This is a genomic window from Winogradskyella sp., assembly GCF_028282165.1.
Lineage (GTDB): Bacteria > Bacteroidota > Bacteroidia > Flavobacteriales > Flavobacteriaceae > Winogradskyella.
Window position 1 is genome coordinate 1 of the sequence record NZ_JANQIM010000021.1, and the last position, 57,671, is coordinate 57,671.

Annotated in this window: 47 protein-coding genes and 1 pseudogene (1 of these 48 running past the window's edge); 7 read left to right on the forward strand and 41 right to left on the reverse strand. The window is 36.5% G+C overall.

All coding sequences use genetic code 11. The features are described from left to right. Positions 1-2,925 (reverse strand): choice-of-anchor L domain-containing protein (locus Q0972_RS08480; RefSeq protein WP_299364832.1); only part of this gene is annotated, 2,925 nt, incomplete at its 3' end. Positions 2,926-3,107: 182 nt separating this feature from the next. Here Q0972_RS08480 and Q0972_RS08485 point away from each other — a divergent pair. From Q0972_RS08485 to Q0972_RS08495, 3 genes are all read left to right on the forward strand, one after another. Further along, entirely contained in the window at positions 3,108-4,010 is a 903-nt protein-coding gene (locus Q0972_RS08485) for a NifU family protein (protein ID WP_299364834.1), read from the forward strand. 74 nt (positions 4,011-4,084) lie between these two features. Beyond that, positions 4,085-4,285 (forward strand): dodecin family protein, encoded by a 201-nt coding sequence (locus tag Q0972_RS08490; RefSeq protein WP_299364836.1) that lies wholly within the window; start codon positions 4,085-4,087, stop codon positions 4,283-4,285. Between the two features lie 76 nt (positions 4,286-4,361). Then, positions 4,362-5,174 (forward strand): mechanosensitive ion channel domain-containing protein, encoded by an 813-nt coding sequence (locus Q0972_RS08495; RefSeq protein WP_299364838.1) that lies wholly within the window; start codon positions 4,362-4,364, stop codon positions 5,172-5,174. On the opposite strand, the gene tsaB is transcribed toward Q0972_RS08495, so the two are convergent. The 24 genes from tsaB to Q0972_RS08615 all read right to left on the reverse strand — a co-directional run bounded on the left by tsaB (position 5,171) and on the right by Q0972_RS08615 (position 35,127). After that, positions 5,171-5,845, reverse strand: coding sequence for a tRNA (adenosine(37)-N6)-threonylcarbamoyltransferase complex dimerization subunit type 1 TsaB (gene tsaB / locus Q0972_RS08500; RefSeq protein ID WP_299364840.1), 675 nt, complete (start codon positions 5,843-5,845; stop codon positions 5,171-5,173). The genes Q0972_RS08495 and tsaB overlap by 4 nt on opposite strands. A 12-nt stretch (positions 5,846-5,857) precedes the next feature. Further along, positions 5,858-7,168, reverse strand: coding sequence for an efflux RND transporter periplasmic adaptor subunit (locus Q0972_RS08505; protein WP_299364842.1), 1,311 nt, complete (start codon positions 7,166-7,168; stop codon positions 5,858-5,860). A 6-nt stretch (positions 7,169-7,174) separates the two neighbouring features. Then, positions 7,175-8,515, reverse strand: a complete 1,341-nt coding sequence (locus Q0972_RS08510; RefSeq protein ID WP_299364844.1) for a TolC family protein — start codon at positions 8,513-8,515, stop codon at positions 7,175-7,177. A gap of 50 nt (positions 8,516-8,565) precedes the next feature. Next, positions 8,566-9,726: an HlyD family efflux transporter periplasmic adaptor subunit gene (locus Q0972_RS08515; RefSeq protein WP_299364849.1), complete on the reverse strand. Its 1,161-nt coding sequence runs from the start codon at positions 9,724-9,726 to the stop codon at positions 8,566-8,568. Between the two features lie 18 nt (positions 9,727-9,744). Then, positions 9,745-11,004, reverse strand: coding sequence for an ABC transporter permease (locus tag Q0972_RS08520; RefSeq protein WP_299364852.1), 1,260 nt, complete (start codon positions 11,002-11,004; stop codon positions 9,745-9,747). A 1-nt stretch (position 11,005) separates the two neighbouring features. Beyond that, positions 11,006-12,250: an ABC transporter permease gene (locus Q0972_RS08525; RefSeq protein ID WP_299364854.1), complete on the reverse strand. Its 1,245-nt coding sequence runs from the start codon at positions 12,248-12,250 to the stop codon at positions 11,006-11,008. Continuing rightward, positions 12,243-12,944 carry an ABC transporter ATP-binding protein gene (locus Q0972_RS08530; RefSeq protein ID WP_299364856.1) on the reverse strand — a complete coding sequence of 234 codons (702 nt, stop codon included), beginning with the start codon at positions 12,942-12,944 and terminating at the stop codon, positions 12,243-12,245. The genes Q0972_RS08525 and Q0972_RS08530 overlap by 8 nt, the downstream gene beginning before the upstream one ends. A 118-nt stretch (positions 12,945-13,062) precedes the next feature. Further along, entirely contained in the window at positions 13,063-13,305 is a 243-nt protein-coding gene (locus Q0972_RS08535) for a hypothetical protein (RefSeq protein ID WP_299364858.1), read from the reverse strand. Between the two features lies 1 nt (position 13,306). Continuing rightward, the gene (locus tag Q0972_RS08540; protein WP_299364861.1) at positions 13,307-13,879 is read right to left on the reverse strand and encodes a DUF420 domain-containing protein; all 573 of its coding nucleotides are present in this window, start codon (positions 13,877-13,879) and stop codon (positions 13,307-13,309) included. Between the two features lie 2 nt (positions 13,880-13,881). Next, on the reverse strand, positions 13,882-14,640 hold the full coding sequence (locus Q0972_RS08545) for an SCO family protein (RefSeq protein WP_299364863.1): 759 nt from the start codon (positions 14,638-14,640) through the stop codon (positions 13,882-13,884). Beyond that, entirely contained in the window at positions 14,633-15,343 is a 711-nt protein-coding gene (locus Q0972_RS08550; RefSeq protein ID WP_299364865.1) for a hypothetical protein, read from the reverse strand. Before Q0972_RS08550 ends, Q0972_RS08545 begins: the two co-directional genes overlap by 8 nt. A 94-nt stretch (positions 15,344-15,437) precedes the next feature. Next, positions 15,438-15,884, reverse strand: coding sequence for a cytochrome C oxidase subunit IV family protein (locus Q0972_RS08555; RefSeq protein WP_299364868.1), 447 nt, complete (start codon positions 15,882-15,884; stop codon positions 15,438-15,440). Between the two features lie 20 nt (positions 15,885-15,904). Further along, entirely contained in the window at positions 15,905-16,906 is a 1,002-nt protein-coding gene (locus Q0972_RS08560) for a cytochrome c oxidase subunit 3 (RefSeq protein ID WP_299364870.1), read from the reverse strand. Between the two features lie 36 nt (positions 16,907-16,942). Beyond that, positions 16,943-17,542, reverse strand: a complete 600-nt coding sequence (locus tag Q0972_RS08565) for a cytochrome c oxidase subunit 3 (RefSeq protein WP_299364872.1) — start codon at positions 17,540-17,542, stop codon at positions 16,943-16,945. After that, positions 17,543-18,436 carry a heme o synthase gene (gene cyoE / locus Q0972_RS08570; protein WP_299364874.1) on the reverse strand — a complete coding sequence of 298 codons (894 nt, stop codon included), beginning with the start codon at positions 18,434-18,436 and terminating at the stop codon, positions 17,543-17,545. Positions 18,437-18,533: 97 nt separating this feature from the next. After that, positions 18,534-20,636 (reverse strand): gliding motility protein RemB, encoded by a 2,103-nt coding sequence (locus tag Q0972_RS08575; protein ID WP_299364876.1) that lies wholly within the window; start codon positions 20,634-20,636, stop codon positions 18,534-18,536. A 110-nt stretch (positions 20,637-20,746) separates the two neighbouring features. Beyond that, on the reverse strand, positions 20,747-21,541 hold the full coding sequence (locus tag Q0972_RS08580; RefSeq protein WP_299364878.1) for an energy transducer TonB: 795 nt from the start codon (positions 21,539-21,541) through the stop codon (positions 20,747-20,749). Between the two features lie 115 nt (positions 21,542-21,656). Next, positions 21,657-22,385, reverse strand: a complete 729-nt coding sequence (locus Q0972_RS08585) for an energy transducer TonB (RefSeq protein ID WP_299364880.1) — start codon at positions 22,383-22,385, stop codon at positions 21,657-21,659. Positions 22,386-22,448: 63 nt separating this feature from the next. Continuing rightward, positions 22,449-22,811 carry a VanZ family protein gene (locus tag Q0972_RS08590; RefSeq protein ID WP_299364882.1) on the reverse strand — a complete coding sequence of 121 codons (363 nt, stop codon included), beginning with the start codon at positions 22,809-22,811 and terminating at the stop codon, positions 22,449-22,451. Continuing rightward, positions 22,804-23,184, reverse strand: a complete 381-nt coding sequence (gene gcvH / locus Q0972_RS08595; protein WP_299364884.1) for a glycine cleavage system protein GcvH — start codon at positions 23,182-23,184, stop codon at positions 22,804-22,806. The genes Q0972_RS08590 and gcvH overlap by 8 nt, the downstream gene beginning before the upstream one ends. 71 nt (positions 23,185-23,255) lie before the next feature. Continuing rightward, complete coding sequence (sprA, locus tag Q0972_RS08600; protein ID WP_299364886.1) at positions 23,256-30,602, reverse strand: cell surface protein SprA; 7,347 nt, start codon at positions 30,600-30,602, stop codon at positions 23,256-23,258. Beyond that, the gene (gene ruvA, locus Q0972_RS08605; protein ID WP_299364888.1) at positions 30,602-31,183 is read right to left on the reverse strand and encodes a Holliday junction branch migration protein RuvA; all 582 of its coding nucleotides are present in this window, start codon (positions 31,181-31,183) and stop codon (positions 30,602-30,604) included. The genes sprA and ruvA overlap by 1 nt, the downstream gene beginning before the upstream one ends. Before the next feature lie 168 nt (positions 31,184-31,351). Beyond that, positions 31,352-33,634 (reverse strand): NADP-dependent malic enzyme, encoded by a 2,283-nt coding sequence (locus tag Q0972_RS08610; protein ID WP_299364890.1) that lies wholly within the window; start codon positions 33,632-33,634, stop codon positions 31,352-31,354. 194 nt (positions 33,635-33,828) lie between these two features. Beyond that, positions 33,829-35,127, reverse strand: a complete 1,299-nt coding sequence (locus Q0972_RS08615) for an ATP/GTP-binding protein (RefSeq protein ID WP_299364892.1) — start codon at positions 35,125-35,127, stop codon at positions 33,829-33,831. A 188-nt stretch (positions 35,128-35,315) separates the two neighbouring features. On the opposite strand from Q0972_RS08615, the gene Q0972_RS08620 reads away from it, so the two are divergent. Genes Q0972_RS08620 through Q0972_RS08630 form a run of 3 tightly spaced genes read left to right on the forward strand, consistent with a single transcriptional unit; the run spans position 35,316 to position 36,754 of the window. After that, entirely contained in the window at positions 35,316-35,543 is a 228-nt protein-coding gene (locus Q0972_RS08620) for a DUF2188 domain-containing protein (protein ID WP_299364894.1), read from the forward strand. Positions 35,544-35,561: 18 nt separating this feature from the next. Further along, complete coding sequence (locus Q0972_RS08625; RefSeq protein ID WP_299364896.1) at positions 35,562-36,518, forward strand: hypothetical protein; 957 nt, start codon at positions 35,562-35,564, stop codon at positions 36,516-36,518. Positions 36,519-36,559: 41 nt separating this feature from the next. Beyond that, positions 36,560-36,754, forward strand: a complete 195-nt coding sequence (locus tag Q0972_RS08630; protein ID WP_299364898.1) for a hypothetical protein — start codon at positions 36,560-36,562, stop codon at positions 36,752-36,754. Positions 36,755-36,784: 30 nt separating this feature from the next. Here Q0972_RS08630 and Q0972_RS08635 read toward each other — a convergent pair whose 3' ends face one another. The 15 genes and pseudogenes from Q0972_RS08635 to Q0972_RS08705 all read right to left on the reverse strand — a co-directional run bounded on the left by Q0972_RS08635 (position 36,785) and on the right by Q0972_RS08705 (position 56,746). Further along, complete coding sequence (locus Q0972_RS08635) at positions 36,785-37,396, reverse strand: JAB domain-containing protein (RefSeq protein WP_299364900.1); 612 nt, start codon at positions 37,394-37,396, stop codon at positions 36,785-36,787. 296 nt (positions 37,397-37,692) lie between these two features. Further along, positions 37,693-37,806: pseudogene (locus Q0972_RS08640) on the reverse strand (tRNA epoxyqueuosine(34) reductase QueG); the annotation flags it as partial. A 22-nt stretch (positions 37,807-37,828) separates the two neighbouring features. Further along, positions 37,829-39,496 (reverse strand): T9SS type A sorting domain-containing protein, encoded by a 1,668-nt coding sequence (locus tag Q0972_RS08645; protein WP_299364902.1) that lies wholly within the window; start codon positions 39,494-39,496, stop codon positions 37,829-37,831. 51 nt (positions 39,497-39,547) lie between these two features. Further along, positions 39,548-40,465 carry a tRNA epoxyqueuosine(34) reductase QueG gene (gene queG, locus Q0972_RS08650; protein ID WP_299364903.1) on the reverse strand — a complete coding sequence of 306 codons (918 nt, stop codon included), beginning with the start codon at positions 40,463-40,465 and terminating at the stop codon, positions 39,548-39,550. Positions 40,466-40,806: 341 nt separating this feature from the next. Further along, positions 40,807-42,147: a cytochrome c peroxidase gene (locus Q0972_RS08655; protein WP_299364905.1), complete on the reverse strand. Its 1,341-nt coding sequence runs from the start codon at positions 42,145-42,147 to the stop codon at positions 40,807-40,809. A 284-nt stretch (positions 42,148-42,431) separates the two neighbouring features. After that, a complete protein-coding gene (locus tag Q0972_RS08660; protein WP_299364907.1) occupies positions 42,432-43,808 on the reverse strand; it encodes a cytochrome P450 in 1,377 nt (458 codons plus the stop codon). Positions 43,809-43,851: 43 nt separating this feature from the next. Next, positions 43,852-44,874 carry a Holliday junction branch migration DNA helicase RuvB gene (ruvB, locus tag Q0972_RS08665; protein WP_299364909.1) on the reverse strand — a complete coding sequence of 341 codons (1,023 nt, stop codon included), beginning with the start codon at positions 44,872-44,874 and terminating at the stop codon, positions 43,852-43,854. Positions 44,875-45,114: 240 nt separating this feature from the next. Next, the gene (locus Q0972_RS08670; protein ID WP_299364911.1) at positions 45,115-46,911 is read right to left on the reverse strand and encodes a cbb3-type cytochrome c oxidase subunit I; all 1,797 of its coding nucleotides are present in this window, start codon (positions 46,909-46,911) and stop codon (positions 45,115-45,117) included. A 28-nt stretch (positions 46,912-46,939) separates the two neighbouring features. Beyond that, entirely contained in the window at positions 46,940-48,004 is a 1,065-nt protein-coding gene (locus Q0972_RS08675) for a cytochrome c oxidase subunit II (protein ID WP_299364913.1), read from the reverse strand. A 24-nt stretch (positions 48,005-48,028) separates the two neighbouring features. Beyond that, complete coding sequence (locus tag Q0972_RS08680; RefSeq protein ID WP_299364915.1) at positions 48,029-49,402, reverse strand: quinol:cytochrome C oxidoreductase; 1,374 nt, start codon at positions 49,400-49,402, stop codon at positions 48,029-48,031. 21 nt (positions 49,403-49,423) lie between these two features. Beyond that, positions 49,424-49,984, reverse strand: coding sequence for a cytochrome c (locus tag Q0972_RS08685; protein ID WP_299364917.1), 561 nt, complete (start codon positions 49,982-49,984; stop codon positions 49,424-49,426). 1 nt (position 49,985) lies between these two features. Beyond that, positions 49,986-50,525 (reverse strand): DUF3341 domain-containing protein, encoded by a 540-nt coding sequence (locus Q0972_RS08690; protein WP_299364919.1) that lies wholly within the window; start codon positions 50,523-50,525, stop codon positions 49,986-49,988. An 8-nt stretch (positions 50,526-50,533) separates the two neighbouring features. Next, positions 50,534-52,273, reverse strand: a complete 1,740-nt coding sequence (nrfD, locus tag Q0972_RS08695) for an NrfD/PsrC family molybdoenzyme membrane anchor subunit (protein WP_299364921.1) — start codon at positions 52,271-52,273, stop codon at positions 50,534-50,536. Positions 52,274-52,303: 30 nt separating this feature from the next. Continuing rightward, entirely contained in the window at positions 52,304-55,417 is a 3,114-nt protein-coding gene (locus Q0972_RS08700) for a TAT-variant-translocated molybdopterin oxidoreductase (protein WP_299364923.1), read from the reverse strand. A gap of 27 nt (positions 55,418-55,444) precedes the next feature. After that, on the reverse strand, positions 55,445-56,746 hold the full coding sequence (locus Q0972_RS08705; protein WP_299364925.1) for a c-type cytochrome: 1,302 nt from the start codon (positions 56,744-56,746) through the stop codon (positions 55,445-55,447). A 211-nt stretch (positions 56,747-56,957) separates the two neighbouring features. Here Q0972_RS08705 and Q0972_RS08710 point away from each other — a divergent pair, with 211 nt between their 5' ends. Then, a complete protein-coding gene (locus Q0972_RS08710; RefSeq protein WP_299364927.1) occupies positions 56,958-57,347 on the forward strand; it encodes an SPOR domain-containing protein in 390 nt (129 codons plus the stop codon). On the opposite strand, the gene Q0972_RS08715 is transcribed toward Q0972_RS08710, so the two are convergent. After that, a protein-coding gene (locus Q0972_RS08715) for a hypothetical protein (protein WP_299364929.1) crosses the window boundary here: on the reverse strand, positions 57,348-57,671 show its end. It continues 675 nt past the right edge of the window; 324 of the gene's 999 nt are visible here — the last part of the coding sequence; the start codon falls outside the window, past its right edge — the gene reads right to left on this strand; the stop codon is at positions 57,348-57,350.

Here is a 57,671-nt window from a genome sequence, read left to right on the forward strand (position 1 = left end):
GCGCAGCGTTAGGTCGATCGATGTGAGACCGTCGGGAACACCGTCGTCGCAGACCTCCAAGGGATCGGGCTCTGCAAAAACTGGCAAAGGGTGGACGACGAGCTCAAACGTCGTCGTAGTGTAGCAGCCCGTGCCCATATCCTCCAACCTTACAAAGATCGTCTGGGGACTATCAGTATTAGTATACGGTCCAGTAATGGCTCCAGTGCCCGTGTCAGCGCCTGCCTGATCAAGATAATAGTTCACCTCTACATTGGCCTGGCCATCGAGGATCTCGGCATCCTTAGTCGATAGATCAAAAACCTCTTGTCCATCGCCGGGATTGTCTGTATCGCAGAGCTCATAGGGACTTATGTCCCCAATCGAAGGCAGCGGATCAACGATAAGCTGAAGCTGTGTCGTGGCATAGCAGCCCGAAGAGTTCTCTACGCGCACCCATACCAGCTCACCGCCGGCATCCGTATTCGTATAGAGCACAGGGAGTACCTCAGTATCCGTCATCGCTCCTATCTCTGTTGAGTGGAAAGTCACCGTTACGCTCGTCTGCGCGCCTATGACCTCGCCAACACGAAGGGAAAGGTCGAACTCCGCCAGACCGTCAAGGTCGTCGTCGCAAACCGATAGTGGGCTAGGCATGATCGCAAAAGGATTCGCCAAAACCTCCAAATCTAGGGTTGTAGTACCAAAACATTCTTCATTAATATTATCCTCTAAGCGTACATAAATTGTTTGGTTGTTTAGAGTGACATTATTATAAGGTGATATTAAAGGTGAGGCGTCATTTTCTGCATCTGCAAGAGTTAAATGATACGTCACATTGACATTATCAGGGTTATTTGTTCCTATAACTTCAGCGTCTCTATCTGTAAGAATAAAAGCTCCTATTCCGTCTTCTACTTCACCATCACAAACTTGTAATGGACTAATAGTAGTATCTATTGTAAGGTCACTAAATAACAACTGAAACGACGTGGTATCAAAACACTCTTGTGAAGTCTCAGCTATACGAGCCCAAATGGTTTGTGGATTTGAAGTGTTTGTATAGTTCGTCGGTAAAGCTCCGACGTTATCAATGGCGTCTTGTTCAGTGAGATGATAGGATATTAAAAAATCATTTGGATTTTGACCGCCCAAAACATTATCATCGTTTTCTGATAAATCAAACTCAGCTACTGCATCAGCGTCGCAAATTGATAAATCCTCTGCAGGACTTGCTACTGGACTTGGTTTAAACTCTACTAATATACTATCTGATGTTTCACAACCAGGTGCAAAAACCACATCAACAGAATAGGTTCCCGGTTGATCAATGTCTAAAGTTTGACCTGTTTCACCAGGAACTTCAACACCATTAAAAAACCATGTATGTGTACCAGTAGATGCTTCAGTATCTAAGGTAATTGTACTCCCTCCGCATGCTGCATTACCTGCAGCAATGGTAATATCATCACCTAATTCTCCTCCTAAATTAAAACTTCCTGCTTCTAAAAAAATAGCAGAATCCCAAACGGAATCACCCTCATCGGCTGCAACGAGTTTTATTTCGTACGTGGTATTTGGTACTACCGTAGCTGAAGCCGTTAATACTACCGTTCTTCCACCATAGTTGGTATCGCCAATATTATAACCCTCAAAAAAAGCCGGATTGTCGGTACAATTACCTGAGTTATTAATATTTGTAACATTTACCGGTGTTCCATCTGGCAATACAGCCAGGTTAGTGTATGCAGTTGTTCCTTCTTCTCTTAACAAAAAGGCAAAACCATCAGCAAATGTACACTCCGTATTACCATCATATTCTTCCGAAAGCATTATATATCTAAAGCTTATGTTATCCTGCGTCGGAACAAAATTGAATTTTATGAATGTTGCATCGTTAGTAGATCCAGCAGTAAAACCTAATGCGTTTTCTAAATCAGTGTCACCTGGCTGATTATTATCATTTGAAACCAGAAGTGGATCAACAACATTGCCTGCCTCTGCTGCTATACCAGTTGAAAGTATGATACCTTCTTCAAACGGAAAATTAACAGCACCTCCTCTAGTAAAATAACCATAACTTTTAGTTGCTGTATCACCAGGCAAACCATTGACCTGAAATGAAAAATTATCCACTGAAGAACACCCTCCTGAAACAAGAACATTTTCAATCAATTCTGAAGGGGACATTGAAGATTCTGGGAATGCTGAGTTATTAACAGATACTATTGCTTGCAAAACATTTACAAAAAAGGATATACTATCTTGACACCCTACTGGGTTGTCATCTTGAACGGTTAATGTTACTGTATACATCCCTTGATTATTGAATGTATTGGAGACGTTTGTCCCTGTTGCGGTATTACCATCTCCAAAATTCCAAGAGTATGTTGCATTGGCACCATCTTCTGAAAATGTAGCACTACCAAAAAATTCTACTGTTTCTCCTGGTAAAATTTCAACAATATTAGGCGCAGTTTCTGCGGGAATTGTATTATCTATTGAAGCTGTAATGGTCTGACATGAGACCGCACATATAATATTTGCTTCCCATCCTTGAGTATTACCTGAACCATTTGATGTGAATGTAACTGTTAAACAGCCTGTAGCGTTTGCAGATGTTGCCGATATACTTCCTGGCGAAGTTACTCCTGTAAATGAGCCAAGAACATTGGCGGTAGTATCATCGCCATCATAAATAGTTAAAATGTCGTCATCAAGCTGTGTACTGAATTGTACAAAATCCAGTATTATAAACTCATCAGCATTTTGCGGACAAATAGTAAGAGTAAAATCTTCATTATTCCCATAATTTCCAAACTGACCGCCAGAATCAAAAAATTTATCGGGTGCACAGCGGATAAATGTTCCGTTTTGCATCGAAACATCCTGAGAAAATCCGATAACTGAAATTAATAGGGTGGCGAATAAAATTATCTTTTTCATAGTTAGCGAGTCTTCATTTAACGATTTTCAAAATATGGTTACATACTCATATTTTATCTCGTTTATATAAATGAGGACGAAATTTAATCAAATTATATGAATTGACTTAAGAATTTAGTCACAAAACATAATATACATGATTAACGTTTAATCTTGATATTTCTTATTTTTGCAAAAAAAAGATGTCAAAGACCATTATTACCATAGTTCCAACTTCAAACGATACCATATTGAAGTTTGAAGCCGATCGATTTTTAACAAACCACAATAGCTTTGAATTCAACAATATTGATGAAGCAAAACATTCTCCATTAGCGCAAGAGTTGTTTTACTTACCATTTGTTAAGAAAGTATATATCGCATCAAATTTTGTAGCCATTGAACGTTATGATATTGTAGATTGGAGTGATGTACAGGATGAAGTGGCTTCGCAAATCGAAAATTACCTATCTAATGATGGTATCATTTTAACGGAAGACGCTATTAAACCAAAAGCCGCTGTTACAGTTTATGCCGAAAGTACTCCTAATCCTGCTGTTTTAAAGTTTGTATCTAATAAAGTTTTAGTTCCAAGTACTTATGAATTTTTGTCTATAGAAGAGGCCAAGCTTTCACCTTTTGCTACAGCATTATTTCAATTTCCATTTGTTAAAAATATCTTTATGGAGAAGAATTATGTTTCTATTACTAAATTTGATATTATAGAGTGGGAAGAAATTACACTTCAACTAAGGGAGTTTATAAGATCTTATATAGAGGAAGGCAAGACTGTCTTAAACGATGATGCCCCAAAACAATTAAACAAAACTGAAGAAGCCATTGAGAAAAAGTTTGAGAATTTAGACGATATTTCTAAAAATATTGTCAATATTCTTGAAGAATACGTTAAACCTGCAGTTGCTAGTGATGGTGGCAATATAGAGTTTAGATCGTTCGATTCGCAAACTAAAGAAGTTGAAGTTTTACTTCAAGGTGCTTGCAGTGGTTGTCCTTCTTCTACATTTACTCTAAAAAACGGCATAGAAAGTATGCTAAAACAGATGCTAAACGACGATTCAATAACTGTGAATGCAATTAACGGCTAAAATAGACTAACTTTTAAGTGACTTTTTAGTTTTTTAAGTTTCTAAAAGACATTAATCAAGTAAAATAAAGTATTATGGCAGTTTTAAAAGTTATTGAAGTATTATCTAATTCTGATAAAAGTTGGGAAGATGCTACCAAAAAGGCAGTAAAAGAAGCATCAAAAACTCTAAAAAACATTCGTTCTGTGTATGTACAGGATCAAAGTGCAATTGTTAATGATGATGAGGTCACCGAATTTAGAGTTAACTTAAAATTGACTTTTGAAGTTAAATAAATTCAAATCAAAACTATAAATTTACTCGGCTATAAAAGTCGAGTTTTTTATTCAAACCAAAATTAATTAAACCAACATGGACACACAACAATGGATTGATAAAGGTTATAACCTAATCGTTGAGTTTGCACCCAAATTATTAGCAGCAATTCTGATATGGATTGTCGGAAGCTGGATTATTAAGCTTATTCTTAAAGGAATTAAAAAAGTATTGAATAAAGGTAAATATGATGAAAGCCTCAAAAAATTTCTTACAAACCTCACAAGCTGGATTTTAAAAGTTATCCTAGTGGTGGTTGTACTCGGTACAGTAGGGGTTGAAACGACATCATTTGCAGCCATTTTAGCCGCAGCTGGTTTAGCAATTGGAATGGCTTTACAGGGATCTCTGGGTAATTTTGCTGGTGGTGTTTTAATTATGATATTTAAGCCTTTTAAGATTGGAGATTTAATAGAGGCGCAAGGTGAGTTAGGTGTAGTTAAAGAAATAGAAATTTTCACTACTAAATTAACCGGATTGACAAACAAAGAGATTATTATTCCTAATGGTGCCTTGTCTAATGGTAACATTATTAATTATACATCTGAGGGCACACGACGTGTAGATTTGGTTTATGGTGTAAGCTATGATTCTGATATAAAGCAAACTAAAGAGGTGATGATGAATGTTATAACGTCTCACCCAAAAGTCTTAAAGGATCCCGAGCCAGCAGTAACCGTTTTGGAATTGGCCGATAGTTCTGTCAATTTTGCCGTTAGACCTTGGTGTAATGTAGACGATTACTGGGACGTTTATTTTGATGTTACCGAAAACATGAAAATCGCTCTAGATGCAGCTGGTATCGAAATACCTTTTCCTCATCAAGTCGAAATACAAAAGCAGGGTTAATGTGCTTTTCCTTTTATTGCAACAAAATCCTTTAAATAATAAGGTTCAAAATAGGCGACATCTTCGATGTCGCTTTTTTTATACTTTAATTCAGAAAGCAAAGCCATTTCTTTTGCTGATGGCAACTTACCTTCTACAAAAAAAGCATTAGGATGTTTTATTACAGCTTTCGTTTTCTGAACGCCACTGCCAATAAAATAGACCTTATCATTGCTAAGAAGATCGCTAAAACTATCTTGAGTAATAATTTCTGCTTTTATTGCTCTATACTGTTTAAAATGGGATGTATAAATAGCAGAGTATACTTCCATTCTTCTTGCATCTAACATAGGAACTATAAACCCTTCTTCAATATTAACTTGATGTGCCAAACTCTCTAATGTAGAAATTGAAATCAAGGGCTTGTTTAGGGCATAGCATAAGCCCTTCGATGAGGAGACACCTATACGAAGCCCCGTGTAAGAACCTGGTCCTTTACTTACAGCAACTGCGTCAATTTCATTTGATGCTATATTAGCTGTCTTAAATACGTCTTTAATAAAAACGTGTAATAGTTCTGCATGGGAATACTCAAGACTATTATCTTCCTTTAAAACTAAAGTCTCCCCATCTTTAGACAGAGAGACTGAACAATTAGTAGTTGCTGTTTCTATATTTAGCACTAAGGCCATTAAGGTATACTATTATTCCGCTTCTTTTTCCTGAGAAGTTGTTTCTTTTTTATTTTTCTCTTCAACAAGGTCTCCTGGCTTTAAGGTTTTAGAAACCATATTGTAGGGCCCTGTGATTATTTTGTCATCATCATTGAGTCCAGAAACAACTTCAATATAAGTATCGTCTTGAATTCCGGTTTCAACCACTCTAAGTTTAGCCTTACCGTTATCGTTTACAAATACACATTCAAATTTTTCTTCTTCCTTTTCAGGTTCATCATCATCTTCAACTTCAGATTTTTTGCCATAGGGTTTCTTGGTAGAGCTTGTGTCCGTTTTTATAACTATAGCACTGATAGGTACTGCAATAGCATTATTTCGGATCTTTGTTATAATATCTACTGTAGCTGTCATTCCCGGTCTAAAAGGTGAATAGTTATCTGGTTTACCTTCCGTTAAATCTTGATAGGATTCTTCTAATATTCTAACCTTGACTTTAAAATTGGTGACTTGGTCCGCTGCCAAATTACCAGCGGCCGAATTTGCAATTTCTGTCACTATTCCTTTAAACTCTTTCTTTAGGTAAGCATCGACCTCCACTATTGTAGAATCTCCAATATTTACCTTTACAATATCGTTCTCGTTAACATCAACCTCAACTTCCATATTGTTTAGGTTAGCTACCCTTAAAATTTCTGTACCTGCCATTTGTTGCGTTCCTACTACACGTTCCCCAAGTTCTACATTGAGCATAGATATGGTTCCACTCATAGGTGCATATATAGTAGTTCTCAATAAATTATCCCTTGCCTCATTAACTGTTGCCGCTGCACTTTGAACATTGTAATATGCTGAACTTTTAGTCGCTTCTGCCGTTTCGTAAGTTGCTAAAGCTCTGTCCCAATCTGCCTTGGAGATAACTCCCTTTTCAAAAAGGCTTTTATTTCTGTCGTAATCTGCTTTTGCCTGCCTTAAGTTAGCCTCAGCTTGTTCTAAGCCTGCTTTTACATTTTGATATGATGCTTGAGATCTATTTAAAGCCGATTGTATTAAATCTGGGTTCACTCTCACTAGCAAATCACCTTTCTTTACTTCTTGGCCTTCTTTGAAAGGTAAATCTAAAATCTCTCCAGATACTTCAGAAGAGATTTTTACCTCAACTTCTGGTTGAATCTTACCTGTAGCCGAGACGGTCTCTACTATTTCTTTTAAAGAAACTTCTTTGACAATGACTTCTTTAAAGTTCCCCTTTTTACCAAACCACCCCATCTTAGATCCTACTACCATAAGTATTAGCAACAAGACAACAATTCCTAATATAATCTTTACTGTTTTGCTCATTTTATATTAATTTAAGTTGGTTATGGGCAAACCAAAATAGAATTCTAAAATTTTAAGTCTAAAAATATAGTCATACTTTGTTCTAACCACATCCGATTGGGAATTCTCATAAGCAGTTCTGGATTGGTTAAAATCAAAAGAATTAGACAGCCCAACATCATATCGTTCTTTAGCATATTCGAATGCTAACCGTCGCGCTTCTTCAGTTTTTAAAGCTGCCTCGTAAGATTTCTTAGAGTTTTTAGCATCATTATAGGCTTGGTATACGGTTGATTCTAAATCTAATTCGGTCTGTTCTAGTTGAAATTTTTGACGCTCAATAGCTACCTTACTTCGTTGAACATTATTTCTTACATTAAACCCATTAAATATAGGTACACTAAGCTGAAGTCCAACAGCTGTACCGTCAAAAATTTGCAACTGGTCAATAAAACCAATTTCTTCGCCTGTAAGTGGATCAAACTGAGTACTAGCCCAACGTGTTCTATACTGCACAAAACCTGATAGTGTTGGATAGTAACTGGCTCTGTTTATTTGTAGATCTTTTTCTGCTAAATCTAAGTTAGCCTGAGCAATCAATACGTCGTTAACTTCTACCTTTGCCTTATCTGCAATTTCTGATGGAGTTTTATCCAATATATCGGCAGAGACTAAAGTATAATCATCATCTGCTATATCAAAATTTAGATAATCTTTTAATTGAAGTGTTTGGGCTAATCCTAGCTTTGATATAAATAAAGTATTTTCTGCAGTGATAATTTGCTGTTCTTGGGTTGCATTGGTTGCCTGAATCTCTAATAAATCACCTTGTGGCAACACCCCAGCGTCTACCAATTCTTGAGTATTTCTTATGTTTTCCTTAGTTACTTCATTCTGGCCTTTTAAAACTCTGAGCTGTTCTCTATTTGAAAGAATCTGCAAAAAAGAATTTGCTACAAATAGTGAGGTATCATCTTTCATTTTATCCAAGCTATATTGTGAAGCTATTTGATTTAGTTTTGCTCTTTGCAATGTTTTCCAATTCAATAGACCATTAAATATGTTTATCCCTGAGCTTATAGAACCATTTGCAGACTCAAAAGTGTTATTTTCGAATTGGTTTGTCGCAGGGTTAATATTTGCACCTGTATTACTACCAAAATCGCCATTAGCATTTAAGTTCGGCAAAAAATTTCCAATGGCATCTTTCTTGGCAATATCAGCTAAATCTAAATCCAACTCACTTTGTTTTATGGATATATTATTTTCCAAGGCATAATTAACACATTCTAAGAGTGTCCATTTTTTATTTTGTGCTTGTCCAATAACTCCAAAAAGAAGTAATGTTATTATGATTGATTTTTTCATGATGTCTATTTGTCTCTATAAATCTTTAAGTGTTACACTAATTCTTAAAATTATTGCTGTGCATATTTTGGTACGCCTTGTAATTGGTTCCAAACTTTAATTTTATCTTCTTTTGAAACACCGCTTTTAACTTCAACAAAAATACCATCGCTAATACCTAATTCTATGTCTTTCCTTTCGAATTTTTGGTCTCCTACTTCAATTTCTACAAATGGCTTTTTAGTTTCATCATCGTATTGTACTAAAGCTTCCTTTATTGCTAATACGTTTTCTGCTTTATCTAGGATAATAGATGCATTTGCACTTAAACCAGCCCTTATGAATGTAGAATCCATCTTTTTTAGTGTGCCTTTAATTTCAAACTGAATGGCTCCATTTTCTTCAACTCCTTTTGGCGCTATATAATCTAAAACGGCATCAAATTTTACATCTTCTATCGCACCGACTGTAATTTCTAATGGTAAACCTTCTTTTATTTTTCCGACTTCACTCTCATCTACTTTACCTTCAAAGATCATTTTCTTAACATCGGCAAGTGATGCAATTGAAGTGCCTTCATTAAAGTTATTAGCTTCTATGACTTGGTTTCCTGCCTTAACAGGAACATCCAATACCATTCCGGCAACTGTAGCCCTAACTTGGGTTTGAGCTATATTGCCCAGACCAGATGTGGTTCCGGTCTTAATGATATCGTAATTTTGACGCGCTTGTTGTACATCTATCCTTGCTTGTTCTACCTGCTGTTTAGCTTGAAGATATGTGTTATTCACCTGATCGAAATCATTAGCTGCTACGACACCTTTATCGAATAATTCTTTTTGACGATCAAAAATAGCTTTTTGGGTTTTATAGTTTATTTCGGCCGTCTGTAATGCTGTTTGATTTGAAGCTATATTATTTTTGGCGCTTGTTAGGTTGGATACGTTAGGAATTACACGAATTTGCGCAATTAAGTCTCCTTGGTTTACATATTCTCCGGCTTCTACGAAAACCTCATCAACTACTCCTGAAATATTGGGTTTAATTAAAACTTCTTCTTTAGGTACAATACTTCCTGTGGCCACTGTTTTTACAACTATGGTTTCCTCAGTAGGTTCCTCTGAAGTGTATTTAACTGGGTCTTCTTGATTCTTTTTCCACAAATAGTACAATGCCACAGTAAAGGCTACTACAATTAATGTTAAAAAGATGATGGTTTTTGTTCGTTTCATGTCTTGATGTTATTATTTTTATTCCGTACGCAAAGCGTCTACTGGTTTCATTTTTGTGGCTCTACTGGCGGGAATCAAACCTGCCAAAAGTCCGGATACGATTAGTATGACTAATGCTACAAACACGACTTGCATGCCTACACTTGGATTTGCAAAGTTTTCCACAGGACCTGCATTATCTAGAAGCGCATTCATAATCCAGATGACCAAAGCGGCGAAAGAAACACCTACCATTCCTGATAAAATAGTAAGTAAAAGGCTCTCCTGTAAAATTTGGCCTTTTATCATGCCGGGTGTGGCTCCTAAAGCACGTCTAATGCCAATTTCTTTTGTACGCTCTTTGACTACAATTAGCATAATATTATTAATCCCAATAATGCCTGAAGCTAAGACTAAAATTCCAACGAAGTATCCTACCACAGTTAAAATAGAGAACAAGCCACTAATACGTTGAAACTGTTCTGACAAATCGAAATGACCGATGGCACGTTCATCTTCTGGATGGACTTTATGTCTAGATTTCATAAGATCGAACACTTGTTGTTTTAGTGATGTGATACTAACGTTGTCGTTGGCTGTAATGGCCATCCATCCTACACGATCTCCTCTATTAAAAGCTTGGCCAAATGTGGTGAAAGGTATGTAGATGGTATTGGCATCTTGTTCATTATCGCCTTGGCTGTTCGCCATTTTAAAAGTGCCAACAACCATAAAATTTACGCCATTGATCTTAATATAGGTCCCTAGCGGCTCTTCATCTTTATCATAGAGTCCTTTTATAACATCTACGCCAATGACGCATACCTTGCGTTTAGTATTAATATCAGAATAACTAATGAAGCGGCCTTGAAGAATATCCATAGGCTGCTGTTTAATGTACTCCGGATAGTCACCATAAATTTCAAACGCTCCTGTTTTTGTTCCTCTCGTCACGTTGTTAGAACCTCTAAATCCTCCCAGTTGATTTCGTGGAGAGACATATTTTAGATTTGGAACTTCGGACTTTATTGCCGCAACATCATCTATCTTATAATTGAAATAACGCCCTTTTGGGAGTCCTTTATAAGGTTTGGTCGTACCTTGCGTCCACATAAACATGGAATTAGTGGCAAAATCACCGAAGTCCGCTGTAACACCATTTTTAAGACCGTTGGTTAGTGCCAACAGAAGTACGAGAATTGTAATTCCCCAAAACACACCAAAAGCTGTTAAGAATGTTCTAAACTTGTTAGCATTCAAAGCTTCTAGAATTTCATTCCAACGTTCTTTATTAAACATCTTATTCTTCTCTTAAGGCTACGATAGGTCTAATTTTCGCCGCTCTGTAAGCAGGAATAAACCCTGCTAAAGCTCCAGCAAAAACCAACAAAAATACGGTTGTTAAAGCAATCGGAAAATCTACCTGTGGATACTTTATAAAGTCACTATTAACCTGCGGACCGACGGCTTCTAATAAGGCTAGACCAGCAATTAAACCGAATAAACCTGCAAACATAGTTACAAAAACAGCTTCCTGTAAAATCATCCCAACAATAGACATAGGCTGGGCTCCTAGGGCTTTGCGAATACCCATTTCCTTAGTACGCTCTTTTACAATAATGAGCATAATATTACCAACACCTACAATACCAGCAATAATGGTCCCTATACCAACAAACCAAAATACAGCTCTGATGGTATCTATTAAGGAATAAATCTTTTTTGCTTCTTCCAAGGTATACCAAACCCGAACTGCACTTGTATCGTCTGGTGCAACGATATGCATTTGTTTAATTTGTGCTTCTATGGCCTCTGAAACATTTTTGGATAATGCTACGGCTTCATCAAAATTGTCGGACATTTTACTTGTAAACTCCATCGACCTGATATCATTACCAGCATTGAATACTTTCTGAGCTGTTGAAATAGGAATATACATACCATTTTCCTCACGTTCACCGCCAGGATCGAAATAAACACCAATCACCTTAAACGGCATATCAAAAATGGAAATATTCTTGTTAATTGGATCTTCATCCTTGAATAGGTCTTTTTTTACTTTATTACCAATGACCACGACTTTTTTGGAGTCTTCAATATCTGCCACACTTATGAATCTTCCACTTCCTATATCGGCATTCTCAATAAACTGATAATCGCCATTAGTGCCTCTAACCCTGTAATTACCAGACTCGTTTTTGTAATTAACTCGTGCTCCCCAAATACTATATATTGGTGATTTTCTTTCCAAATAATCGCCATACTTATTTACTACGGCATCAAAACTTTCGTTGGTAAGCTGTATTTGTCGCCCAGGATTTAAGCCTTTGTATTCTTTTGAAGTCACATTGGTCCAAATGGAAATTTCATTGGTGGCATCTTGTTCAAACTGAGAGCGCACACCATTTTCTATGCCTTTACTAAACCCAAGAAGTATCACTAAAATAAATATACCCGAAGCCACGGATAGCCCGGTTAAAAATGTTCTGAGCTTATTTTTATTAAGCGCTTCAAATATTTCTTGCCACCGTTCTACACTAAACATGGGCTTTGGCTTTTACTTGGTTTACTTTTTCATCGTTAATAATTACACCATCTTTTAGGTTTACAATCCGCTTAGTCATATGTGCAATATCATCTTCATGGGTAACTATGAGAATAGTTTTCCCTTCATCATTGATTTGTTGAATAAGTTCCATAACCTCATAGGATGTTGTAGTATCCAAAGCACCCGTTGGTTCATCTGCTAGTAGAACTTTGGGTTCACTGGCCATGGCCCTAGCGATAGCAACACGCTGTTTTTGTCCTCCGGAAAGCTCACTTGGTAAATGATGGTGCCAATCTGCCAATCCTACTTTTTCGAGATAGTACATGGCGCGTTCTGTACGTTCTTTTCGCTTTAGCCCTTGATAATACAATGGCATCGACACATTGTCTAAAGCTGATTTATAGTTGATAAGATTAAAAGACTGAAAGACAAACCCTAAAAACTTGTTTCGGTATTTTGCTGCGACTTTTTCGTTAAGATCTTTAATTACGACACCATCTAAAGTGTAAGAGCCTTGATCTGCCTCATCCAACATCCCTATAATATTTAGCAATGTTGACTTCCCAGAACCGGAAGAACCCATAATTGAAACCAATTCTCCTTCTTTTACGTCAAAGTTAATCCCCTTGAGTACGTGAAGCGAATTGCTTCCCATATGGTAAGACTTATGCAAATCTTTAATGTGTATCATAGACTGGATGGTTAACGAGTGCAATTTTAAGAAAAACCTTAAGGCTTTTGTGCCAACAAATTGTTAAGACTTCTTTTTGTAAACCCGATATAATTAAGACTGACTAAAAGTGAAAATGTTACAGAATTTCTTCTGTATTTTTAGGCTTTTGAGATTTTTTATAGGTTCTGTACACTACATAACCTATTGTAGCTACTAAAATATAAGGTACAACCATAAGAAACATAATCCCATCATTTATACCTTCTGCTGCTGATTGATCCTCTCCGCTCTCCAAAACCGCTCTACACATGGCACATTGAGCCTTTAACTGAAAGAAAAAAAGGCAAGAAAAAAGGGATAAGAAAATTTTCTTTTTCATATTAGGCATAATACGGTGAAATCATAATATACACAACTACTCCTGTTATAGCGACATAAAGCCACAGAGGAAACGTAATTTTAGCAATCCTTTTATGTCGTTCAAAATTGTTGGTAATAGCTCTTACATAAGTAATTAATACGAAGGGAATTACCGCAATGGATAAAAGTATATGACTAAACAAGATGAAATAGTAAATATATCTTGTTGTACCTATTTGGCTCAACTCTGAAGCATCTAGCTCGCCATCTTTATTTAAATCCCCAAACTTCGTAGAATCACTAGTCATATGATACAACACATACATAACCAAAAACAGTACCGACAACATAATCGCGAACTTCATTAAACGTTCGTGCATCTTTCTATTGCCTTTTTTTATCATTACTACTGCGACGATTAATACCAAAGCTGTTATTGCATTTATCGTAGCGTAAATTGGTGGCAAAAATACAGGGAGATCAATATCTATCTTTACACCAAATAACAGTGCTACAACTAAGGGAATAGCTATGGAAAGCACAACAATCCATTTGTTATACTTTTTTTCCTTTTCTAAATCTACTGTACTCATATTTACTCTTTCAACAATTTAGCAATATCTTCTTTCAAAATGGTAATCTCTTGAGGAATGCCATCTTCGTCGACACCTTCGGCTTCAGAGATTAAACCATTGTAAAAAATTATTGGATTTCCAAAATTATCTCTTCTTGAACGTATAAAGCCTTCCTTATCAATTAAGGCAAAATTACCCGAATGCTCAAATCCGCCTTCTACAGTATCATCTTTTGCTGTATAGAGATTAAACCCATCGTTGGCTAATTTATAAATGGCATCTTCATCGCCCGTCATTAAATGCCAATTGGGATTTGTAATACCATAGGCATCTGCATAGGCCTTTAAGACTTTGGGGGTATCTATCTCTGGAGTAATGGAAAATGATGCAACACCAAAATCTTCAAATGCTTTAAAATGATTTTGGACTTCAACCAAATTACGATTCATAATAGGACAGATGGTAGGGCAAGTTGTAAAAAAGAATTCTACAACATAGACCTTTCCTAAGTAGTCTTCATTAGTCACTGTTTTTCCGTTTTGATCCGTAAAACTAAATACAGGTACTTTTTTTGGTTCACCATTAATATCTAAATACGCCAAATCGCTTTTCGTCTCTTTTGAATCTAATGAATTCGCAGATACCTTTTCACTTCGGCTTTCGTCCCTGGTAATATCACCTTTACTTATCCTATCTATAATTTTGGGAATGAAAATAATCCCAAATACTAGAATGATAAATGCAATTCCTGCATAGGAATAATTTGTCTTTTTACTCATTGTTCTGTTTTATATCCTTTTCCCGTCTTTTGTTAGACTCAGCAAAAATACCTTTACGTTTATCTCTATACTCTTTGAATAACACACGCATATCCTCAGCTGCCATTTTGTTCTTTAATTCTGCTACTTGTATGCAATCGTAATCAAAAAGTCCGTATACTGGACTTTCATTTTCTATCTCTTCATCTGTTCTATCATCTAGCCTTCCCCTTTGATTCATATCCCTATCTATTATATAAACGGAGTCACAAGCGAGATTTTCGTCTAGTTCCACATCAGACTTTAGGCTATTGAATACGCTTTCAATTTCAGATTCATCGGCATAAAGAAGATGCCAAAACCTTAGGTCTTCGTAAGACTTAATCTCTTTAAGCAATTCTTCTGCTTCATTTTTAGCCGAATAGGGCAACATTACAACTACCTGAAATGTTTTGAAGCCTTTATTTCTATCATAAACCAGTTCTTTAAGATTTAAAGCAGCTATTGAGTGCTTCATAGGTTTTTTTCCAAGAAAAGATAATACTGTAAGATGTCCCTTTAACTGAATACTGTCTTTATTAGCAGGTAGTTCGGAGATACTTTCTTTAACAATATCCAGAGGATTGTAATTATCCTTAGATAGTAGCATTATGATGATAAACGCTACTGGTAAAAAAAACAAAATACTTAATACAATATTGCGTTTTCTGCTGCTTAATTCCATACTGCAAAAATAAAAAAGGCGGTTTAGAAAACCGCCTTTTTAATATCTTATTTAACACTTGGACCATACCTAACGTATGTCCAATACTTTCAATTTAAAAATCTCTTTTAATTAAAGGATCTTGTGTAAAATATACATCATAAACATAACCCCCTTCTTGTAACAGAATGAAGATTAAGTAACAGATTAGAAACACTGCCGTCCAAACCACCATACGTCTCAATGCCTTGGTTTCATCTCTCATGTGCATAAAGTCCCAAGTGATATAGTAAGCTTTAATAATAGTTAATATAATGAAGATTAAATTCAAAGGCTTCATATATACAAAAGGTGACAATATGATGTTGACTAAAGTTGCAAAAAAGCCGCCTTCTATCGGGCTTATCCAAGTATGCATTAAGAAGTCTGGCTTATATATACCAAGAATAACCTCTATTGCAGTAACAAAAGTTAGGAATGCTAAAACACCCCAAATTTTTTGTGTGTTAGACTTAAATTTCCAAAGTCCTCTAAATATTTCTAATTTATGTTCGTGAGCCATAACTAAATCTCAAATTGCTTTTATACTAAATAGAAGAATGTAAATACAAATACCCAAACTAAATCGACAAAGTGCCAGTATAATCCAACTTTCTCAACCATCTCGTAGCTTCCTCTTCGTTCATAGGTTCCTAAAATAACATTAAAGAAAATAATGATATTAATCACTACTCCCGAAAATACGTGGAATCCGTGAAACCCTGTAATGAAAAAGAAAAAGTCTGCAAATAGTGCGGTTCCATATTCATTAACTTGTAGGTTAGCACCTTTGACAACTAACTTCCCATTTTCTTTTATTTGCCTAAGCGATTCCTCTCTAGACAGCACGGTTTTTTCTCCGTCTTCATTGATTATTTGATTTCTAACCAAGATATTTTCGTTAGCGGCTAATCCCTCATAAATCTCATTTACTGTATAGGGCGGTAAGGACGCTTCAGTAACAAACCAAAGCCCATTATTTCTTCCATGCTGAGCTCTTTCAGTAGCAGTCGTTACTGCAAATTCATCGATAGATATACGCTTGAATTTTTCTTTACCATCAACTGTAACATATTCCCCAAATTGTAAAATATTACCTCCTTTTGTTTGCACAGCACCATAATCTCCTTGAATAAAAGTTGCCCATTCCCAAGCTTGCGACCCGACAAATATAGCACCTCCAATAATCGTTAAAAACAAGTACAAGGTTACTTTTGCTTTGTTCATATGGTGACCTGCATCCACAGCCAATACCATAGTTACAGAAGACATGATAAGGATGAATGTCATAAATGCTACGTAGATCATCGGTAGCTCCTGACCATGTAAGAATGGCACGTGTGTGAAGACCTCGTCTGCAATTGGCCATTCTTGAATGAATTTAAACCTAGAAAAGCCATAAGCTGCCAAGAAACCTGAAAACGTCAATGCATCAGAAACAATAAAGAACCACATCATCATCTTGCCGTAACTTGCTTTAAGAGGTCTATTCCCACCTCCCCAAGTTCTTCCTTCTGTGCCAGTACTTGCTACTGTAGAATCCATAGAAATTATTTAATTTTTAAGATTGGACAAAAATAATCAAATTCTGTCGCTAAAAAAATATAAAAATAAAAAGAGCACAAGCCAAAGTAGGTCTACGAAATGCCAGAAATTTGCTGCCAGTTCTAAACCCAACATATTATTGGAATTGTACTTTTGTTTAAAATGATTATAAATAACAACAATAATGCAAATTAAACCAACAATAACGTGTCCTATATGCAAACCAGCTATCACATAAATATATGACATCGTTATATTACTTGTTGGGCCAGTAAAGTAATGTCCAGCTTCAATGATTTGTCCAAATCCGACAAATTGGCTAAAAACAAAGGCTAAGCCTAAAGCCAAAGTCGTCAGCAACCAAATCGTTGTCATTTGTCGATTCTTAAGTTTTAAAGCTCGTTTTGCCAAAATAAATGTGAGGCTACTCAATAGAATAATCCCAACACTAATGAAAAAAGCATCTGGCAATTCGTAATTACTCAGCCAATCTTTATCTCTTCGCTGTTTTGAACTTACTATAAATGCACTAATTAAAGCCGAAAAAGACATAATTAAAGAGCCTATACCAAACCACAGCATCGTTTTCTTTGCTCTTGCCCTTTTTTCCTCTTGCGTTCCTTGTGTTAAATCCATTTATCTCAAAAATTTATCTGCAACATATATAATCTGTAACATGGTAATATAAAATACACTAGACAACATTAATTGCTTCGCCGCCTTTATTGTACGCCTCTGAAATAAGCGCAATGCATATACCAACATTACCATTCCCAATAAAAACACAAGTACTGCTCCCACTATAGATAATTCTAAATCCCCAGTAAATCCAAATACAGGAATAATCGAAGCAATAACAGTCCAAACGGTGTACATAATTATTTGTACTGCAGTGCCTTTATCTGGCTTACCAGTAGGCAGCATAAAAAACCCTCCTTTTTCGTAGTCCTCATGCAAAAACCAACCTATGGACCAGAAATGAGGAAATTGCCAAAAAAACTGGATAGCGAATAACGTACCTGGTTCAATCCCAAAATTATTACGCGCTGCTACCCAACCCAACATAAATGGGATTGCTCCTGGTAGCGCACCAACAAAGACAGCAAGTGGTGTTTTTGTTTTTAAAGGGGTATAAACACTTGTGTACAAAAAAATGGATATGGCCCCCCACATCGCCGTTTTAGGATTAATGATATAAAGCGTTATTAAGCCTAAAATTGTGAATGAAGTTGCTATAATGAATGCTGTATTTACAGACATGCGACCAGCTGGTATAGGTCTGTTTTTGGTACGATCCATCAAGGCATCCAAATCGCGCTCAATAATTTGATTATAAGCATTTGATGCACCAACCATAAAATAACCACCAATGGCCAAAAGGAGCAGTGTTGTAAAATTTATGGTCTCAGCACCTAGAAGATAGCCAGCGAGTGCCGAGAATACCACACTAATGGATAATCCCATTTTAGTGATTTCCTTGAAATCCGTGATGACAGAAGCTTTTGATACCGAAGATTTTGAGCTGCTCAAACCGTTAATACTTTGTCCTATTCATAGCGAGTGCAAAGATAGCTTGAAAAAAGATTTTGACCAACGTAAAGCAAAGTTTTATAACTAGTGTTATAATCTAAAAATCATTATACCAGTTAAACAAGTCCGTTCTTAGTCCGATGCTAAACCAAAGTGTATTAGAAGCCATCGTCGACGCTGTTATGGCATCTGGGTTGAAATCCCTGAAAATAATATTGGCGAACAACTTGAGGTTGGTTTCTGGATTGACCAAATAACCCACTTGCTGTTCCCACATAAAGCTGTTGGTTTTATTCCCTTGCCCTATGGTTATCCCTGTATCACTGGGACGGTCATTTTCATTAGAATAAATATCGCCTCCATAAGCAAAACTGTCTTCATCTGTGTTAAAGTCAAAACCACGCTGCCCCATAATAAGTTTGGCATCCGTAAACCAACGCTTATAATTATAGCGCCCAATCAATACCAACTCCCTAAAGTTGGCCCCCCAAAGATGTGCCATTGGCTGATTAAAATGCGCATAGTTCAATATCTCTGTATTGTGAGAGTATGTATAAGGACGTACTTGATTATATTCTGCTTGTAGCAATAGATTATCAACTTTAAACGCATTAAAATATTTTGCACCTAGCTGGAATCCGAATTTGTTCTTCCAGCTTTTATCGCCGCCAGTAACATCACTCAAGGAAAACTCGTCCAAAATAAACTGTCCATAAAGGTTGACTTTATTATTCCACTTGTACTTTGCACTCAATCCTAATATGGCGTTACCTGCTCCTTGACCTGTTTGAAATTCTATAGCCCTAAAAAATATGATCGGATTCAGATAATTAACATCAAAACCTCTTCCGTTGGTGTCTGCCCACATTACAGATTCAAAGAGGCCAATATTGAGGCGTTTAGAGACATTCCAGCTTAGATAATGGTTAGCCATATATTTGGTTAAAAAGGCATCATCTACTACTACTTCTGGGCGCACATCCTTTAACCACATCCAAGTACTGGTGTACTTTATTTTCCAAAAGCTGGCATTCAACTTTAAAAACGGATACGGACTGGCAACATCACTTTGAAATAAGGAACGATATCCATCTCCTATGAAGTTTTTGCCATGCCCAAACTGAATATTTAAAAAATCTGCTGGTGTATAAGACAAATATGCTTCAGCGACAGGATAATCATAAGAGTTTTCCTTGAAACCCTTAGCAATACCACGTCCTGGTATTATCGCAGGATCTGGGCCAAACGCCCTTAAGCTTTCTGCAAAACGGTTAAAGTAATCTGCAAAGCGCCCTTGACTCTCGTAAACTGAAGCCGATAGATTAAATCGCTTTCCTAATCCTGCTTGTATAAAAATACCTCTTGTATTATTCCAAGTTCCATCATCTGCTTCTGTATCTGTTCCAACTTGTAAGTCTGCTATAGGATCTACGGTAAACCAGTAATCCTTACCTTGTACTTCTACCATATGTTCGTTGAAAAGCTTTCTTCCGAACCATGAATCAACATCTTTTGCCAGGCTTTCTTTTTCAGCTTTTATATCGTAATACCTAGCTACATCACTATAAACAAAAGGTTTTGCTGCCGTATGACTATTAGTACCTATCGCATTCATTTCATCATCGAAACGCGCATAATAGGAATGCGTAAAAGGAATATTCAATTCACTGCTATATTCTAATTTTTCATAAGGTTTTAGTTCGTCATTAATAGCATCGAACTCATCAGATAATACGGCATTTAGAGCATCCTCATCAGTTAACTCATCTTCTAAAATCTTATCCTCTTCCTTTGCAGGTTCTGTTAAAGGAATAGTAACACTTATGCTATACTGTACAAAGGTTGACTTTCCGTTGTAAGTAGCAGGTTTAACCTCTGGCAATAATCCAAAAACGCGTCTACTCTCATCCTTTAATTCATCGTATATGGCTTCGATGTAAATAACCTTGAATTTACCTTCTTTATTTACCTCAAACAATATTTGGACATTTCCTTTATAGGCTTCGTCAGTGACGACCTGAGGAACCTGAAAATTCTTGAAAATAAAATTATTTAATGTGTAATTAAAACATGGCTTTAGTTGCTCTACCGCTAGTGAATCGCATTCGCTAAAAACAGGTGGTTTTTCGTATATTGAAATAGTTTGAGCGTTACCAAGAGAATACATTAATAATAGGGTAATAAGCCAAATGCGCTTCATAAAAAAGACCAAGTTTTTAAACGCTCGAAAGATACTTATTTTTTTTAGTAACCTTAAAACAAAAAACCGTTACCTAGTTGATAACGGTTCTGCATTATTAAAAGTATATTTTAATTCCTTATCTCAAATTTAATGGGCAAGTTATAAATAACACCCACGGGAGTATTTCTTTGATAACCAGGTATCATACTTGGAATTTTATCGATAACTCGTCTTGCCTCTTTATCTAAAGCCGGATGTGGACTTCTAATTTTTATATCGGTTATATTTCCGTGCTTATCTACTGTAAATTGAGTATCTATTTTCTGAAAGCCAGTGATACCATATCGTTCTGCAATACCGGTATTAAATTTCCTATTTACAAGTTTGGCTATCTTTTTAGACATGCATGTTCGTTTTTCTTCATTTGTTTTCTTTTTCTCGCAACCAGGATAGACTGGCACTTTTTCTACCTTTATAAAATCTACTGGAGGAAGATCTACCGGCTGTTCAATAAATTCTATATCATCTACTTTAAAAGGCTCTTTTGTTTTTTTTGGCGTATCGGGTGTAAATATCTCCTTTTCTAAATCTGGTGTATCATCTTTAACTTCTTTAAACTTATCAATTAAAGTTGTACTACGCTCAACCTTTGGTTCTGGTTTTTTATCCTCGATGATCTCAACCTGATAATTGGGTGCAACATCAATTGTAGCCATTTCATTAGGAATCGCAATATCTGGAATAATTTTCTTATTCTGAAACTGCATTTCAAAAAGCGAATAGGTGCCCAACAAACAAAGAATCAACCCAATCTGAAAATAGAGGGTTGAGTTTTTTTGTAAATTTGCATCATGCTTTTGTGATTTTCTCACATCAGTAGCGCTCTGACCAACGCTATTGATATTCTTTTTAGAATTTTTCATAATACGTATTATTTAAAATGTTAATATTATGATAAAGTCACAATAAGCATACCAAAAAGAAAATCCCGTCCAATTAGTTTTGAACGGGATTTTTATTTAAATGAGTTGTTTTCTTTTAGTCTTGTACTTGGAATACAATTGGAATTGAAAATGGCATCACCACAGGCTTACCTCTTTGCTTACCTGGTTTCATTTTTGGTAATTTTCCTATTACACGCTTGGCCTCCTTTTCTAAAGCTGGGTGAGGACCTCGAGCTTGTATTGCGGTAATACTACCTGCTTTATCTACTTTAAACCTAACAAAAACTCTCTTTTTACCAGGAGTTAAACCCAATTCGTTTGCCAGTTCAGTATTGAACTTTCGTTGAATAAACTTATTTACCTTCTCATTCATGCATTGCTTTTTGGCCTCATTTCCTTTTTTATTTTCACAACCAGGAAAAACAGCAACATTCTCAATAACATGGAAAGGTACTTCAATATCTTCTTCTACTTCCTCTACTTCTACTTCTTCTACTTCAACGATTTCAGTTTCCATCTCTGTTTCTGTAGATTCAATAACTGTTTCTTCTACTTCTTCTTCATCCTCTACAACTTCAATAACTTCTGGAGCCGCTGGTGGCGGTGGCGGTGGTGGCGGTGGCGTAACAACTTGTTCTGTGATAGGGACTTCCTCATCTAATTCATCATCTAAGTTAAGTGTGTCTGCCACAACATCACTTTTATCGTAAGTTTTGTAATTAATTGCCATGTAAGTTATTCCTAGCATTAATGCCAGACCTACTGCAAAATATAGGGAACTATTACGTTTTACGTCTGATTTAGGATTCTTTTTAGGTTCCATAGTACATTCATTTATAGTGTCGCTAATTTAACTAAATAAAAGCTAAAAAAGCAAGACTTCTATTTATTTTAACTTTATTATATCTAATCGTGCAGCAATTAATGTGCCAACCAGTACGCCAAGGCAATTTGCTATTAAATCGTAAGTATCGTAAGTTCTATTTGAATTTAGCTGATGTTGTACGAGCTCTAAAAAAATCCCAAACAAAATTATACTTGCAAAAACGACTAGTAACCTAAACTTTTTATTCTTCTGTTTGAAAAACGTAATCCATAACACGGCTAATACAAAATATGCTAAAAAGTGATAGATTTTATCATCGAAAGATGAGCCTAGACTTGGCACACCTCTTAAATTAACCAAGCTAACAACAACTAGCAGTATAGTATAAACTATAGCTACTAATAATAGCAGTTTTTTAACCACTTATTAGTGCTTTATAATCTTCAGCAGATAATAAATTGTCTATTTGTGATTCGTCAGAGATCTTTAGCTTAATCATCCAGCCCTCGCCATAAGGATCGGTATTTACCTTTTCAGGTTCGTCTTCTAGGTTTTCGTTAAACTCAATTATTTCGCCAGATAATGGCAAAAATAAATCTGAAACTGTTTTTACAGCTTCGACCGTACCAAAAACTTCTTCGGCGTCTAAGGATTCATCCACAGTATCCACTTCGACATATACTATATCTCCCAATTCTCCTTGGGCAAAATCCGTAATACCAACTGTCGCCGTATCCCCTTCTATCTTAATCCATTCGTGATCCTTGGTGTACTTTAGTTCTGAGGGTATGTTCATCTTTTATGTTGTATATATTAATGAAACAAAAATAATTTTTTAATCTCTGCTTTTCAAAATTAACCCAAAATTTAATTTCCAAAATTGTAACGCAATGTAATACCAGATCTCAATGACGTTTGTGGGAATGATGTTGAGATTGCAAAATCTGAAAAGGTGTAATCGAAATAAAAAATAGCTGTTAAGTTTTTACTAAAAGCGTAGTCAGCGTTAAACTTTACGCCCCAAATGGTTTGACCTGCAGTTAATTGGCTATTCTCTAAATCTAAATATCTAATGATAGTCTTATTATCTCTTACCGAAATATCTGCTCGCATGTTTAGATCACTTTTTATAACTTGTTTTGCGCCTGCGAGTGCAGATCTAATCCTAAGATCCTTGATACGATAGCCTAAGCCTAATATATATTCTTGGCCTTGAATTTCAGTCATTAGATTATTATCAAAACTTAGGGACAGTAACCTATCTCTTTGAACTTCGGCAAGTACTTTGATAGAATTCTTCATTTCAAATTCCAAGCGAATCAAAGGACTAAACTGTTCTTCTAAATTTATGTTACTAAAAAGTGTTCTATTTTTTATATTACCCGATTGGTCTAAGGCATCTTCGTTTTGAGGCGAATCGTAATCGAAATCCGTATCATAGGCTTCAAAATCTAAATTGGCCCTAAACTGGTTTATGGTGTACCGAGACCTGTAGCCATGTTGTATAGAAAAACGTCTAAATGTCTTCTTAAACCAAGGGATTTTCATGAGCCCTGTATATTTTAGGGTCCAATTAGGAATTGGTATGTCTCTAAATGCTCCTGTGCTTATTCTTTCTGGATCAGTGCCTTGATAAGCCGATAAAAACGCTGGTAATAATACTCGCTGGCTATTTTTACCAAACCCTTCTGGGAAACCGTCTGCATCGGTACCAAATGGCGTATTGCCGTAAAACTCCCTTGCCAAACGATTGGCGATGACTAAACGATTTGCCCTAAAATCATCAAAAGTAGCGGATTGATTCTCGTCACTTCTACTAAATGCTGTTCTAATCAATGCCGTAGAAATATTGAAATTACCAAATGAGTTAGTTATCAAATCTTCATATGCATCACTTAAACCATCACCATTGTTATCTAATCCTCTAAAGTTTTCGGTAATATTTTCGGCATAGGTCCTATTACCGATTAAATCAATTTTTAGATCTCTCATAGGCTCCACATTGACCGAGTAATCTAATGTTTTATTAGTGACCTCTGTATATTGTTGGTTAAATTCTGGAAAAGTAGTCAACCATCCTTCTCTTGCTACAACATCCCTAATATCCCTCTGACTACCAAATGTGTAGCCAACGGTAGGTCTTAATGTACCTACAAAACCTGGCGTGGGTAAATAACCTGGTAAAAACGTACCATTGTTTTCTGTATAACCAAACTGAATACGCTTTACCATAGTTACAATATCTACCAAAGTATTATAGGCCTTTTTGCCTACACTTAGCTTATTGGGATTTTGCGCACTATTATTATCTGATCCTTTTTCATCTGATTTTGGCGTATTAGAACGTCCCCTTGTTGCTGTATTTCTACTACGCCCTCGACCTCTTTGGTTTCCTTTCCTCACTAATCCAATAGATCTGTAGAAGGTCTCCATATTTAAGGTTGAATTAATATTGTGCGTATTGGAGTTTTGAATAGTATGCCCTAAATTATAGGTTCTTATAATATCTGGTGTGGTAGGATTATTATCATCATCAACTTCTACCTGAAGATTTTCGTTGAGATCAGACCCTTTTTGCCATTGAAAAGTACCATTATAAGCATAGGTAGCCCTCAAGAAACTTAGTGCGGGGATTTTGTATAGTGGTAATTCATAATTGACCTGTAGTTGTTGTGTCTGTATATTTGGATCTCCAACATCAAAAAAGCCATCCCAAACATCGAGTTCTGGGTCCTGTCTTCCATTAATACGATCATCAATAAAATAATTACGGACAATATTGCTATTGGCTGCCGAGAAATTTAAAGTCAAAGCATCGGTAAGGTTATAGTTTATGGCATATTGAAAATCGAACGTGTAGTTTCTTCTAAATAGTTCTTCTATTGCAATATTATCGCCTCCCAATTCGACTTCCCTAAATCTTTGCTTGCTAAATTGTCTATTAATTTCTGAATTAAACGTAATGTTTGAGGGCAATAAACTGAGATTGAAGTCCTTTATTATTTTCCAATATTTACCAGTAAATAACGAATCGTTATTTTTGAAGGGTTCAATCTTTACTGGGTTAAAACTGTAATTATAGTTAACACCAGCTCTTATATTTTGATCTAGAGAACTTTCAATTTCAAAATCTCGATGCTCAACTTTGTTGTACGAATAATTAAAAGTTAAGTTTTCAACATCATAAAACCGCTGTTTTTTATCGCCTGTTCTTTGTTTCCTTACACCAATAAAATTTATACTCTTTCTTTTTGTATAACTTTCAGATTGTTGCCTAATCCGTTCTTCATCCTCGCTAGAATCAGCTGCATCTAGACGTGATTCTAAGGTTAGATCATTATAAAACTGGTCGAACTTTGGTGTTACCAATTCTTCACTTTGAGAATAATTAAATGGGAGTTGTACGCCCCATTTTTTTGGCAGTAGTTGCCCTAACTGCATATTTGTTACGACATCATATTGCTGTATATCTTCAAGACTTCTTTCTGCAGGTCCTTGATCGATACCTCCAAAACCAATTGTACTTCGTCTACCCGTGAAACTTACATCTGCAAAATCAGCTATATTGGAATCCATACCTACAACGGCAGCCCAACCACCATCATTTTCTAGATCGGACATACGCAATTCATTAAACCACACTTCACCACAAGCATTTGCCATGGTACTGCCAGAGTTTTTAACACCTACCATCAACACCCTTATATTACCAAAATTAGGATTTCCTCTTATAGCTATACGTTGTTGACCAATTGGCAATGGCGAAAATTCTAAAACCGGTGTTTCATTCAACTGCCCATCAACAACATCATAGAATGTCGGATCAGGATTGGATAAACTGCCATCATCAATTCCCAAGGCTTTAATTTTTTGTAAAAATGACAATGGTATATTGATTTCATTCTCTGAAGGCCAAATACGTTGTTCAATAGGTAAACCCGTATCGGTTAGATCGGTTGGTAAAAGTGGTACTTCAATTTGATAAAAGTTTTCTGTAAAATCATTACCCATTCTAATAAAGGCAATCATTTCTCCTTCCTCCAGAGTTTGTCCTTCTTGTGCTTCAGCATGTAAGAACATGCGTAACTTATTGTACTGACGCATATCCACATTTATATTCTTAAATACACCGCGCGAATCCGTTGGTTCTAACTCGCATGCCTGCAACACCAAAGACTGTTCGTTCTGTCTAATGATGTTATTATTGTTATTTAATTCTTCGCGCCTTACTCCTGGTGGAATTACATAATCGCCATCATTTTCTTGAACACCAATTATTGCAACATTAAATTCTGCGTCAGTACTGTTATTGTTTGGATCATTGTCTAAATCTTGTGTAAAACGTCGCCAATCACTTCTTACTAAATCTAATGTAGCAAAACGGAATACGGTATTTTCGGTAAACTCTCTTAAATACAAACGTGCAAAACGAACAGATCTAATATCACTTATACCCCCAATTGCATTACTAGGCTCATTTATGGGTAGCCTAAATTGATACCAAGACACTTCTCTTTGATCTCCATTGGGCAAGGTTACGGGTCTAACCTTAACATCATTGATTTGAGGGTTATTTATATTAAGTACTGATGGATTGATGTCTACTTCATACTCAAAGTAGCTGTCAATGGTATTCATTGTATTATCCCGGTTGATATCCTCAACATCGGGTTGTGTTGTTGAACCTCTGTTGGTATCCGTAAATATGTCTGGTGTATTCCCTTCTAAACCATTATAATTCTTGTAACGCTCAAAGATATTACCATCTGTATTTAGATAATAATTGTAATTATCTTTAGAAGGGTCTTCTAAATTAGAAAAGTTACTGTAAATAGCTGTTAGTGCAGGATCATTAGGAAATGTAGGTGTTTCTTCAGCATCATCATAGCCATCATAACCAACATCTTGATTAGCTCTCTCCTGTCCGGTAGTAGCAAAGGTGTAAATTAAAGATTGATCTTGAGGCACAACACCTCCAAAAATTGTGGGTTCTAAAAGGGAGATATTACCATCTTCGGGTAATCCGTTTTCGTACTGTTTTTTTCCGTCCTTTATAACATCTTCAGAAATATTTCCTAGGTTGACATAAAGCTTACCACCTTGACTTGTTGGATTATCTAAAAACGGGTCTTGTAACCAAAACTCAATATATTCCACATTGGCTTGCTCAAAATCAGTGGATGTAATCTGTCTTGTGATACCTGCCCAACTGTTGTTAGGGTCAATGATATCATCGGCCGCATCAGGGCTAAAATTATAAGGCCCACGTTCTGAAGGGTAATACACTAAATCTAAGGTGTTTATTACCGATGTTTGTCCTTGTACAATATCAATTTCAGGAAAAATCTCTTCTATAAATACACGCCTGGTATATAAATTAGAGATATCATCATCTGTAATACCATCTGGACGTTGGTTACTAAAGAAAATAGGGTCAATCGTGTACCAGTTCAAAAATGCCCTACCAAATCCATTTTCTACACCCGCTTGAGATTCTGGATCGGCATTTCCATCACCATCCAAATCTACAGGTCTACTTGACAGAAACCAAGATAAAGGGCTCAACAGGTCGATTGAGCCTTGGGTCCCTTCAAAATCATCTATATAAGCTGTAGCTTCACCATTAAAGTCCGTACCATTTGGTGCACCTGGCAATAAATACGCAAATTCACCTCTAACGGATAGATTGGATGGTACATCGGTATCAATATTTGGTAACTTATTTGCTAGTCGTGTTAAAAATGGCACTTCGGTTGAATAATTACCGTTAACCCCAAATATGGTATTATTAATAGGTTCGGCATTAAAGTTTGCCTTTTGGGTAATTGGTCGTTCATTAAGGTTTAAGAGTGTAGCACCTAGCACAAAATTCTCATTAAACTGATGTTCTACATTAATCCCTGTAAAACGTCTTGTTTGTTGCCCAAAAACAGCATTATTCTCAACAGAAACATTAATTGGCGTATTCGATGCCTTTAAAGCTTCGTCTAAGATCTCCACACGACCCAACTGATAATTAACCGTATAATCGATACCTTCTACAAGGACACGTCCACCAGCTGTAACCCTTACCGAACCTCTAGGGACATTAAATGCGCCTATAGGTATACCGCCATCACCACCACTACTTTTAAAACGTCCTTTGATTTGGAACTTGTTTTTCTCAGCTTCATCTAAGGCTTGTATCTTCGTAGACTTGTAGAGTAAGTCATATACGTACTTCTCTTGATTTTCATTGGTATAGATATCTTGCTCATAATCCGCGTCATTGTTATTTGGATTACCATCATCATCTAAAACATCGAACAGGTAACGTCCAAACGGTTCAACCTTTGTGAAAATAATTTTACCATTTTGGGTGAGTACGGTTAAGCCTGGTACATAATCAAAAAAACCATCCCCTAATTCCTGTGGGTCATTATTAAAGTTGAGTCGGTCTAAATGAAAAAGTCGAATCAAAGGCGTTTCTCTAATCTCGGTATCGTCGCCGGTAAAAGGCGTATTATTTCCAAAGGTTGGAAACGTGGTTCCTTCAACCGGAACTATATAGTTTACTGGAGAGGCTTCAGTATAAAAAATATTTAACCTAAAATCCTCTTGACTTAACTGAAAGGCACCAGTATCATAAATATTTTTCATCATTAAATCCCAAATTGGTTGATCAACAAGTGTCACAGCACTCTTCAACATTTTTAAGACCAAACTTTGGTTATTAACGACCTGATTATTATTCGTTCCATCGGTGACTTCAGTGGCATCGACACCATCATTGGCAAATTCACCAACCTGAAATACTTGCCCTCCTACTGTATATTGAAATGCTACTGCTAAAACTTCATCGTTTAGCAGGCGCTGATTTAAAGAAATGTATCCCAACTCTGTATGTAATACATAATCTTGACCTTCTTGAAGTTTACGCGCTGCTTCAAGCTTTCCAAAATCAAACCCTTCTTGTACATTGACCAAAACACCTGCTTCAACATTAGTAATATCTCTCACAGCTTCTGTTAAAAGAGAACCGGCGCCTCCGATATTGGTTGGGTCAAAATCGTTATTACCGTTGTCTGGTAATGCTCCAGGGTTATTTACAAAGCCGCCTGGTAAAGGGGTTAACCCAATGTTATCTGCCTCAGACTCTCCTAAATCCTGAAAAGCAACCACATTTCTAACATTCTCTGTTTGATTATTTCTATTGGTTACCCAAACTTCTACTCTTGTTATTTGTAGACCTTGGTTGTCTATAAATGGATATTGAAGTAAGGCTCTGTCGTAATTATCTCTAAAATAGTGTGCTAGAAAATAGTGTCTGTTTTCATCGTAATCTCTTGCAAAAAAGTCAAACTCTTCCAACGTACCGCCACCTTGTGCCACTACGGATCTCGATTGCGATTGTTGCTCCGAGAATACTGCCGTTACTCTCGTTTTGCCAAATTGCAATTCTGTTTTAACACCAAATAAGCTTTGGGCACCCGTAATGAGCGAACTATTTATGGGCATATTAACGTTACCGACTTCTATTTTTCGAACAATATCATCTTCGGTTGGTGTATATTCTAACTTTACGAGTTGTTGAAAATCGAATGTGGCCTCGGTATCATAATTGGCGGTGACCTGGAGTCTTGTTCCTACCTTACCTAATAAGCTCAATCCTATTCTCTGGTCAAAATCAAAAGTGAAATTCGTACGGTTTTGAGGAGAAAAGGCCGGATTATCTTGTCTCGAAAATAATACACCTAGATCTACTTCGGCATATCCACTAGGAATAACATTTATGGTGTTGCCTCCAAATAAGGTTTCAAAAAAACCTGAATTCACATAAAACTCTGGCAATAAGTTCTTCTGATCTTCTTCTGAACCCTCTTTTTGTCCAGCAGCAGCGTCTATCATTTGCTTGTAGTACGCTTTTAGTTTTTCTTCCAATACCAATTTCTGGAATTCTTCCGGTGTAAGAATCAAAGGGTAATTGATATTAAAATCCCCTATTTTTTCGGTATAAATGTATTTGTCTAAAATAGGGTCATAGGTATATTTTGAAACTATGCTACTAGGGTTGGGCATTTCTAATTTCCCTAATGCGAACGAAGTTTTTGTAGAATCTTGCTCTGTTTCATTTTCTTGGGCAAAGGCAGACATACCCATTAGCATTATAAGCACTAATGAGACATAAAAACTGATTGATTTTAATTGATTATAGTTAGTTTTGTTCAATTGCATTATAAGTTTTTAAGAGCTTCTTTAATGATCTGCTCTACGACTGCATCTGGTTGGGCTTTTATGATTTTATCTACTACTTTTTCTGATTGTTTTTTATTAAATCCTAAAACATCTAAAGCAGATAACGCTTCATCTTTATTCGTATTGTTTGGTACTAAAGAAAGTTCGTTTAAGCCATATACTTTTAACACTTTGTCTTTCAAATCAATGATGACACGTTGTGCTGTTTTTGCACCGATACCCTTTACACTTTGTATTAATGCTACATCACCACTAGCTATACCTTCTTTTACCTGATCTGGAGTCAATGAAGACAACATGGTACGTGCTGTATTAGCGCCTATGCCGCTAACAGAAATCAGTAATTTAAATATTTCGCGTTCGATCTTTGATGAAAATCCATAAAGACTATGAGCGTCTTCCCTTACTTGGAGATAGGTATATAGCTTTAGATTTTCTCTATCAGGAATTTGAGAAAATGTATGAAGTGATATATTAATAAAATAACCTACACCATTGCAATCTATTACAACATCTGTAGGATTTTTTTCAACAAGTTTGCCCTCTATATGCGTAATCATAAATTTTAGCTATCTGCTTAGATTAACGCTAATCCATACTTATCGAAAGATTGAAATGACTGTTGTGCATTGCCATAAAAATCCGATAAATCTATATCATAGGTTAAAGCCCCAAATGTAATAAAATTATTTACATTTAGAGGTAGAATAATACCCTGTTAACCAATGTTATTTTCGTGCTCTTTTTTCTCGTTCTTGGGCATCGATTACGGCAATGGCAGTCATGTTTACAATCTCATCGACACTGGCACCTAACTGCAAAATATGTACGGGTTTGCGCATACCCATCATAATTGGGCCAATAGATTCGGCTTTGTTGAGTTCTTTTAACAGTTTATACGTGATATTGGCTGAATCTAAATTTGGAAAAATAAGGGTATTTACTTTTCGGCCTGCTAATTTTGAAAATGGGAAAATATCCTGTAACATTTTAGGATTTAATGCAAAATCGGTTTGTAATTCACCATCAACGATCATCTCTGGATAGGTTTTATGGAGATAATTCACAGCTTCATTGACCTTTTGGGCACTTGCATCAGTTGAAGAACCAAAGTTGGAGTAGGATATCATGGCCATCACCGGATCCATTCCAAAAAGCTTCACCGTTTTTGAAGTCATTTTAGCAATGGTGACCAAATCTTCGGAAGTTGGATTGATATTTATGGCCGTATCACTTAAAAACATGGGGCCTCTTTGTGTTAATAGAATGTTGGTAGTGGCTATTCGAGCAGCACCTTTGGCCAAACCGATAAGTTCTAACATGGGTTTTACTACCGATGGATAACTGCGCGAATATCCAGAAATTAAGGCATCAGCATCACCTTTATTCACCATCATTGCTGCAAAGTAGTTGCGCTCGCGCATTACCTTACGTGCCGAATATTGCGTTTCCCCTTTGCGTTTGTTCATTTGCCAAAAGGCATCGCCGTATCTGTTTTTCCGATCGGTTTCCTCGTCGGATTTTGGATCGATAATGGGAAGGTCGGCTTCAAATTCAATTTCAGACATTAAGGCCTCGATAGTTTCCTTTCGACCTAATAAAATAGGCTTAGCAATTCCTTCATCATGAACAATTTGCGCTGCCTTTAAAACATCCAAGCGATCGGCCTCAGCAAAAACAACGCGTTTAGGATTGGTCTTGGCTCTATTCAATAGTAAACGTACCACCTTATTATCAGAACCTAAACGTTCTAAAAGACTTTCTTTGTAGGCATCCCAATCCTCGATGGTTTCTTGTGCTACACCACTTTCCATGGCTGCTTTGGCAACTGCTGGCGGCACTTCGCCAATAAGCCTTGGGTCGAATGGCTTTGGAATAATATAATCCTTACCAAACGCCAATCGTGTTTCGCCATAAGCAATATTCACCTGCTCTGGCACAGGTTCTTTTGCCAATCTAGATAAGGCTTTTACGGCTGCCATCTTCATGGCCTCATTTATTTTGGTCGCTCTTACATCTAAAGCGCCTCTAAAAATAAAGGGGAATCCCAATACATTATTCACTTGGTTAGGATGATCACTACGGCCTGTGGCCATAATAATATCGTCTCGTGTTTTACAGGCCAAATCGTAGTTGATTTCTGGATCTGGATTTGCCATAGCGAATACAATGGGGTTTTTTGCCATGGTTTTAAGCATCTCGGGCGATACAATATCTGCCATAGACAAGCCAATAAACACGTCGGCATCTTTCATAGCGTCTTCTAGCGTATCTATTTCCCTGTCTGTCGCGAACTCCGTTTTTTGCGAGGTTAGATTAGCCCTATCTTTTCTAATCACCCCTTTACTGTCGAGCATCACGATATTTTCGGCCTTTGCACCACATTCCTTGTACAATCGTGTACACGATATGGCAGCAGCACCTGCGCCACTGACTACAATTTTTACGTCTTCAATACGTTTTTCTGCGATTTCCAATGCATTTATTAATGCCGCGGCAGAAATAATAGCCGTGCCATGCTGATCGTCGTGCATTACTGGGATATCGAGTTCTTCCTTAAGTCGGCGTTCTATCTCAAAGGCTTCGGGTGCTTTTATATCCTCTAGATTAATGCCACCAAAGGTCGGCGCTATATGTTTTACTGTTTCAATAAAGGTCTCTACATCTTCTGTATCTACCTCAATGTCAAAAACATCGATGTCTGCAAATATTTTGAATAGCAAGCCCTTACCTTCCATAACAGGTTTTGAGGCTTCTGGACCAATGTTACCGAGACCTAAAACGGCGGTACCATTAGAAATGACAGCTACCAGATTACCCTTAGCAGTATATTTGTAAACATTATTTACATCTTTGTCAATTTCTAAGCAAGGTTCAGCAACACCAGGCGAATACGCTAACGATAAATCACGCTGTGTAGCATATTTCTTTGTTGGTACCACTTTGATTTTCCCTGGTGTGGGCTTAGCATGATAGACTAAGGCCTCTATACGCTTGCTTTCTTTGCTCATAATCAGACGAAATTAAGAAGCAAAGATACGTAATGCATTGTTGTATATAATATGAACTATTTTAAATATTTGAATTTTGAAAAGCTAAATAGCTCTGGTTAAACTGGTCTAAAAGAGCGTAATTGAAATTGAGCTCACGAGATTATGGACACCTCTAATATGTTGTGCGCGTGAGTAAGTATGTGAATACTACACTAATTAAATAGCTCTAACTGATTAGATATCTGTACATCAGGGATTCCGTCATATTTCCCCTCTAAATAGTCTTTTTCGAATGAGGCATCTTTACGAATCTTTTTACCGTCGATTTTTTTATTGAATAAAGATTCCATTGTTGTAACACCATATCTATCTTTTTCAGTAATAATTATTTGATCTCTTCTAAAAAGTTTTCTTTTTGGATTAATCAAAGAAGAATTATGGGATGCAAAAATAAGCTGTGCACCATAAGGATTGTTATCTTCAGAGTTAAAGAGTTGAATTATGGCTTTACTCAAAAGAGGATGCAGACGTGCGTCGAACTCATCAATGATTAACGTTTTACCGTTAAGTAAGGTGTCAATAATTGGCCCTGCAAGGGCTACATATTTTCGCGTACCCAATGACTCGTTGGCAATTAAATTAAAATAAGTGCTATCTACTTCTTCATTATTTTTGTTATAAACTGAATGTTTTGTGCTAATGACCTTATTTTCCTCATCAGAATCGAGTATAAGTTTTCTTATTTGTTTAGGAACTTTATTTTTAGCCAATATTTCTTCCGTAAGCTTGAACCTTTCAACTCTAATCTCGTCGAACCCAAGATTCGCACCTCCTATAAAGTTCTCTACAAAGATTCTTTTATGAGGATCTTCCATCATTTCAATAGTAAAATCCATAATAAAACTATCTTCTGTACCAGAAATATATTGCACATTACTTAATGCCTTCAGAATTGACATACCAGTGTCAATATTAAATTGTGCGCAAACAGAAATAAATAAAGCATTTTTTCTCGTGATAGTAGTTAAGTTTTTACTAGCGCTATTAAATTTTTTTGAGATAGAAATATCTTGAAAATTTCTATCGAACAATATTTGCTCCTTATTTTTAGTAGTGGCGAAAAGCCATTCGCTATGCACTATGCTCGTATCCACTTCAAAGCCATATCTAAATTTTACAGAATCATGTACAAATACCAATTCAAAAAAACTGGGTTTTTCTAATGTTTCAGTAGAAAGACGAAAAGGTTCAATATTTATTGGTTCATCTGACTGTGAATCCTTTGATGAGTCTAGAATAAATCCCCTCACGAATTTAATTGCCTTAAATAAATTGCTCTTACCATAAGAATTTGCACCATAAATAATCATACTCTTTAATAGTGTTAGATTATTCAATTGAGTCTTTTGTAAATTTTCATTCCGAAGATGAGTTAAAGAAGTGGCTGTCAAATCGATAGATGTCCTTTCTTTAAAGGATAAATAATTTTCCACTGTGAATTTAACGAGCATTTAACCTTATTTAATTGCTTTTAGACGACAAATATATGTAAATGTACGATATTTTCGCATAAAATTATAAATTAATTTTTAAACTTTAAAATAAATTTGTATGTTTACACGAATTTTTCTCATGAAATGTATTTTTAGAGAATATCAATATTAGAAATAAAACATATAGCACGTAAATATCGAATAAAATGAGCAAAAAAAATCAACATGTAGTAAAACATGAAAAAGGTTGGGCAGTAAAAGGGGCAGGAAATAATAAAGCAACAAAAGTTGTCCCAACACAGAAAGAAGCAATAGATATTGCAAGAAATATTGCAATAAATCAGAAAACCGAATTATTCATCCATGGTATGGATGGTAAAATTAGAGAAAGAAACACATATTCAAACAAAGACCCTTTTCCTCCAAAAGGATAACTAAAAAAGATTAATAGCATGAAAAGAGTATTAAGAAAAACGAAATTTTCAGAACAATTTGAAATTTTAAAAGAACAGAATCAACTAGAGTTTGTTGATATTTTAGTTGATATGGACATCCCATTATTTATTAGTCCGTGGTTGATATCAGCTAGTGATTGTGATATGAGTTACAATATCGAAGTGACATTAAAAAAGTATTTTGAAAAATTACTGGTATTAATTAAAAATAAAGAAAAGGAGCAAGCAATTCAATTGCTTATGCATCTTCACGAACCTAAAGAAATACATATGGGTTATGGGTATGAAAAGTTCGATGGAAAAGCTATTGGAAGGGAAAAAGCAGAACACCTTTATAACATTTTTTCAAAAAGTAAAGCTGCTCAGACGACATTACTGTCAGATATTTGCTATAGCCAATTACTTATTAATGGTATCGGATCTGACAATGTTTCAGATATGATAGCATCTATTTGTAGAGGAATATTTGCAGAATTTACAATGAAGCAATGCATCCTAAATGGTGTAGATGAAATTTATAATGTTAAAATTGACGTTTTTGATGTAGTAGATGAAGAATGGAAAGTTAAGGAAATGAAACTACCTGTTCATAAAGGAGAGCATATAATCCTTATACCAAAAAAGTTCATTTCAAGAGATAGGTATTATCCCTCTAAATTTGATGAATATATTATTAAAAATAAAACAATTCCAGAATTGACAAATGGAAAACAGCTTTCCTCTTTAACAGGTCTGTTTAGGATACTTAAGGACAAGACGAAAAAGCCAAGATTAAAAGCATTCTATGCTCATTATGGAAAGCAAAAAAAGGATTTATTCGATCACGTTGTAAAATACGGCGATTTACCTCTTTTAGAATTTAAAAAAGAGATAATGGAAAAGTATTCTTCATTAACAGATAGAGAAATTAATAATACTGTTCAAAAATACTTAAATGGAATATTAAAAAAATAAAAAAGAATAATCTGAATAAAGTAAATTTTAAGAAAAGTGAAATGATTAATAGTTATTTAAGAATCATAAAAGCTGAAATGATAGCAGAATATATAGAAACTATTGATAGAGCTTATATTAGAGAAATCGTTTTGAGAGCAGGTGGAAATGTTAGTGATGTAGATATGGTTCTTGAGCACCCTGAAATTAAAGAGATTGATAATGACTTGTTCTATATAAAAACCTCTATCTCATAAAATTTTATTCATTTAATTTTAAAATCCACCCTACAACTTCCTAATATCCCATTTCGTCAAACCAGTGATTTCTTTGATAGTATCGATATCGTAATTCTTGGAAAGCATTTTTTTAGCAATATCAAGTTTAACAGTACGTTCCTTTTCCGTTTTTATACGCCATTCTTCTAGGGCTTTTTTATCGCTATACACAACCTCAAAAAGACCAGAGGTTTTTAGGTCGTCTATAATGCCTTTATCCGCAAAACTGGTGTACTGCGCTTCCGAAATCACCAAATGGTCTATCACCTCGATATTAATGAGCTGCCCCACTTTTAAAATTTTATCCGTAAACTCCTTATCCGCTTTAGAAGGCTCAATATTACCACTAGGATGATTATGTACAAGAATAAGCCTTACGGCCAACTTGTAAATGCCCATTCTAAATATATCTGGTGGATTGGCATTGACCCTATTTACTGCACCCAAGCCAATAAGTTCAATAAACAGTATCTTATTGCTGTTATCTAAGCCAGCGACCCAAAAATGTTCTTGGTTACGTCTTATCTTATTCTCGCGTAACAGTATCTGCTGCATCACGTTATAAATGTCGGACGAGTTGAGTACTTTGATTTTTTGTGCTTTGGACAATCTTACATTCATAAGGTAAATATACAAATCGAGGCCAAAATCAATCTTTTAGAAACCTAATACTTCTTATAACAGCGCCCTTATGAGCTACGCTCGGTATCTTCAATTAAAGCTATTGCTTTAACGTGATTTTTATTTAAATACTGATTATCAGTTAATTAATATTTTACGTCAGGTTGAGCGCAGTCGAAACCTATTTGGAAACTAGATGTTAAAGACCTTTCGACTGCGCTCAAGGTGACAAGCTCTTATTTCATTTAGATAAAACAAGTTACTTTAATTTCGATAATCCTCAAAGGAGCAATACTTTATTTCAGAAACTCAATATTTCTTTTTAATCTTGAAAACTTGGTGCGCTTAACGGCAGATTTTTTAAAGATCTGCCTAAAGGTTTCTTCGGTAATCTCTTCCCAATCTTTTTTATTATATCAGAAAGATATGTTCTTAATTAATTATAATCTTTTTTACCTCCCTTATATTTTCGGATTCAAAACTTAGAAAATAAATCCCTGGCGTAATACCTTCAAGTTGAATTTCATTTTGATCTCCATATCTTAAATCCATTGTACTCTTTAAAACAAGCTTTCCTTGTACATCAGTTAAAGCATAATGTAGTTTTTCATTCGACTGCAACTTACTTGTAAAATAGATTATACCATTACTTGGGTTAGGATATATTTGAAAAAACCCTGTTTGGTTAAAATCATCAACAGACAAAGAAAGATTTTCTAAATGATCGGTCGTAATGGTACCAGTGCTTATTGGATCTAAAAAACTACCTACATCGGACCAGCCTCGATCCAATCTTCCATAGAAATCAAAACCGTTATTATCATTCGTACCAACACAAGCAGCACTACCTCCAGATAACACCCCAATTAATAACCCACTAGCATCTAATAATTGCGAACCTGAAGAACCAGGTTCTGTAACACCTTGTTCCCAGCCACCATTAGCACCATCGTCTATAAACCAAACACGATTAGTAAACCCATTGAATGACACATTTACTCTTAATGAAGGATCATCATCACGGCATATTTTCATAATATCTCCACTTGGATGGTGAATACCAGTAGTAAACGCTGGTACGGTAGTAGAACGACTCCAACCTGCAAATACTACATCCCAATCACTAGGTATGGCGTTTGCTGCAGTAGCTTCCAAAAGTAACATGTCAGAGTCACCATCGCTAGCACGGACTATTGCTCCATTAAGTGTTTGTAAAAATGGTCCATTAGTACTGGGGGTAAATGTTGCGCATGACGGATTTGGGCTAATCCAATTAAATCGAAATGCCCAGCTTGCAGTAGCATTTACAGGAGCTTCCTGTCCAAAACCTGCTCCACAATGATTTGCTGTTAAAATATATGGTGTTCCATCCTCTGATGTGTTATTAACTAATGTGCCTGTACAAAAGCCATTACCGCCAGCCACTAACATTACTACTGATCTTTTTTGCAAATCAAAATTATCCCCTAAAGGACAATCTGCGTCAATATTACAAGAACCAGAATCGTTAAGTGCTTTTGAATATGCATTATTTGCAGGAATACTTCTATAACCATGTACCAGTTCTGCAATTGTAAATGTACTTTGACCTGCAACCTCGCTTGGCTCATAAAACTCTAAGTAAACCTTATCACCATCAATTGGCCATGTAGTTATCTCATTAATATCATTATTCTCACTACTTGTATAGGGCCCCATTTTCATACTTCTGTCCGCATTGTAGATATATAGTTCAGCGCCTTCTACTAAATTATAGTCTCTTATGATGAAATTTAGTGTTTTCGCACCAACTGACTCAAATCCCACTCTCCAAATGACATCATCATTCTCTAAAATGATACTTTCACCATGGCTTTGTCTGGTAACATTTGTTTGTAATTTTGCTCCAAATCTGTAAGGTTTTGCCATAGATTCTTGAGTCTTTCTTAAGTCCTCTTCCATAAATTTAGCTAAATCCTCGAAAGGCATTGAAACCAACTCTATCTCATCATCAGAGAAATTATTGCTCCAGCTTTTTGGTTCTACCAAATCGGTAACCTGGCTATAACCACTAAAAGAAATTAATGCGAACGCAAACGCGAATAAGTAATTTTTTATCATGAAATACATATTTATAATTCCGTAAATATATGAATATTTTTATCTAAACCTTTATTGAAGAAAGTTAATATTCCGCTTTAAACCAGAGAATTTAGTACGTTTTACCGCTGATTTTTTAAATACCTGCCTAAAGGTCTCTTCTGTAATCTCTTCCCAATCCTTTTTGGTCATGCTCAACAACTCAGGATGTGGATTAAACAAGGGTTCGCTATGTGGTTTAGAAAACCGATTCCACGGACAAACGTCTTGACATATATCGCAACCAAACATCCAATTGTCAAACTGGCCTTTAAATTCACTTGGAATATTGTCCTTCAACTCAATCGTGAAATACGAAATGCATTTGCTTCCATCTACTAGATAAGGTTCTACAATGGCCTCTGTTGGGCAAGCATCAATACAGGCCGTACAAGTCCCACAGTGATCCGTAACCGGTGTGTCGTAGTCTAACTCCAAATCGATAATTAACTCTGCTATAAAATAAAATGAGCCTACTTGTTGGGTTAGCAGGTTGCTGTGCTTGCCTATCCATCCCAATCCAGACTTTGCAGCCCAAGCTTTATCCAATACAGGCGCAGAATCCACAAATGCACGGCCATGAACATCTCCTATTTCGTCTTTAATAAAGGCTAAAAGCGATTTGAGCTTGTCTTTAATAACGAAGTGGTAATCCGTACCATAAGCGTACTTAGACAGCTTATAGCTTTCTGTTGTTTGTACTTCGCTAGGATAGTAGTTCAACAATAGGGAAACTACACTTTTAGAATCTTCGACCAGTAAGGTAGGGTCGAGGCGCTTATCGAAATGGTTTTCCATATAACGCATTTCGCCGTGCATATTCTTGTTGAGCCATGCTTCAAGCCTTGGCGCCTCTTCTTCCAAAAACTCCGCCTTACTAATACCACAAGACAAAAAGCCAAGGCGTTTTGCTTCGGCTTTTATTAACTGTGTATACTTTGTTTTGTTCAATTTAGCGCTTAAAAGAACTAAATTACAATACTATTTTTAATAAACCACTATGAACTAGAAATCTACAGTTTTAAACTAAGAATGAAATTCTTTTTGGAGTTTGGATTGTCATTCCAAATGAGACACAAAGAGCCTGCCTAACGGCTAGGCAGGGCATTTCATAATTTTGATGCATGATGAGATTTAGCTACGCTGAACCTTCGGTTTCTCACTTTAGCCTGTCTTGCCTCCTTCGACTGCACTTCGACAAGCTCAGTGTGACACGCTCAGGGTAAACTAGAGTCGAAAGATTCGAAATGACAGCCCCTATGCAAAAACCTTACAGAAGCTGAAAAATAAATCTAGTCGCAACCTAAATCTGAAGACGACATATAATCTGCATTAGGAAAACAGTTACCCGATGGTAACGTTTCGGGCACATAACGTTGCAAATTATCGTCGTATAAGGCGTTTTCTAAAAATAATGTGATTTGGTCTATTTCGGTCTCCGTTAAATTTAACGGCACAAATAGTGAAGATAACTTATCTGCGGGGACTATGTCATTTTCGACAATGGCTTCATTCTTATATTCCACAACTTCCTTAACAGTTTCAAAACTTCCACCATGACCAAAGAAACCTACATCTTTTAGATTGTACAACTGTGGTGTCTTAAATTTATAATCGTCGTCTGAATTGCCTGTAAATCCACCTCTTCCTTTTTTAGTCGCTTCATCAATAGTGGTTAGTATTTCAGCGCCTTCAAGGTCTTGCATGCCAAGGGCATGGAAATTCATATCGTTTAACGCTGGCCCTGAATGGCAGCTAAAACATTGTGCCTTATCAAAAAACAATTTGGCGCCTTCTATTTCGGCATCGTTCATGGCATCATCATCGCCTCTTAACCATCGCTGAAACGGCGATTGATTTGGCAATAGTGTTCTTTCATAAGCTGCAATAGCAAGCGATGCATAGAGTTTAGTGTAGCGCTCACTTTCATCGATGTCTGGGAAAGCCACATCAAATAAATCTTTGTATGACGAATTGATAATTTCTTCTGGGATGATCACCAAACGGTGTACATCCATACCTGCAATGGCTTGTATTTCTACACCTTCAAAGCCAAAATTATTGGTTTCTTTAGGTGTGCCAACCGTCCATTGGGATTCGGTGCCTTCATTTGGCCCTACAGCACCAAACTGTCCGTTCCACAGCATCACTTCCTGAAATGCTACATTAAGCGTTGTAGGTGTTCTAATAGGCTGTACATCTAAATCCGCCTCTGCGTAAAGTGCATTTTTTATTCGGCCTTCGCCATGTGATCCAAAACCTAGTCCGCCATCACCAATACCTTGCTTAATACCACTTTGGAACCCTGCATCTACATGATGGCAGCTCGCACAAGAATAGGTGTACATCCCTTCATTCATTTTAGGATCAGAGCCTATCATGGTTTCATGATACAACAATTTTCCCAATTCTACTTTTGCTTCTGTGATAGGATTGTTGATATCGCTTGGAATTGAAAGGTAATCGGTTTCTAAAGGTTGAATTAAATCGGATTTAGAACCGTATAATTCGATAATTCGGTTTTCTAATTCGGTACCACTGGATATGTCCTCGTAATTGTCCTTATCGGTATTACAAGACATGAAAGCAATTAATGCAAATAGGTATAATAACTTGATTCGTAGGTGATTCATGATTTGAAAGCTTTATGTATTTTCAAATATAATTTCAACTTTCTCCGCCATATGCCTAAATAGATAAACATTCAAAAAATTAGTTGAATTAATGTAAGGTGCAAAAATTATCGATGAACTAACACCGAATTCATGGTGTTTCAATGTTTGATTGGTGTGACTATTGGATAAGAAATTTTTGTCAATCGGAGTGTACTGAAGGTGGTCGCTCAACGGAGTCTAAGTGCATCAAGCTACTAGTGTGCCACTCGAAGTGACATTGAACGGCTTAAATATTGTTAGCGCTAATTAACATCTCGTGGCTTGAATCTCAATAGCGCATTTTTAGGCTTTAGTGTTATAAGAGGCGTCATATCAATTTCTTCAAACTCTGCCTTGATATAATAGTTTGAAATCAATTCTCTTACAGCGATAATCATCTCGAACATTGCAAAGTTGTTTCCGATGCATTTTCTCGGTCCTGCACCAAAAGGAAAATAATGGGAAGAATAGGTTCTACTGCCATCTGCAAAACGCTCTGGTAAGAATTTATCTGGATCGTCCCAATATTTCGAATGTCGATGTATCTCAAAAACCGAAAACAAAAGATTAGAGCCTGCTTTGAATTCAAAGCCATTAAAGCTATCGTTTGTTTTATTCACACGATCCAAAAAGTAAGCTGGTGGATATAAGCGCATGGATTCTTCGATGACTTGCTGGCACACTCTGGATGCCATAACCCTTTCCATCAGATGGGTAGTTTGGGCATTGACTTGTGAAATTTCGTCGTAAATCTTGTCTTGCCATTCGGGATGTTGTGCTAAAAGCTGAAAGGTAAACGTTAGTGCGTTAGATGTGGTCTCGTGCCCAGCTGTAAAGAGAATCAAAATCTCATCAATGAGTTGTTCTTCTTCCATAGAACTGCCATCATCATATTGGGCTTCTAGCAACAAATCGAGTAAGTCGCCTTGTCTAGTACCAGATTCTTGCCGTTGCTTTACAATTTGCTTTAACATCTGTCTAGCCTCCAACGTAAGGTCAATATACTTTTTTATTGTCCCGTTGAAATTAAACCACCATCGCAAATAGGGTTGACGCAATTCTTTAACCAACATTTTTTGAGCCGCCTCTGTAATGTATTGCAAGCGCGCAATTTGATCTTGGTCAACTGCACTACTAAACAAGGATTTCACTACCGTTTGAAATGCCAAATTATTGAGTATGGGAAAAATATCCAAAGTTTCATTTTCTGTGATGTTGGGAAAAATATCCAAAGTTTCATTTTCTGTGATGTTTTGATACTCAAACTGTATGGCCGTTTGAATGGTATCTAATAACGTTTCGAGATGTTTTTTATGAAAAGCTGGTTGAATGAGCTTGCGTTGTTTACGCCAATGTTCTCCTTCTGAGGTTAATAGCCCTTTACCAACATACTTGACTAAATCTTTGGTCTGAATCTTTGATTTTGTATAGTTCTTTTGATTTTTCTGAAGTACATATTCTGCAAAATTCGCATCCCTGCAAAAATAGACCTTAGTGATAAAGCCTAAATTCAAACAAAATATATCGCCTTTTTCTTCAAAGTTTTTATGATGAAATGGCAGTGGATTTTTTACAATTTTAAAACTGTGCTTTAAAAATGTAGTTAACGGAACAGTAGCTATTTTTTGATCACTATCCATGTGGTAACAGGGGGCTAAAACGACTTCAACATTACAACGGGTGTCAAAAGAGGCCTCCTTGCGTAGGCCCTTTAATTTTACCTAAATGCTTATAGGCTTGTTCGGTAACTTCGCGCCCACGAGGTGTACGCATTATAAAACCCTGTTGAATTAAAAAGGGTTCGTAAACCTCTTCTATGGTTTCGGCGCTTTCGCTAACTGCTGTTGCCAAAGTGGTGATACCAACCGGTCCTCCCTTAAACTTATCGATAATTGTCGTTAGAATTTTATTGTCCATTTCGTCCAAACCATGTGCATCTACATTTAAGGCTTTAAGTGCAAACTTTGCAATTTCGATATCTATTTTGCCATTGCCTTTAATTTGGGCAAAATCCCTAACACGTCTCAGTAAGGCATTCGCTATACGTGGTGTGCCGCGGCTTCGCCCTGCTATCTCAATGGCAGCTTCCATGGTAATAGGAACCTTCAAAATTGAAGCACTACGTTGCACAATGGTCGTGAGCAAATCCGTTTTATAGTATTGTAAGCGACTACTAATGCCAAAGCGTGCTCGCATGGGCGCTGTTAATAATCCCGAACGCGTCGTTGCGCCAACAAGAGTAAAAGGACTTAAGTTGATTTGAACGGTTCTGGCATTGGGGCCAGACTCGATCATAATATCAATCTTATAGTCTTCCATAGCAGAGTATAGATATTCTTCCACTATAGGGCTTAAACGATGAATCTCATCAATAAAAAGTACATCTCTGTCTTCAAGGTTGGTCAGTAAGCCTGCGAGATCTCCTGGTTTGTCTAAAACAGGACCGGAAGTCACTTTAATATTTACATCTAATTCATTGGCTAAAATGTGGGCTAAAGTTGTTTTTCCCAATCCGGGCGGCCCATGAAACAGTGTATGGTCTAAAGCTTCTTCCCTAAGATTTGCTGCTTTTACAAAAACCAATAGATTTTCCAGCACTTGATCTTGACCTGTAAAGTCCTCAAAAGTTAAGGGTCTCAATTTTTTTTCAACATCGAGCTCTTCCGGACTGAAATTTTCGTTAGATGGATTTAGGTTTTCGTTCATGATACTTCCTGCGAAAGCAGGAATCCTATTTAATTAAACAATAAAGATTCTATAACGACTCTTCGATGCTTCGGCTACGCTCAGTGACCAATGTTCATCACAGCTAGGCTTAGTGTGACGATTCGAAATGACAAAGTAGCCCAACAAATATAAATAAAAAGACCTTTGGAAACTATAGGCGCTATCCAAAGGTCTTTTCAATATTTCTAAAGAGAGGTGCCCTACTTTCGCAGGCATTGTCTAATGATGCAGCTCTTCTTCTCCTTCTTTCATAGGTACATTTTGAGGCACAAAATCTTCTTCATGTCCTGGCTTGCTATAATCGTAAGGCCAACGATATACATGAGGGATTGCACCAGGCCAGTTTCCGTGCATATGCTTTACTGGAGCTGTCCACTCTAGCGTATTTGATCTCCATGGGTTTTGTTCTGCTTTCTTTCCATAGAATATACTACTAATGAAATTGTATAAAAATACTATTTGAGCAAGACCTGCTACAAGGGCAAACATAGTTATTACGACTTGTGTGTTTGCAGTATCATCAAATAATGGGAAATTAGAATTGGTGTAGTAACGTCTTGGCAGACCAGCCATACCTATAAAGTGCATTGGAAAAAAGACACCATATGCACAAATTGCCGTTATCCAAAAATGTATATACCCTAGATTTTTGTTCATCATACGTCCAAACATCTTAGGGAACCAATGGTAAATTCCTGCAAATACACCATATAAAGCCGATATACCCATCACTAGGTGGAAGTGAGCCACTACAAAATAGGTATCATGTACATTAATGTCTAATGCACTATCCCCTAAAATAATTCCTGTTAAACCTCCAGTAATGAATGTAGATACCAATCCTATTGAGAATAGCATTGCAGGGTTCATTTGCAAGTTACCCTTCCAGAGTGTGGTTATGTAATTAAATGCTTTAACCGCAGACGGAATAGCAATTAGCAATGTTGTAAACGTGAATACCGATCCTAAGAATGGGTTCATCCCAGAGATAAACATGTGGTGTCCCCAAACTATGGTTGATAAAAATGCAATAGCCAAAATAGACAAGACCATAGCACGATAACCAAATATTGGCTTTCTAGAATTTGTAGCAATAATTTCTGATGTTATTCCTAATGCTGGCAATAATACGATGTATACTTCTGGGTGACCAAGGAACCAAAACAAATGTTCAAATAATACTGGCGAACCTCCTTGATAGTGTAAAACTTCACCTTGAATAAAAATATCCGATAAGAAGAATGATGTACCAAAACTTCTATCCATTATCAGTAATAATGCTGCAGATAATAATACGGGGAATGAAATTACACCAATGACTGCCGTGATGAAAAACGCCCAAATAGTTAGTGGCATTCTCGTCATCGACATACCCTTAGTACGTAAGTTTAATACCGTTACAATGTAGTTTAATGACCCCAATAGTGAAGACGCAATAAATATGGCCATAGATACTAACCACAAGGTCATACCCGCTCCAGAACCTGGCTGTGCCATAGGCAATGCACTTAACGGTGGGTATATCGTCCATCCTGCGGCTGCAGGACCAAACTCCACAAAAAATGAGGCTATCATAATAACGCATGATAAAAAGAATAACCAATACGATATCATATTAAGGAATCCGGAAGCCATATCCCTAGCACCAAGCTGTAGCGGAATTAATAGGTTACTAAATGTACCACTCAAACCAGCCGTAAGTACAAAGAAAACCATTAAGGTTCCATGTATGGTTACTAAGGCTAAATAAATATCGGCATCCATAACACCTTCTGGTGCCCATTTTCCTAACAAGGCTTTAAATATGACATTTGATTGCTCTGGCCACGCAATTTGCATACGTATCAGCAAAGACATCATGATCCCTATTATACCCATTATGATTACACCAGTAATTAAATACTGCTTTGCAATCATTTTATGATCTTGACTAAATATGTATTTAGTTACAAAAGTTTCTTTATGGTGATGTACGTCGTGGTCGTCGTGTACGTGTGTATCTACTGTTGCTGACATAATCTATTTCTTTTTCTGTTTTTTTTTACTAATTTAATGAATTTGCAAATGTTTTTTGTTCCTTTATCCAAGCATTAAACTCTTCCTCTGTTTCAACAACAATCTTCATTTGCATGTTATAATGCGACTTTCCGCAGATTTTATTACATAACAATAGGTAATCAAACTCATATGGCTCTAAAGCTTCTTCCCCATTTGCAGTTAATTCTTTACTCTTTTCGGCTCTAATTTTATTTATATTTTGAACCTTATCTTTCATATCTTGAGTTTGTCGCATTTCTTCAGTAGTGACCGTGGGCGTAAAAGCAAATTGTGTAACCATACCTGGAACACAATTCATTTGTGCTCTAAAATGCGGCATGTATGCGGAATGTAATACATCCTGAGAACGCATTTTAAATAATACTGGTCGTCCTTTTGGCAAATGAAGTTCAGTTACAATTACATCGTCTTGTGCATTTGGGTCGTCTTCATCCACACCTAAGATGTTAGCTCTATCTAGATCGATTAATCTCACGTTGGCTTTACCAAGAACATTATCATCCCCACCATATCTAGCTTTCCAGTTAAACTGTTGGGCATATAATTCTATAATCATTGGATCTTCTTCTTCATCAATCGTCATAATGTCATTCCAAGTAAAAAGACCATATATAATTAGACCTGCCAGAACGATTACAGGTATACCTGTCCAAACAGCTTCTAAGGTATTGTTATCTGCATAGAATAGTGCTTTTCTTCCTTTTTCTCCTTTGTATTTAAAAGCAAAATAGTGAAGCAAAAATTGAGTCACTATTTGAACTATAAAAATAACCACCATAGAGATGATCATTAAGTTATCTATTCCTGGTCCATGCTCCGATGCCGAATTAGATACTAGTGGAAGATCGCCTAGATATATAAAACTTACGATAGTAATGGCATAGATAAAAATTAAAAATCCTATCATTAAATAGCCATTGATTCTATTGTCTTTATCATCCGCAATTTGTGAATTTGAAGCACCTACTTGGGCTAAATCAAAAATCTTAACCATTTGCCAGAGGGCAATAGCCACAAAAAGTACAATTATAATAGTTAATAAAGCTGTCATTATCGTTTCTGTTCTATTTTAATATTAATAATGAAAGTGTTTGCTTTCTTTCATAAATGGGTTTCCTTTTGCTAATAATGGCGCCTTTCCTAAAGCCGTAAATACTACAAGTAAGAAAAGACCTCCAAACAACAGTATAGCGCCAATTTCTGGCATACCGATAAACCATCTGTCTACTACTGTAGCTGGCATAATCCAGTTGAATACATCTAGGTAATGTCCGCAAAGAATTATAATTCCGGTCATAATCACAAACCAGTTAATTCGCTTGTAATCGCTATTCATTAATAATAGCAGTGGGAAAATGAAATTCAAGGCTAGCATTCCAAAGAATGGTAACTTATAATGCTCAATTCGTGTAACGAAGTAAGTGACCTCTTCTGGAATGTTTGAATACCAGATTAACATAAATTGAGAGAACCATAAATATGTCCAGAATATACTAATACCAAACATAAATTTTGCTAAATCATGGATATGGCTATCATTAACAAATTCTAATAAGCCTTTAGATTTTAGGTAGATGGTTATCATTGCTATTACGGTAATACCACTTACAAACATACTTGCGAATACATACCAACCGAATAATGTACTAAACCAGTGTGGATCAACACTCATTACCCAATCCCAAGCCATCATAGATTCTGTGTAGATATAGAAAACTAAGAACGCTGCTGAGATTCTAAAGTTCTTTTTAAAGTTTTTATTGTCGTCAGCGCTATCCTGAGCAATGGAGAATTTTCTTGAGAAATGTCTATACAATGCCCAGCCAGAGATAAAAATTATACCTCTTACGATAAACCAGGTCATATTAAGGTAGCCCGATTTCCCTTGAATCAATTTATCGTGCTCAACAACTTCTGGGTTCATCCAAACAAAAATGTTATAATGGCCTATAGTGCCAGAAGCAACTGCTATTAGAAGTACAATTATAGCACCGGGTAACATGTAAGCCGTAATACCTTCCATTACTCTGAACAAGACTGGAGACCAGCCTGCCTGAGATGCATATTGAATAGCGTAAAATGCCAATACACCAAGTGCAATCATAAAGAAAAAGAATGCGCCAACATACAATGCTGCCCAAGGTCTGTTATGAATTTGGTGCAGTACATGCTCTTCATGACTCATGTGGTGACCTTCATCAGCATGAGCGCCATGAGCTTCGTCATGCGAAGCGCCGTGGTGTCCTTCTTCGTTATGGCTTTCTCCATGATGATCTGCAGCATGGGCATCACCATGACCATGATGCGCCTCTTCTGCTAGAAGTACCTTTACGTCTTCAACTGTCTTAACGCTATTGGCTGATAAAAAACCTGAAGTAACACCAATCAAGCCCAGAGCCATCATTATAATGGCAGCTATTCTTAATCGATTTGAAATTTTATATTCCATTATATAATCTTTATCTAAATCTTATTTTTCTAAATCTGCTTTTAGTTTTTCAACATAAGCCACTACTTGCCAACGCTCACTTTCGTTTAATTGGTTAGCGTATGAACCCATGGTATTTTTACCGTAATAAATAACATGATAAATACTACCTGTGGTGATCGCTCTTCCTGGGTCATCATAACTAGGAACTCCCAATATTTTTTCGCGCTCAACCAATTTTCCTTTTCCATTTCCTTTTGTCCCATGGCAAATTCCACAGTAAATGTCGTACAAGATTTTGCCTTCGTCATAATCGACCATTGTAGAGTCTAAAGGACTCACTAAATTTGTCTTTGCCTCTTCATAGCCTTCATTAGTATCCTCAATTTCATAAGGCATAAAATCACCTCTTGGAATAGTACCTTCGGCTGGTAATTGTGCCTCAACGCCATTTGCAAAGGCATCTGACTCTTGATAAGTTTCATAGCCAACAGGCTCATACATGTTAGGCATGTATTGATAGTTTGGCCTAGAATTCTTTTGGCAAGACACGAAACCTACCAACATTACTAATACTGCGATATATTTTAATGCTATTTTCATACTAATGTGCATCTTCGTCTTTATCAACTAAATTTATTTCAACTGCTCCTGTTTTCTGTAACAATGACGTTAATTCATTCTCATTGTCATGAACAGCAATTTCCATCAAGAAATGATCATCTGTTGTTCTTGGGTCTGGATTCTCAGCTTTCTTAAATGGCCACATTCTACTTCTTAAATAAAATGTAATTACCATTAAATGCGCCGCAAAAAATACGGTAAGCTCAAACATAATTGGTACAAAAGCGGGCATATTCTCTAAATAACTAAAGCTTGGTTTACCTCCTATATCTTGAGGCCAATCTTTAATCATGATGAAATTCATCATAACAATAGCTACTGTTAAACCAACGCAGCCATACATAAACGATGTAATTGCAATACGTGTTGGTGCTAAGCCCATGGCCTTGTCCAACCCATGAACAGGAAAAGGCGTATATATTTCTTCGATGTGATGTTTTTCGGCCTTTACCTTTTTTACGGCAGACATTAAAACATCATCATCTGTATAAATAGCATGAATTACTTTTGAAGCTTCCATATACTATATTAGTTATTTAATAAATTCTTTGCTTGCCCTGCCCAATCATCGCGCTCTGCCCTTCCTGGGAAAGACCCTGTGATTGAATCTAACAAATCATATTCTCTTTTTGTCATCTTACTTACCTGTAAGAATGTGTATATACCAATACTGTTAAGTACCTCTTCCATTTTAGGACCTACACCATTAATCTTCTTAAGATCATCGGCAGTTTCTGATGCTGCATCAAACGATCCTATCGTTCCCAATAAATCGCTAACTTTTTCAGAATTATCAACCGAATCATTTGAACTCGATTCTGTGATTATTGCAGCTGCTCCAACATTAGAAGTTCTTTCGTCGGCTCCTGTGCCCACTAAACTTTCACCGCTTTCTCTTAAACGCTTATATCGCTCACCTGATGACTTTAAAATTGTCTTTACCTCTGCTTGTGCAATTACAGGGAATGTTCTCGAGTACAATAAGAATAATACAAAAAAGAATCCTATGGTTCCGATAAAGATTCCTATATCCACAAATGTTGGTGAGAACATCGTCCATGATGATGGTAAGTAATCTCTATGTAACGACGTTACGATAATTACAAAACGCTCAAACCACATCCCTATGTTTACTACAATTGAGATAAAGAATGAGAACATAATGCTTGTTCTAAGTTTCTTAAACCACATAAACTGAGGCGAGAATACGTTACAGGTCATCATTGCCCAGTAAGCCCACCAGTAAGGACCAGTTGCTCTGTTTAAGAATGCATACTGTTCATATTCTACTCCAGAGTACCAAGCTATAAATAACTCAGTGATATAAGCCACACCCACTATTGAACCCGTAATCATGATAACGATGTTCATTAACTCAATGTGCTGTACTGTAATATAGTCTTCAAGGTTACATACTTTTCTCATGATAATAAGAAGTGTATTTACCATAGCAAATCCTGAGAAAATTGCACCTGCAACGAAATACGGTGGGAAAATCGTAGTATGCCAACCTGGTATAACTGATGTGGCAAAATCAAACGATACAATGGTATGTACAGAAAGTACAAGAGGTGTTGCTAAACCAGCTAGTACCAATGATACTTCTTCAAAACGTTGCCAATCTTTTGCTCTACCTGACCATCCGAAACTTAATAAAGAATATATTTTCTTTTGGAAGGGCTTAACTGCTCTATCCCTGATCATAGCGAAATCTGGCAACAATCCTGTCCACCAGAATACTAAGGATACTGATAAATATGTAGAAATTGCAAATACGTCCCAAAGTAATGGCGAATTAAAGTTAACCCATAACGACCCAAATTGGTTAGGGATTGGCAATACCCAATATGCTAACCATGGACGACCCATGTGAATAATCGGAAATAGACCCGCTTGTATTACCGAGAAAATCGTCATCGCTTCAGCAGAACGGTTAATTGCCATTCTCCACTTTTGACGGAAAAGTAAAAGTACTGCAGAAATAAGTGTCCCTGCATGACCAATACCAACCCACCAAACGAAGTTAGTAATATCCCAGGCCCAGTTTACGGTCTTATTAAGACCCCAAACTCCAATACCAGTTGAAATGGTGTAAATAATACAACCTATTCCCCAAAGGAATGCAACCAAAGAGATGTTGAAAACTATCCACCAAGCTTTGTTTGCTTTGCCTTCTACCGGTCTTGCTACGTCTACGGTAACATCGTGATACGATTTTTCTCCGGTAACTAAAGGTCTTCTAATAGGTGCTTCGTAATGAGACGCCATAATTATATAATTGATTCTTTAATTTTAATTTTATGCTTCAGCTGTATTTCTCACTTTAGTCTGGTACACTACATTTGGTTTTGTACCGACATGCTCTAATAAGTGATATGCTCTATTATCTTCTTTTAATTCAGCTATTTTACTCTCTTTATCATTAATGTCTCCAAATACCATCGCACCATTTCCACAAGCTGCTGAACATGCTGTTTGGAATTCTCCATCTTTAACTGGACGGCCCTCACGCTTGGCATCTAGAATTGTTTTCTGTGTTTTTTGGATACACATAGAACATTTCTCCATCACACCACGAGATCTTACCGTAACATCAGGGTTGAGTACCATACGTCCTAAATCATCGTTCATGTAGTAATCAAACTCATCATTTTGGCTGTATAAGAACCAATTGAAACGACGTACTTTGTAAGGACAGTTGTTAGCACAATATCTTGTACCTACACAACGGTTATACGCCATGTGGTTTTGACCTTGACGACCATGTGCAGTTGCAGCAACAGGACAAACCGTTTCGCAAGGTGCATGATTACAGTGTTGACACATTACTGGTTGGAAAGCGACTTGCGGATTATCTGCAGGACTCTCCATTTCGCCAAATTCACTTAACGAACTTCCTAAACCAGAAATATTGTCTTTCTTCTCATTATCGCCCTCAAACGACTCTTGAGATGAATAGTATCTGTCAATACGCAACCAGTGCATATCTCTACTTCGTCTCATTTCAGACTTTCCAACTACAGGAACATTATTTTCTGCATGACAAGCAATAACACAAGCACCACATCCCGTACAAGCATTTAAGTCAATTGACAAGTTAAAATGGTGACCTATTGAGCGATCGAATGATTCCCATAAATCTACATCTGGAGAGGTTACAGGAGTTTCTATGTGATCTTTGGATACTTTTGGTATAGCATTCCAATATTCTTTATCTTTTGTGTTAAATATCTCTAAGCTCGTTTCCTTAATGATATCTCCACGACCCATTAAGGTATTGTGCAACTGTACACAAGCGAACTCATGCGTGCCAGAAGATTTCTCAACAGTAACGTTTTGTACCGTATTAAAGTCTTGGTATAATGGATAGGCATTAACGCCTGTTTTCATTTCGTTTTTAAGTGCATCTGAAGTTCTTCCGTAACCAAATGCCAAACCAACAGAACCTTTAGCCTGACCTGGTTGAATAATGACTGGTACGTTTTCAACAGTAACACCATTAACTGTAACCTTAGCGTAACTACCATTTAAGCCACCATTAGCTACATTTTCATTGGTTAAACCTAATGATTCAGCATCAGCTCTAGACACTGTTAGATAATTATCCCAACTAGTTCTTGTTATAGGATCTGGGAATTCTTGCAACCATGGATTATTGGCTTGTTGCCCATCACCCATACCTGTTTTGGCATACAATGATAATTCCATACCACTAGACTTTGAGGAACTAGCAAGAGCCCTTGCCGCATTTCCGCTTTGGGTTTCGGTTGCTTCTTCATCAGTTTCAGAAGAAGACGTATCTTCTGTAGTTCCAGTATCAGCAGACGAAGAACTTACAAAAACACCATCTTGAACAGCTTTATTAAATGAAGTCCCGTCAAGAATTTCTGTTGTCCAAACAGATTTTAAATAATCTCTATATGATGTGTTATTTCCATTCCATGCCAACAACACTTCCTGAAATTGTTTTGTGTCGAATAATGGGCGAATGGTTGGCTGCATCATTGAGTAATGACCAGACTTGAATTCAAAATCTCCCCAAGATTCTAGGTTATGGGGTACTGCTGCAATGTAATTGCAATTTGAAGCTGTTTCGTCGCTCTTCATAGAGAACGCAACAGACAATTCTACTTTATCTAGACCTTCTTTGAAATCTGATGCATTAGGTAAAGTGTACATTGGGTTGACACCATTTATGATGAGTGCTCCAACATTACCCATTTTCATATCAGCAATAAGCTGCATCACAGCCTTATCACTTCCTTGTCTAGTTAATATGGTTGTGTCAGTATCGAATGCTTTACTACTTAAGTGCTCATTGATTTCTAATGCAACCGTTTGTGCATTAACATCTTGAATGCCAGTAATTACTACAGCATTGCTTCCAGCTTTCTTTATTTCACTAGCAGCTTTCTGTACAGCTTCTAATATGTTTTCTGGCAAATCAACCGATACTGCACCTCCAACAATGAGACTATGCAATTTTGCCAACACTTTTCTCTGTTGACTTGGTGTTATTGGCACACGCTTATCTGCATTGGCACCAGTTAATGACATATTTGATTCAAACTGAATATGGCGCGACATTTTACCATGATCTGGAATACGCTTTTTGGAATATCCAGACTCAAACCCGCCACCTTGCCAATCGCCTAAGAAATCAGCACCAACTGATACTATGGTCTTTGCTTTGGAAAAATCATAGTTGGCCATTCCTCTTTTACCGTACTTAGCTTCGTAAGCATCTAAGGTTGCCGATTCTGAAATAGCATCATAAGCCACATGCTTTACATTACCATACTTCTCTGTAAACTCAGCAATTAATTTATGAGTTGATGGACTTGGTAATGTTGATGTTAAGAATACAATTTGCTTACCATCTGCCAGTCCGTTTAACTTCGAAGTTGTTTCAGACATAAAGGTATCCCAAGAGATTGAAGCACCATCTTTCATTGGTGTTTTTACTCTTAGGTTATCGTATAACCCTAAAACCGATGCATGTACTCTGGCATTTGCCATACCATTAGTTGCTGCATCTGTATTATTTTCAATCTTAATTGGTCGTCCCTCTCTGGTCTTCACTAATACACTAGCAAAATCATAACCATTGGCAATGGTTGTTGCGTAATAATTAGCGACACCAGGAACAATCTCTGTTGGCTGAACCACATAAGGAATCGACTTAATCACTGGACCTTCACAAGCTGCCAATGAAGCCGCAGCCGTACTGAATCCAACATACTTTAAGAAATCACGTCGTGATGTTGATGAAGACTCAAGCGCCTGTTTATCACCTAAAAACTCATCTGTTGGAATTTCCTCAACAAATTCATTTTGTTGTAGTGTCTCAACAATAGAGCTATTGTCGTTTAGCTCCTCAACACTTTTCCAGTATTTCTTGTTTGATGACATATAATTCTGAATTACTTCTTGTTAAAATTAATAATGGCACTTACCACATTCTAGCCCACCCATCTGTGCCGCAGTTAATTGCTCTACACCATACTTTTTAGATAACTCTTCATGAATCTTTGTATAGTATTCATTGTCCTTAACCTTTACATTGGTCTCTCTGTGACAGTTAATACACCAACCCATAGTTAATGGCGAGTGTTGGTACATGATTTCCATTTCTTCAACTGGACCATGACAGGTTTGACACTCAACACCAGCCACAGATACGTGCTGTGAGTGGTTAAAATAAGCAAAGTCTGGTAAGTTATGTATACGAATCCATTTGACTGGTTTTGACTCGCCAGTATATGCTGTTCCATCCCAACCAACGGCCTCATATAATTTCTGAATTTCAGCATCGTAATCAACGCCATATTCAGCTTTTCCTTCAGCTAAAGTTTCTGGTGCCACATTTGCAATTGATTTATGACAGTTCATACAAATATTTAGCGATGGAATCCCTGAGTGCTTACTCACTCTTGCCGAAGAGTGGCAATATTTACAATCGATACCATTGTCACCGGCGTGTATTCTGTGCGAATAATGAATTGGTTGCACAGGCTCGTACCCCTGGTCTACACCAACTTGCATAAAATAACCATACACAAAGTAAGCACTTGCCAATAGGAAGAAGATAGCTGTAACCAATACTAAAAATTGGTTTTCCACAAAGGCTTTCCAGATAGGTTTACCTTTAGTTTCCGCTACTGCCTCAATACCTTTGGCTTCAGCAAAACGATTTAAAGTACGTTTTACTAAAATCAAGGCCATGGCCAATAAGGCAAATAAGACAGCTAAAGCACCAAGGATTAAATTGTTTGAAATACCGCTGCCAGCAGTTTCTCCAGTTGCAACTCCTACTTCAGGAGTTGGAGGAAGTGGAGGCGGTTGTGCTGTATACGCCAAAATATCTGAGATATCCTGATCGCTCAATTGTGGAAACGCATTCATTGCTGTTTGGTTCCACTCATTGTATATTTTAACCGCATAAGCGTCTCCAGCTTTGATTAAAGCCGAGCTATTTCTTATCCACGCATTTATCCATTCTCTATCTAAACCTTCTTCTGCCAATCTTGCTTCGACATTACGGAGCATTGGACCAGTCATGTCTCTATCTAATTTGTGACACGCCGCACAATTGGCATTGAATAATGATTTTCCGTTTGCTGGATCTCCCGCTTGCGGACCGCCGTCTTGGGCATTAAGTGAGGTTGAAAACGTAAGTAATAAAATAAAACCTAGACTGAGTATCTTAGAGGTTAAATTTCGGTAGATCACCTGTTTCATATTCTGAGTTGAATTATCTTCTAAACTTTGGTACGATTTTTTCAGACAAATATGACATAAGTCATGTTTCCAAAAACTCATGCAAAAGTAAGGCATAAAGTCGATTTTAGAAATCTTAGAGAAGTGTTAATATATAATTTATACTAATTCTAAATAACATTTTTTAGGCGTTTGCGTTGATTAACATACCTTTGCATTAAAATAGATGATTATGAGCATAAAACTTAGATATTTTACTATTGTATTTACAGCATTATTGCTATCGCTTAACCTCAACGCACAACAAGGTGAGGTTACCGTTGATCAGGATAGTGATATAGACAAATTATTGGAATACAAGAAGGACATAAAAACCACAAAGATTTATAAGATTCAGGTGTATCAAAGTGTCGATCCCGATAAAGCCCAACGCGAAAAATTAAACTTCTTAAATGCATATGGCGAATGGCCTGTTGAGATTGTTTGGAACACGCCAAATTACAAAGTTTGGGTCGGTAATTTTGCCACACGTTTAGAGGCTGACCGAGCTTTAGCCAAGATTAAGAAAAAGTATATGAATGCAATTATCTTTCAGCCTAAGTTAGATAAAAAGAAGAAGTAATTATACTTGTTTTAGTCTTCGTTCGATAGTTTTAATCAATCTGGGAATAAAAGGTCTAGGTCTTACAAAGGCTTTTCTATTGTTTTTCGTTTTATCTTCGTAAGTACATTTAATAAACTGTTTGGGTATTTTTTTGAAGCTATTGTTTGAACCATGCATGCTGTAATTGCAAATGGCATAGTTTTTATCTGTTTCATCAACAATATGATAAAAGGGTGATGAATCGTTAAATGTTCTTACTGAAATATCGCAATTATCTATAACATACATTTCAATAGCAAACAATAAATAGTTATCCTTGATTTCTCCTAGAATATCCTTAAA

Coding starts and splice junctions, on each gene's coding strand:
- Q0972_RS08485 (WP_299364834.1), top strand. CDS start 3,108: ATGTCAAAGACCATTATTACCATAGTTCCAACTTCAAACGATACCATA.
- Q0972_RS08490 (WP_299364836.1), top strand. CDS start 4,085: ATGGCAGTTTTAAAAGTTATTGAAGTATTATCTAATTCTGATAAAAGT.
- Q0972_RS08495 (WP_299364838.1), top strand. CDS start 4,362: ATGGACACACAACAATGGATTGATAAAGGTTATAACCTAATCGTTGAG.
- tsaB (WP_299364840.1), bottom strand. CDS start 5,845: ATGGCCTTAGTGCTAAATATAGAAACAGCAACTACTAATTGTTCAGTC.
- Q0972_RS08505 (WP_299364842.1), bottom strand. CDS start 7,168: ATGAGCAAAACAGTAAAGATTATATTAGGAATTGTTGTCTTGTTGCTA.
- Q0972_RS08510 (WP_299364844.1), bottom strand. CDS start 8,515: ATGAAAAAATCAATCATAATAACATTACTTCTTTTTGGAGTTATTGGA.
- Q0972_RS08515 (WP_299364849.1), bottom strand. CDS start 9,726: ATGAAACGAACAAAAACCATCATCTTTTTAACATTAATTGTAGTAGCC.
- Q0972_RS08520 (WP_299364852.1), bottom strand. CDS start 11,004: ATGTTTAATAAAGAACGTTGGAATGAAATTCTAGAAGCTTTGAATGCT.
- Q0972_RS08525 (WP_299364854.1), bottom strand. CDS start 12,250: ATGTTTAGTGTAGAACGGTGGCAAGAAATATTTGAAGCGCTTAATAAA.
- Q0972_RS08530 (WP_299364856.1), bottom strand. CDS start 12,944: ATGATACACATTAAAGATTTGCATAAGTCTTACCATATGGGAAGCAAT.
- Q0972_RS08535 (WP_299364858.1), bottom strand. CDS start 13,305: ATGAAAAAGAAAATTTTCTTATCCCTTTTTTCTTGCCTTTTTTTCTTT.
- Q0972_RS08540 (WP_299364861.1), bottom strand. CDS start 13,879: ATGAGTACAGTAGATTTAGAAAAGGAAAAAAAGTATAACAAATGGATT.
- Q0972_RS08545 (WP_299364863.1), bottom strand. CDS start 14,640: ATGAGTAAAAAGACAAATTATTCCTATGCAGGAATTGCATTTATCATT.
- Q0972_RS08550 (WP_299364865.1), bottom strand. CDS start 15,343: ATGGAATTAAGCAGCAGAAAACGCAATATTGTATTAAGTATTTTGTTT.
- Q0972_RS08555 (WP_299364868.1), bottom strand. CDS start 15,884: ATGGCTCACGAACATAAATTAGAAATATTTAGAGGACTTTGGAAATTT.
- Q0972_RS08560 (WP_299364870.1), bottom strand. CDS start 16,906: ATGGATTCTACAGTAGCAAGTACTGGCACAGAAGGAAGAACTTGGGGA.
- Q0972_RS08565 (WP_299364872.1), bottom strand. CDS start 17,542: ATGGATTTAACACAAGGAACGCAAGAGGAAAAAAGGGCAAGAGCAAAG.
- Q0972_RS08575 (WP_299364876.1), bottom strand. CDS start 20,636: ATGAAGCGCATTTGGCTTATTACCCTATTATTAATGTATTCTCTTGGT.
- Q0972_RS08580 (WP_299364878.1), bottom strand. CDS start 21,541: ATGAAAAATTCTAAAAAGAATATCAATAGCGTTGGTCAGAGCGCTACT.
- Q0972_RS08585 (WP_299364880.1), bottom strand. CDS start 22,385: ATGGAACCTAAAAAGAATCCTAAATCAGACGTAAAACGTAATAGTTCC.
- gcvH (WP_299364884.1), bottom strand. CDS start 23,184: ATGAACATACCCTCAGAACTAAAGTACACCAAGGATCACGAATGGATT.
- sprA (WP_299364886.1), bottom strand. CDS start 30,602: ATGCAATTGAACAAAACTAACTATAATCAATTAAAATCAATCAGTTTT.
- ruvA (WP_299364888.1), bottom strand. CDS start 31,183: ATGATTACGCATATAGAGGGCAAACTTGTTGAAAAAAATCCTACAGAT.
- Q0972_RS08610 (WP_299364890.1), bottom strand. CDS start 33,634: ATGAGCAAAGAAAGCAAGCGTATAGAGGCCTTAGTCTATCATGCTAAG.
- Q0972_RS08615 (WP_299364892.1), bottom strand. CDS start 35,127: ATGCTCGTTAAATTCACAGTGGAAAATTATTTATCCTTTAAAGAAAGG.
- Q0972_RS08620 (WP_299364894.1), top strand. CDS start 35,316: ATGAGCAAAAAAAATCAACATGTAGTAAAACATGAAAAAGGTTGGGCA.
- Q0972_RS08625 (WP_299364896.1), top strand. CDS start 35,562: ATGAAAAGAGTATTAAGAAAAACGAAATTTTCAGAACAATTTGAAATT.
- Q0972_RS08630 (WP_299364898.1), top strand. CDS start 36,560: ATGATTAATAGTTATTTAAGAATCATAAAAGCTGAAATGATAGCAGAA.
- Q0972_RS08635 (WP_299364900.1), bottom strand. CDS start 37,396: ATGAATGTAAGATTGTCCAAAGCACAAAAAATCAAAGTACTCAACTCG.
- Q0972_RS08645 (WP_299364902.1), bottom strand. CDS start 39,496: ATGATAAAAAATTACTTATTCGCGTTTGCGTTCGCATTAATTTCTTTT.
- Q0972_RS08655 (WP_299364905.1), bottom strand. CDS start 42,147: ATGAATCACCTACGAATCAAGTTATTATACCTATTTGCATTAATTGCT.
- Q0972_RS08660 (WP_299364907.1), bottom strand. CDS start 43,808: ATGGATAGTGATCAAAAAATAGCTACTGTTCCGTTAACTACATTTTTA.
- ruvB (WP_299364909.1), bottom strand. CDS start 44,874: ATGAACGAAAACCTAAATCCATCTAACGAAAATTTCAGTCCGGAAGAG.
- Q0972_RS08670 (WP_299364911.1), bottom strand. CDS start 46,911: ATGTCAGCAACAGTAGATACACACGTACACGACGACCACGACGTACAT.
- Q0972_RS08675 (WP_299364913.1), bottom strand. CDS start 48,004: ATGACAGCTTTATTAACTATTATAATTGTACTTTTTGTGGCTATTGCC.
- Q0972_RS08680 (WP_299364915.1), bottom strand. CDS start 49,402: ATGGAATATAAAATTTCAAATCGATTAAGAATAGCTGCCATTATAATG.
- Q0972_RS08685 (WP_299364917.1), bottom strand. CDS start 49,984: ATGAAAATAGCATTAAAATATATCGCAGTATTAGTAATGTTGGTAGGT.
- Q0972_RS08690 (WP_299364919.1), bottom strand. CDS start 50,525: ATGGAAGCTTCAAAAGTAATTCATGCTATTTATACAGATGATGATGTT.
- nrfD (WP_299364921.1), bottom strand. CDS start 52,273: ATGGCGTCTCATTACGAAGCACCTATTAGAAGACCTTTAGTTACCGGA.
- Q0972_RS08700 (WP_299364923.1), bottom strand. CDS start 55,417: ATGTCATCAAACAAGAAATACTGGAAAAGTGTTGAGGAGCTAAACGAC.
- Q0972_RS08705 (WP_299364925.1), bottom strand. CDS start 56,746: ATGAAACAGGTGATCTACCGAAATTTAACCTCTAAGATACTCAGTCTA.
- Q0972_RS08710 (WP_299364927.1), top strand. CDS start 56,958: ATGAGCATAAAACTTAGATATTTTACTATTGTATTTACAGCATTATTG.